50 protein-coding genes, 1 tRNA gene, 2 rRNA genes and 3 pseudogenes (1 of these 56 only partly in view) are annotated in these 56,505 nt (G+C 59.2%); 32 read left to right on the forward strand and 24 right to left on the reverse strand.

Annotated features, from left to right (window positions below; genetic code table 11):
* Positions 1-449: 449 nt before the first annotated feature.
* The 3 genes from AC5J09_RS27915 (at position 450) to AC5J09_RS27925 (ending at position 3,883) form a co-directional block, all read left to right on the forward strand.
* A 23S ribosomal RNA gene (locus AC5J09_RS27915) occupies positions 450-3,312 on the forward strand.
* A gap of 247 nt (positions 3,313-3,559) precedes the next feature.
* A 5S ribosomal RNA gene (gene rrf, locus AC5J09_RS27920) occupies positions 3,560-3,674 on the forward strand.
* 132 nt (positions 3,675-3,806) lie between these two features.
* Positions 3,807-3,883, forward strand: a tRNA-Met gene (locus tag AC5J09_RS27925).
* A gap of 237 nt (positions 3,884-4,120) precedes the next feature.
* Here AC5J09_RS27925 and AC5J09_RS27930 read toward each other — a convergent pair.
* From AC5J09_RS27930 to AC5J09_RS27955, 6 genes and pseudogenes are all read right to left on the reverse strand, one after another.
* Entirely contained in the window at positions 4,121-4,576 is a 456-nt protein-coding gene (locus AC5J09_RS27930) for a helix-turn-helix transcriptional regulator (RefSeq protein WP_494299072.1), read from the reverse strand.
* A gap of 331 nt (positions 4,577-4,907) precedes the next feature.
* Positions 4,908-5,012: pseudogene (locus AC5J09_RS27935) on the reverse strand (non-homologous end-joining DNA ligase); the annotation flags it as partial.
* Positions 5,013-5,819: 807 nt separating this feature from the next.
* Positions 5,820-6,284, reverse strand: a complete 465-nt coding sequence (locus AC5J09_RS27940) for a hypothetical protein (protein ID WP_494299073.1) — start codon at positions 6,282-6,284, stop codon at positions 5,820-5,822.
* 298 nt (positions 6,285-6,582) lie between these two features.
* Entirely contained in the window at positions 6,583-6,876 is a 294-nt protein-coding gene (locus AC5J09_RS27945; protein ID WP_494299074.1) for a Dabb family protein, read from the reverse strand.
* 42 nt (positions 6,877-6,918) lie between these two features.
* Positions 6,919-7,683: an SDR family NAD(P)-dependent oxidoreductase gene (locus AC5J09_RS27950; RefSeq protein ID WP_494299075.1), complete on the reverse strand. Its 765-nt coding sequence runs from the start codon at positions 7,681-7,683 to the stop codon at positions 6,919-6,921.
* 131 nt (positions 7,684-7,814) lie between these two features.
* Positions 7,815-8,561 carry an NADPH-dependent F420 reductase gene (locus tag AC5J09_RS27955; RefSeq protein WP_494299077.1) on the reverse strand — a complete coding sequence of 249 codons (747 nt, stop codon included), beginning with the start codon at positions 8,559-8,561 and terminating at the stop codon, positions 7,815-7,817.
* Between the two features lie 102 nt (positions 8,562-8,663).
* Here AC5J09_RS27955 and AC5J09_RS27960 point away from each other — a divergent pair, with 102 nt between their 5' ends.
* The 9 genes from AC5J09_RS27960 (at position 8,664) to AC5J09_RS28000 (ending at position 18,075) form a co-directional block, all read left to right on the forward strand.
* A complete protein-coding gene (locus tag AC5J09_RS27960) occupies positions 8,664-9,044 on the forward strand; it encodes a winged helix-turn-helix transcriptional regulator (protein WP_494299078.1) in 381 nt (126 codons plus the stop codon).
* Positions 9,045-9,228: 184 nt separating this feature from the next.
* On the forward strand, positions 9,229-9,975 hold the full coding sequence (locus AC5J09_RS27965; protein WP_494299079.1) for an NADPH-dependent F420 reductase: 747 nt from the start codon (positions 9,229-9,231) through the stop codon (positions 9,973-9,975).
* A gap of 100 nt (positions 9,976-10,075) precedes the next feature.
* A complete protein-coding gene (locus AC5J09_RS27970; protein ID WP_494299080.1) occupies positions 10,076-11,401 on the forward strand; it encodes an NtaA/DmoA family FMN-dependent monooxygenase in 1,326 nt (441 codons plus the stop codon).
* 248 nt (positions 11,402-11,649) lie between these two features.
* On the forward strand, positions 11,650-12,150 hold the full coding sequence (locus tag AC5J09_RS27975) for a GNAT family N-acetyltransferase (RefSeq protein ID WP_494299081.1): 501 nt from the start codon (positions 11,650-11,652) through the stop codon (positions 12,148-12,150).
* A 158-nt stretch (positions 12,151-12,308) separates the two neighbouring features.
* Positions 12,309-12,692, forward strand: a complete 384-nt coding sequence (locus tag AC5J09_RS27980; protein WP_494299143.1) for a VOC family protein — start codon at positions 12,309-12,311, stop codon at positions 12,690-12,692.
* Positions 12,693-13,137: 445 nt separating this feature from the next.
* The gene (locus AC5J09_RS27985; RefSeq protein WP_494299083.1) at positions 13,138-14,244 is read left to right on the forward strand and encodes an SIR2 family NAD-dependent protein deacylase; all 1,107 of its coding nucleotides are present in this window, start codon (positions 13,138-13,140) and stop codon (positions 14,242-14,244) included.
* Positions 14,244-16,028, forward strand: a complete 1,785-nt coding sequence (locus tag AC5J09_RS27990) for an ATP-binding protein (protein WP_494299084.1) — start codon at positions 14,244-14,246, stop codon at positions 16,026-16,028. The genes AC5J09_RS27985 and AC5J09_RS27990 overlap by 1 nt, the downstream gene beginning before the upstream one ends.
* Positions 16,029-16,241 (forward strand): KTSC domain-containing protein, encoded by a 213-nt coding sequence (locus AC5J09_RS27995; RefSeq protein ID WP_494299085.1) that lies wholly within the window; start codon positions 16,029-16,031, stop codon positions 16,239-16,241.
* Positions 16,242-16,734: 493 nt separating this feature from the next.
* Positions 16,735-18,075 carry a hypothetical protein gene (locus tag AC5J09_RS28000; protein ID WP_494299086.1) on the forward strand — a complete coding sequence of 447 codons (1,341 nt, stop codon included), beginning with the start codon at positions 16,735-16,737 and terminating at the stop codon, positions 18,073-18,075.
* Positions 18,076-18,097: 22 nt separating this feature from the next.
* On the opposite strand, the pseudogene AC5J09_RS28005 reads toward AC5J09_RS28000, so the two are convergent.
* The 3 genes and pseudogenes from AC5J09_RS28005 to AC5J09_RS28015 form a co-directional block, all read right to left on the reverse strand.
* A pseudogene (locus AC5J09_RS28005) lies at positions 18,098-18,901 on the reverse strand (NAD(P)/FAD-dependent oxidoreductase); the annotation flags it as partial.
* The gene (locus AC5J09_RS28010) at positions 18,898-19,788 is read right to left on the reverse strand and encodes a dihydrodipicolinate synthase family protein (RefSeq protein ID WP_494299087.1); all 891 of its coding nucleotides are present in this window, start codon (positions 19,786-19,788) and stop codon (positions 18,898-18,900) included. The pseudogene AC5J09_RS28005 and the gene AC5J09_RS28010, both read right to left, overlap by 4 nt.
* 213 nt (positions 19,789-20,001) lie before the next feature.
* Positions 20,002-20,490, reverse strand: a pseudogene (locus AC5J09_RS28015) (CBS domain-containing protein); the annotation flags it as partial.
* Between the two features lie 241 nt (positions 20,491-20,731).
* On the opposite strand from AC5J09_RS28015, the gene AC5J09_RS28020 reads away from it, so the two are divergent.
* Together AC5J09_RS28020 and AC5J09_RS28025 are read left to right on the forward strand one after the other, a co-directional pair.
* Positions 20,732-21,067, forward strand: coding sequence for a hypothetical protein (locus AC5J09_RS28020; RefSeq protein ID WP_494299088.1), 336 nt, complete (start codon positions 20,732-20,734; stop codon positions 21,065-21,067).
* A gap of 14 nt (positions 21,068-21,081) precedes the next feature.
* On the forward strand, positions 21,082-21,528 hold the full coding sequence (locus tag AC5J09_RS28025; RefSeq protein ID WP_494299089.1) for a hypothetical protein: 447 nt from the start codon (positions 21,082-21,084) through the stop codon (positions 21,526-21,528).
* Positions 21,529-21,917: 389 nt separating this feature from the next.
* On the opposite strand, the gene AC5J09_RS28030 is transcribed toward AC5J09_RS28025, so the two are convergent.
* On the reverse strand, positions 21,918-22,580 hold the full coding sequence (locus AC5J09_RS28030) for a TetR/AcrR family transcriptional regulator (protein ID WP_494299090.1): 663 nt from the start codon (positions 22,578-22,580) through the stop codon (positions 21,918-21,920).
* 184 nt (positions 22,581-22,764) lie between these two features.
* Here AC5J09_RS28030 and AC5J09_RS28035 point away from each other — a divergent pair, with 184 nt between their 5' ends.
* Genes AC5J09_RS28035 through dctP (AC5J09_RS28050) form a run of 4 tightly spaced genes read left to right on the forward strand, consistent with a single transcriptional unit; the run spans position 22,765 to position 27,451 of the window.
* Positions 22,765-23,661, forward strand: coding sequence for a shikimate dehydrogenase (locus AC5J09_RS28035; protein ID WP_494299091.1), 897 nt, complete (start codon positions 22,765-22,767; stop codon positions 23,659-23,661).
* The gene (locus tag AC5J09_RS28040) at positions 23,658-25,544 is read left to right on the forward strand and encodes a bifunctional sugar phosphate isomerase/epimerase/4-hydroxyphenylpyruvate dioxygenase family protein (protein WP_494299092.1); all 1,887 of its coding nucleotides are present in this window, start codon (positions 23,658-23,660) and stop codon (positions 25,542-25,544) included. The genes AC5J09_RS28035 and AC5J09_RS28040 overlap by 4 nt, the downstream gene beginning before the upstream one ends.
* On the forward strand, positions 25,541-26,434 hold the full coding sequence (locus AC5J09_RS28045) for an SMP-30/gluconolactonase/LRE family protein (protein ID WP_494299093.1): 894 nt from the start codon (positions 25,541-25,543) through the stop codon (positions 26,432-26,434). Before AC5J09_RS28040 ends, AC5J09_RS28045 begins: the two co-directional genes overlap by 4 nt.
* Positions 26,435-26,464: 30 nt before the next feature.
* Positions 26,465-27,451 carry a TRAP transporter substrate-binding protein DctP gene (gene dctP / locus AC5J09_RS28050; protein ID WP_494299094.1) on the forward strand — a complete coding sequence of 329 codons (987 nt, stop codon included), beginning with the start codon at positions 26,465-26,467 and terminating at the stop codon, positions 27,449-27,451.
* A gap of 19 nt (positions 27,452-27,470) precedes the next feature.
* Here dctP (AC5J09_RS28050) and AC5J09_RS28055 read toward each other — a convergent pair whose 3' ends face one another.
* The gene (locus AC5J09_RS28055) at positions 27,471-28,127 is read right to left on the reverse strand and encodes a GntR family transcriptional regulator (RefSeq protein ID WP_494299095.1); all 657 of its coding nucleotides are present in this window, start codon (positions 28,125-28,127) and stop codon (positions 27,471-27,473) included.
* A gap of 234 nt (positions 28,128-28,361) precedes the next feature.
* On the opposite strand from AC5J09_RS28055, the gene dctP (AC5J09_RS28060) reads away from it, so the two are divergent.
* The 4 genes from dctP (AC5J09_RS28060) (at position 28,362) to AC5J09_RS28075 (ending at position 31,697) form a co-directional block, all read left to right on the forward strand.
* Entirely contained in the window at positions 28,362-29,348 is a 987-nt protein-coding gene (gene dctP, locus AC5J09_RS28060) for a TRAP transporter substrate-binding protein DctP (protein WP_494299096.1), read from the forward strand.
* 83 nt (positions 29,349-29,431) lie between these two features.
* Positions 29,432-29,950 (forward strand): TRAP transporter small permease, encoded by a 519-nt coding sequence (locus AC5J09_RS28065; protein ID WP_494299098.1) that lies wholly within the window; start codon positions 29,432-29,434, stop codon positions 29,948-29,950.
* Complete coding sequence (locus AC5J09_RS28070; RefSeq protein ID WP_494299099.1) at positions 29,947-31,248, forward strand: TRAP transporter large permease; 1,302 nt, start codon at positions 29,947-29,949, stop codon at positions 31,246-31,248. The genes AC5J09_RS28065 and AC5J09_RS28070 overlap by 4 nt, the downstream gene beginning before the upstream one ends.
* 11 nt (positions 31,249-31,259) lie before the next feature.
* Positions 31,260-31,697, forward strand: a complete 438-nt coding sequence (locus AC5J09_RS28075; RefSeq protein WP_494299100.1) for a type II 3-dehydroquinate dehydratase — start codon at positions 31,260-31,262, stop codon at positions 31,695-31,697.
* Between the two features lie 667 nt (positions 31,698-32,364).
* Here the strand turns inward: AC5J09_RS28075 and AC5J09_RS28080 are convergent.
* The 6 genes from AC5J09_RS28080 to AC5J09_RS28105 form a co-directional block, all read right to left on the reverse strand.
* A complete protein-coding gene (locus AC5J09_RS28080) occupies positions 32,365-33,324 on the reverse strand; it encodes a sugar phosphate isomerase/epimerase family protein (RefSeq protein ID WP_494299101.1) in 960 nt (319 codons plus the stop codon).
* A 12-nt stretch (positions 33,325-33,336) separates the two neighbouring features.
* Positions 33,337-34,347: a Gfo/Idh/MocA family oxidoreductase gene (locus AC5J09_RS28085; protein ID WP_494299102.1), complete on the reverse strand. Its 1,011-nt coding sequence runs from the start codon at positions 34,345-34,347 to the stop codon at positions 33,337-33,339.
* Between the two features lie 10 nt (positions 34,348-34,357).
* Positions 34,358-35,332, reverse strand: a complete 975-nt coding sequence (locus AC5J09_RS28090; protein WP_494299103.1) for an ABC transporter permease — start codon at positions 35,330-35,332, stop codon at positions 34,358-34,360.
* Complete coding sequence (locus tag AC5J09_RS28095; protein ID WP_494299104.1) at positions 35,332-36,108, reverse strand: ATP-binding cassette domain-containing protein; 777 nt, start codon at positions 36,106-36,108, stop codon at positions 35,332-35,334. Before AC5J09_RS28095 ends, AC5J09_RS28090 begins: the two co-directional genes overlap by 1 nt.
* Before the next feature lie 17 nt (positions 36,109-36,125).
* Positions 36,126-37,082, reverse strand: coding sequence for an ABC transporter permease (locus tag AC5J09_RS28100; protein ID WP_494299105.1), 957 nt, complete (start codon positions 37,080-37,082; stop codon positions 36,126-36,128).
* Between the two features lie 102 nt (positions 37,083-37,184).
* Complete coding sequence (locus AC5J09_RS28105) at positions 37,185-38,216, reverse strand: sugar ABC transporter substrate-binding protein (RefSeq protein WP_494299106.1); 1,032 nt, start codon at positions 38,214-38,216, stop codon at positions 37,185-37,187.
* Between the two features lie 146 nt (positions 38,217-38,362).
* On the opposite strand from AC5J09_RS28105, the gene AC5J09_RS28110 reads away from it, so the two are divergent.
* Positions 38,363-39,451, forward strand: coding sequence for a LacI family DNA-binding transcriptional regulator (locus tag AC5J09_RS28110; RefSeq protein ID WP_494299107.1), 1,089 nt, complete (start codon positions 38,363-38,365; stop codon positions 39,449-39,451).
* A 188-nt stretch (positions 39,452-39,639) separates the two neighbouring features.
* Here the strand turns inward: AC5J09_RS28110 and AC5J09_RS28115 are convergent, their stop codons facing one another.
* From AC5J09_RS28115 to AC5J09_RS28135, 5 genes are all read right to left on the reverse strand, one after another.
* Positions 39,640-40,455 carry an oxidoreductase gene (locus tag AC5J09_RS28115; RefSeq protein ID WP_494299109.1) on the reverse strand — a complete coding sequence of 272 codons (816 nt, stop codon included), beginning with the start codon at positions 40,453-40,455 and terminating at the stop codon, positions 39,640-39,642.
* 68 nt (positions 40,456-40,523) lie between these two features.
* Positions 40,524-41,822: a beta-ketoacyl-ACP synthase II gene (gene fabF / locus AC5J09_RS28120; RefSeq protein WP_494299110.1), complete on the reverse strand. Its 1,299-nt coding sequence runs from the start codon at positions 41,820-41,822 to the stop codon at positions 40,524-40,526.
* Positions 41,823-43,082 (reverse strand): multidrug effflux MFS transporter, encoded by a 1,260-nt coding sequence (locus AC5J09_RS28125; RefSeq protein ID WP_494299111.1) that lies wholly within the window; start codon positions 43,080-43,082, stop codon positions 41,823-41,825. It abuts the gene before it with no gap.
* The gene (locus AC5J09_RS28130) at positions 43,082-43,561 is read right to left on the reverse strand and encodes a PaaI family thioesterase (RefSeq protein ID WP_494299112.1); all 480 of its coding nucleotides are present in this window, start codon (positions 43,559-43,561) and stop codon (positions 43,082-43,084) included. Before AC5J09_RS28130 ends, AC5J09_RS28125 begins: the two co-directional genes overlap by 1 nt.
* Positions 43,558-44,160, reverse strand: a complete 603-nt coding sequence (locus tag AC5J09_RS28135; protein ID WP_324765225.1) for a TetR/AcrR family transcriptional regulator — start codon at positions 44,158-44,160, stop codon at positions 43,558-43,560. The genes AC5J09_RS28130 and AC5J09_RS28135 overlap by 4 nt, the downstream gene beginning before the upstream one ends.
* A gap of 100 nt (positions 44,161-44,260) precedes the next feature.
* Here AC5J09_RS28135 and AC5J09_RS28140 point away from each other — a divergent pair, with 100 nt between their 5' ends.
* The 3 genes from AC5J09_RS28140 (at position 44,261) to AC5J09_RS28150 (ending at position 49,235) form a co-directional block, all read left to right on the forward strand.
* Complete coding sequence (locus AC5J09_RS28140; protein ID WP_494299144.1) at positions 44,261-45,376, forward strand: efflux RND transporter periplasmic adaptor subunit; 1,116 nt, start codon at positions 44,261-44,263, stop codon at positions 45,374-45,376.
* Positions 45,373-48,483, forward strand: a complete 3,111-nt coding sequence (locus AC5J09_RS28145) for an efflux RND transporter permease subunit (RefSeq protein ID WP_494299114.1) — start codon at positions 45,373-45,375, stop codon at positions 48,481-48,483. Before AC5J09_RS28140 ends, AC5J09_RS28145 begins: the two co-directional genes overlap by 4 nt.
* 116 nt (positions 48,484-48,599) lie before the next feature.
* Positions 48,600-49,235, forward strand: coding sequence for a TetR/AcrR family transcriptional regulator (locus AC5J09_RS28150; protein ID WP_494299116.1), 636 nt, complete (start codon positions 48,600-48,602; stop codon positions 49,233-49,235).
* Positions 49,236-49,549: 314 nt separating this feature from the next.
* On the opposite strand, the gene AC5J09_RS28155 is transcribed toward AC5J09_RS28150, so the two are convergent.
* Together AC5J09_RS28155 and AC5J09_RS28160 are read right to left on the reverse strand one after the other, a co-directional pair.
* Positions 49,550-50,044 (reverse strand): hypothetical protein, encoded by a 495-nt coding sequence (locus AC5J09_RS28155; RefSeq protein WP_494299117.1) that lies wholly within the window; start codon positions 50,042-50,044, stop codon positions 49,550-49,552.
* A gap of 357 nt (positions 50,045-50,401) precedes the next feature.
* Entirely contained in the window at positions 50,402-51,397 is a 996-nt protein-coding gene (locus AC5J09_RS28160) for a LacI family DNA-binding transcriptional regulator (RefSeq protein ID WP_494299119.1), read from the reverse strand.
* A 181-nt stretch (positions 51,398-51,578) separates the two neighbouring features.
* Here AC5J09_RS28160 and AC5J09_RS28165 point away from each other — a divergent pair, with 181 nt between their 5' ends.
* The 6 genes from AC5J09_RS28165 to AC5J09_RS28190 all read left to right on the forward strand — a co-directional run.
* Complete coding sequence (locus tag AC5J09_RS28165) at positions 51,579-52,529, forward strand: sugar ABC transporter substrate-binding protein (protein ID WP_494299120.1); 951 nt, start codon at positions 51,579-51,581, stop codon at positions 52,527-52,529.
* A gap of 118 nt (positions 52,530-52,647) precedes the next feature.
* Positions 52,648-53,772 (forward strand): ABC transporter permease, encoded by a 1,125-nt coding sequence (locus AC5J09_RS28170; RefSeq protein WP_494299121.1) that lies wholly within the window; start codon positions 52,648-52,650, stop codon positions 53,770-53,772.
* Positions 53,769-54,557: an ATP-binding cassette domain-containing protein gene (locus AC5J09_RS28175; protein ID WP_494299123.1), complete on the forward strand. Its 789-nt coding sequence runs from the start codon at positions 53,769-53,771 to the stop codon at positions 54,555-54,557. The genes AC5J09_RS28170 and AC5J09_RS28175 overlap by 4 nt, the downstream gene beginning before the upstream one ends.
* A gap of 85 nt (positions 54,558-54,642) precedes the next feature.
* On the forward strand, positions 54,643-55,437 hold the full coding sequence (locus tag AC5J09_RS28180) for a TIM barrel protein (protein WP_494299124.1): 795 nt from the start codon (positions 54,643-54,645) through the stop codon (positions 55,435-55,437).
* A 28-nt stretch (positions 55,438-55,465) separates the two neighbouring features.
* Positions 55,466-56,485, forward strand: coding sequence for a Gfo/Idh/MocA family oxidoreductase (locus AC5J09_RS28185; RefSeq protein WP_494299126.1), 1,020 nt, complete (start codon positions 55,466-55,468; stop codon positions 56,483-56,485).
* Positions 56,486-56,500: 15 nt separating this feature from the next.
* On the forward strand, positions 56,501-56,505 hold the 5' portion of the coding sequence (locus tag AC5J09_RS28190; RefSeq protein WP_494299127.1) for a MurR/RpiR family transcriptional regulator. The gene runs 277 nt beyond the window's last position; 5 of the gene's 282 nt are visible here — the first part of the coding sequence; it begins with the start codon at positions 56,501-56,503; the stop codon falls past the right edge of the window.

Below are 56,505 nucleotides of genomic sequence, written 5' to 3' on the forward strand. Positions count from 1 at the left end.
GAGCGGTCGAAAGATCGTTTCGAGACGTCCGAGCCCAGTCCCGAAGAAGCCATGGATGGTCTAGCCGACCGGACGTGGAAGAGGGTCTGGAGGTAGGAAGGAAGTCTTGTCGTCAGGGCATGATCGTTGTTGGGGTGTTCTTCGGAGCGCGCCTCTGACGGTCGTGTCGGATTGGTGTTGCCTGACCGCGCATCACCGGACAGATCTCGAGAAGCTGGTCTTAAGATATGGCCTCGAAGTCGCTCGGCGTGACTTTTGTGAGGACCATATCGAACACGTCGATGGCATCATGAGATGGTCCGATTGTAAAAGGTAATCGGATCTCTGGGCGGCATTTGCGGCACATTCAGTTGTGCCCGGATGGCCAGGTTTGGCTGCCCTGCAAGGCGACAAGCCGAGTGGGTAAGCTTAGCCAAACCCAGATAGTGATGAGCATTGGCAATGAGAACGATCAAGTGAAAGAAGGGCATTTGGTGGATGCCTTGGCATGCACAGGCGATGAAGGACGTGATACGCTGCGAAAAGCCGTGGGGAGCTGCGAATGAGCTTTGATCCATGGATCTCCGAATGGGGCAACCCACCTTAGATGCTTGGAAAATCATTTTGGTTGGCCGCTGGTATCGAAGCCTTGAGGCTTCGCAAGGCCAGAGGCCGTCGCCGGTTATCCGGCGTCAAGAAACCAAAGTGGTTTCCAAGCATTGTTGAAAGGTATCTTATCCTGAATTCAATAGGGATAAGAAGCGAACGCAGGGAACTGAAACATCTAAGTACCTGCAGGAAAGGACATCAACCGAGACTCCGCAAGTAGTGGCGAGCGAACGCGGACCAGGCCAGTGGCAATGAGGAATGAAGTGGAAGGATCTGGAAAGGTCTGCCGCAGTGGGTGACAGCCCCGTACACGTATAACACTCATTGTCCTTGAGTAAGGCGGGACACGTGAAATCCTGTCTGAACATGGGGAGACCACTCTCCAAGCCTAAGTACTCGTGCATGACCGATAGCGAACAAGTACCGTGAGGGAAAGGTGAAAAGCACCCCGACAAGGGGAGTGAAATAGAACCTGAAACCGGATGCCTACAAACAGTCGGAGCCCGCAAGGGTGACGGCGTACCTTTTGTATAATGGGTCAACGACTTAGTGTGACATGCAAGCTTAAGCCGGTAGGTGTAGGCGTAGCGAAAGCGAGTCTGAATAGGGCGTTTAGTATGTCGCATTAGACCCGAAACCGAGTGATCTAGCCATGAGCAGGTTGAAGGTTGGGTAACACCAACTGGAGGACCGAACCCGCATCTGTTGCAATAGATTGGGATGACTTGTGGCTAGGGGTGAAAGGCCAATCAAACTCGGAAATAGCTGGTTCTCCGCGAAAACTATTTAGGTAGTGCGTCGACCGAATACCCTCGGGGGTAGAGCACTGGATGGGCTATGGGGACTCACCGTCTTACTGATCCTAACCAAACTCCGAATACCGAGGAGTACTAGTCGGCAGACACACGGCGGGTGCTAACGTCCGTCGTGAAAAGGGCAACAACCCTGACCTCCAGCTAAGGTCCCCAAGTCATGGCTAAGTGGGAAAGGATGTGAGGATCCCAAAACAACCAGGATGTTGGCTTAGAAGCAGCCATCATTTAAAGAAAGCGTAACAGCTCACTGGTCTAAATAAGGGTCTTTGCGCCGAAAATGTAACGGGGCTGAAGCCATGCACCGAAGCTGAGGCTTATACACTTAGGTGTATAGGGGTAGCGGAGCGTTCCGTAAGCCAGTGAAGGGATACCCGTGAGGGGTCCTGGAGGTATCGGAAGTGCGAATGTTGACATGAGTAACGATAAAGAGGGTGAGAGACCCTCTCGCCGAAAGACCAAGGGTTCCTGCTTAAAGTTAATCTGAGCAGGGTTAGCCGGCCCCTAAGACGAGGCGGACACGCGTAGTCGATGGGAACCACGTTAATATTCGTGGGCCTGGTGGTAGTGACGGATTGCTCAACTTGTCCGGACTTATTGGATTGTCCGGGCGGGGACGCGGTTCCAGGAAATAGCTCCACCGTATAGACCGTACCCGAAACCGACACAGGTGGTCAGGTAGAGTATACCAAGGCGCTTGAGAGAACTATGTTGAAGGAACTCGGCAAATTGCACGCGTAACTTCGGAAGAAGCGTGACCCTTTTCTACGCAAGTAGGATGGGGTGGCACAGACCAGGGGGTAGCGACTGTTTATCAAAAACACAGGGCTCTGCGAAGTCGCAAGACGACGTATAGGGTCTGACGCCTGCCCGGTGCTGGAAGGTTAAGAGGAGGGGTGCAAGCTCTGAATCGAAGCCCCAGTAAACGGCGGCCGTAACTATAACGGTCCTAAGGTAGCGAAATTCCTTGTCGGGTAAGTTCCGACCTGCACGAATGGCGTAACGACTTCCCCGCTGTCTCCAACATAGACTCAGTGAAATTGAATTCCCCGTGAAGATGCGGGGTTCCTGCGGTCAGACGGAAAGACCCCGTGCACCTTTACTATAGCTTTACACTGGCATTCGTGTCGGCATGTGTAGGATAGGTGGTAGGCTTTGAAGCGGGGACGCCAGTTCTCGTGGAGCCATCCTTGAAATACCACCCTTATCGTCATGGATGTCTAACCGCGGTCCGTCATCCGGATCCGGGACAGTGTATGGTGGGTAGTTTGACTGGGGCGGTCGCCTCCGAAAGAGTAACGGAGGCGCGCGATGGTGGGCTCAGAGCGGTCGGAAATCGCTCGTCGAGTGCAATGGCATAAGCCCGCCTGACTGCGAGACTGACAAGTCGAGCAGAGACGAAAGTCGGTCATAGTGATCCGGTGGTCCCGCGTGGAAGGGCCATCGCTCAACGGATAAAAGGTACGCCGGGGATAACAGGCTGATGACCCCCAAGAGTCCATATCGACGGGGTTGTTTGGCACCTCGATGTCGGCTCATCGCATCCTGGGGCTGGAGCAGGTCCCAAGGGTTTGGCTGTTCGCCAATTAAAGCGGTACGTGAGCTGGGTTCAGAACGTCGTGAGACAGTTCGGTCCCTATCTGCCGTGGGTGTAGGAATATTGACAGGATCTGTCCCTAGTACGAGAGGACCGGGATGGACATATCTCTGGTGGACCTGTTGTCCTGCCAAGGGCATAGCAGGGTAGCTATATATGGAAGGGATAACCGCTGAAGGCATCTAAGCGGGAAACCCACCTGAAAACGAGTATTCCCTTGAGAACCGTGGAAGACGACCACGTTGATAGGCCGGGTGTGGAAGTGCGGCAACGCATGAAGCTTACCGGTACTAATCGTTCGATCGGCTTGATCGTTCCCATTGCTTATGCTCATCAAAGATGAGCATCATTCTTCTGTCCTCACGCTGACGCGATCGCAAGATCGCTGCGCTGCGGACGGCGCGCCGGACAACCGGCGGCTCGGCTCTGCCGGCTGCTGGAATGATCCGGACAAGACATCAAAAAAGACGTGTTCAAAAGAAGTCGAGGCGTTAAACCGCCCGCTTCACCAGCTTCTCAATTCGGTTTGCGCCCTTAAGGCGCAAATCTTGCGCTTTGCCGACCTGGTGGTTCTGGCGGGGTGGCTGCACCCGTTCCCATTCCGAACACGGCCGTGAAACGCCCCAGCGCCGATGGTACTTCGTCTTAAGACGCGGGAGAGTAGGTCGCTGCCAGGTCTGCAAATCGCAAGAGAAACAAACCGATCATCTTCTCTCATAAGGCCGAAACAAACCGGCCAACAAACCGACCTTTTTACTGCGCAAAACTCGGACGAATAACGAGATTTTTGCCGCGCAAAACTCGGATAACGCGGGGTGGAGCAGCCCGGTAGCTCGTCAGGCTCATAACCTGAAGGCCGCAGGTTCAAATCCTGCCCCCGCAACCAAACATTACAAGCACTTAGCGGAAAAACGCTGAGACGGGGCAATCGTCCATCCGCGCTCGGGCGACGAATCGGGCGACAAACCGGGCAGCGCGGCGGCTGCCACAGCTTTGCGTCCGCACTGCGGACTGGCGCGCCCGCGTCGGACACGAGGCTTGGAGACCCGGCTACGATCCGTCTCCTCCGCGCGGGGTAGTCGGTCTTGTCGACCATCCGCTCCATCGAGCTTGCCCTCTCTCGTTATCCGGGGAATCGGTTGCGCATCCACAGATGCACGTCCACTCTCCACCAGACGCGTTTGCCTCCGGGCAGACGGCCGGACTCTGGAAAGATGCGCTTTTTCAAGTACCTGTAGATCGTCCTGCGTGAAAGCGTCGTCAGCAGGCATACCTCACGGAACGTGTAGAAGCCGATCGTATTCTCCAGCATCATTGTCGTCACCTCCAGGCAAACGCAAACACTTTTCCGATCGGCTCCGCGTGAATTTGCGGGTCCGCCCAATTGCTCTGTCTCGATTCGTGAAGGGAATATTGCATGAAAATCCCGGATTGTCGAGTCCGGCGACATGTTCATTCCAAGATGGTCTTGCTTTATCCGCAAATAGTTGACAATTGTGGTGACGGCATAGAAAAAAATTCCTTCCAGCTCGAATCTCGTTGATGTTTCTTCGACGCCGGAGTCGCAGATCAGGCGCATACGCCGACGCGCCATCCATCATATAGGTTGACAAGGCCGCAATATCGCGTAATGCTCATATAGTGAGCGTAGTGGCCATGTGTACGCTTATAATGTAGTGATTGAACACAAACACATCGGTTCCACTACGCCGAGGGATGCCGCTGGTCGGCCCCGTTAAGAGTCAATCGAGTCCTTTGCGGCTCCTACTAAGTCCAGATCCGGCGGTGCGTCCCATGGGACGCGATCAAGGATTCAAGCGTGCTTGCGTCTGACCTCGATCCACCAGGAATCCTTGGGCGACGACGCATGTCGCTCCCCAGGCGTAATGTTGGCAATTATGATAGGGCACCTCCGGACCTCGAGGCGGTTTCGCCTGCAAAACTGCCAAGCAGGATTCGATCCATGCGGGCATGGGATCGAGGAGAAGATTCGGCTGCGCTGGATCACGGCGGCGCCCGAGGCTGTTCGATCCTGCTGGCTGCAACAAGCATCTAAGCGCCCTAATCCGGATTCAAGAGGCAACAGCCGAGGTTCTATTCGGCTTCGCAGCGGTCACAGCCGTCGCCGGCAACCTTCTAATGACGTCCGATGGATCTCCGAAATTCGGTAGCAACTGCCACCAGCATCTCCGGTCCAAAATGTGACCCGGCCGAGTCGGGAATGAAGGCATAGTCGAGGTCGTGGCCCTCCGGTGCGGAGTATATACTCGAATGCGTATCGATTTGGCCATCTTCAAGTCCGAGTTAAAATGCTTCTCATTTGAACCCGTACACAATGCGAGTCCTTTCCGGTGTGCGGCGCTACCGGGAAATCAGGGACGCTATCGACGAGCGGCAGCAATGGGTGGAAGAACGCCGTTCGTCTTGCTCATCTGACGAGCAAGTTGCGCCACAAGCGGAAGTACGCCCAGCCGAGCCATGCGATATAACCTGTTACGTAGCAAGTATCAGGAATTGTGCGACATGCTATGCGTCATTAGTCATTCGCCAGTAGCGAACTCGACCACTTCTGAAACTAGCTTTGCGTCTAGGCCACCGAACCATGATAGCCCAAGGAAGCACATCCCCCCGTTCCTTTGTGCCTCCGTCCATCCAGACAACCCTGCGCACGCGATCCCCGGCCCAAGCCTGGAACGGAGCCACGCCTGCTGGACTTGTAACGCGACAGCCATCTTTCCGGTGATGGATGACCAATGTTGGGGCCAAGAGCGCAGGATCATGAAGAATATCCGCGACGCCATCCAGCGGCCCTGAGTGTGAGTTCAGCTCGCCGGACGCGAGAACCACTTTGTCAGGTTTCCGCCCTGGGCCAGCGCTTTTGCCGTTCGCCGAGTTGCATTACCTCGAGCAACAATCGTGACCGGGCGGTTCAGACGACCCATGTATTCCACGGCCTCGCGGAGACTGGTTTCCTTATCGACAAGCAGGATATCGAACCCGCTCGCCGCAAAAGCGTCCCTGTTTCTGATAATCGCGCTTAGTGCCTGATCTCTGAAGGTGCCATCCGCGTCAACATTCAGACGCTGACTGCCTCCAGCCAGGAGAAGCAGGCTTCCTTTTGGGTTTCCTACCTGCACTAAAATATTCGCAACGCCACCAACGTACACAGTCTTCCCGTTCGAGACCGAGTGTCGCGGCTCTTCCTCGGCGCGCAATCGATCTGCGGCGGACCATGACAAGGTGATCGCCAAGGGCAGGTAGAAAATACGTGACCTGAAGATTTTCATGAACCGCACCTCTATTCGTTGGCAGAATCCCCACACCCGCGACAAGATATTGGAGTAACACGTTATAGGAAATGTGCGACACGTCCGCCGCTTTGCGCCAAAAGCGGTCATCCGGGTTCGCTTTCTAATGTGGGGCACTCGACCCACTCAAGACGACCTGCGGCGATTCCGATATTCCCAGAGCGTTCAGAAGCTTGTCGTCTAGTGCGGTCAGGGGAGGTGGTGTGAAAACCCCACGCTATTTGCGGGAGCGAGCGACGTCCCACCTCCCCAGAGTCAAAGTAGATGCCCGGACGCCTCAGGTCTCGAGATCGAGGATCGCTATGTCCTCCGGCTTTCGGAACTCCAGGATGGCGTAGGCGACCTCCAGATGGGCCTCGTGCGTCGAGAACACTTCCAGAGCCTTGCGATCCTCAAGTTCGGCAACGAGACCGAAGTCGAAGTTACCCTCGATCCCGAGGTCGAGGCCCGCCTTCAGCGATACCAGGCCGGGTATCGTGCCCACGAGCGCTTCGAGGCGCTGGCTAGCATCCACGAGCTTGTCTTTAGGTGTGCCTTCCGTAACGCGGAACATCACGATGTGTTGGATCATGGTATTGTCTTTCTTGGGTGTTGAGGATTCAGACAGGTGCGATCACTGTGCGGTGAAGCCACCGTCGATGACAATGTCGGCGCCCGTAACGAAGCGAGCCTCGTCGGAGGCGAGGAACAGCACGCCGTAGCCGATATCCACTGGCTCGGCGGCAAAGCCCATCGGCACCTTAGCCAGCACGGCTTCGGTCACTTCTTTTGAGAAGCTCTCCATGATGGGCGTGCGAATGAGGCCCGGCCATACCGTGTTCACCCTGATACCGTCCTTGGCGACGCCGATCGCGATTTCCTTGGTGAGCCCGCGCAGAGCGGACTTGGTCGAGGAGTACGCCACAGAGCCACCGCTGATGCCGCCCACGAGACCGGCCGCCGACGAGATATTGACGATGGATCCACGGCCATTCTTCTTCATCTCCGGCATAACAGCCTTGATGCCCAGCAGCGTGCCCGTGAGATTGACCGCAAGGATCCGGTTCGTTTCTTCAACGTCGATGTCCCAGACGTTCCCGCGGGTCTTGCCAGGCATTGCGGCATTGTTGATGAGGATGTCCACGTGGCCGAACTCTTCAATGGCCTTGGCGACGACGGCAACCCAGTCGCTCTCGCTCGCGATGTCATGCTTGACGCCAACGACGGCCTCGAACCCGATCTCATCGTTGATCTCCTTGACGGTCGCAGTCAGCATCGCGTCATTCAGATCGGTCGCGATGACCTTAGCCCCCTCCTGCGCGAACAGCTTGGCCTCAGCCTTGCCTTGCCCGCCAGCAGCGCCCGTGATGATCGCGACTTTGTCGTTTAAACGTCCCATGATTTTTTCCTTTATGTTGAGGTTGATTGGTTTCTAGCCGTTGCGGCAGGCCGCAGCGGATCGTTCGCAAGCGCGGATGACGGCGCGTGCGTTCGTTTCGTGACGAACCGTATTGGTGGACCGTGACTGCGCTACATGTTGATCGCGCGGGCGACGCGGACGCCCCATTCCTCGTCGGGGTCGGTGGTGCTGTCGCCCAGACGCTCCTGCATTACGGCCACCGCGAGGTCGCGGCGCTTGGGCAGACGGGACCTGTCGGCGGCCGCCAGGGCCGGACCCATCTCCGCGCGTGTCAGGTCTGTACAGTACCCTGGCGCACCAGCCTGCTGACGCCACGAGTCCGCCAGCGAGCCGGCGTCGAAGGCGTCGAACCCAGTATCCTCGACTAGCGCCATGGCGACCCGCCGGTCCCGGATCTTGTCTGCCGCGACGGGGATAGCAATACGGCCCTCCGCCCCCGCCGGCTGGCCCTTCTTGGCGAAGGACGCGGATCCGACCGCGTTCCAGGCCTTGACTATCGGGCGACCCAAATGCCTGGCGACCCAGATGCTTTCGACTTCGCCCTGCTCGATCGCATCGATCCTACCGTCCCGCTCCGGGTAGTAATTGGATGTGTCGATGACCACCGTCTCGGCGGGGAGGCCTGCGACTCGAGAAGCGATCTCAGGCAGTCGGTTCAGAGGGATGGAGAGGATGACGGCCTCCACGTCATCGAGCGCCTCCTGCTGCGTGACCGCACGAGCGCCGGATGCCAGGAGGTCGGCGACGACCGTTCCCGGTCCGCGGGAATTGGCGACCTTCACGTCGTAGGCTGCCGCACTGAGCGTCCGGACTAATGTCGCACCGATATTTCCGGTCCCAAGGATACCAATTTTCATGATCTATCTTCCGCTAACTGTTGTGTTGCTGTCGAAAGTATGAGTAGGTGTTTACGTTGGCAAGAACCGACTAAAAAGTTATATACACACCAAAAGGTAAGTATGATGGTTGATCGCGACTGGCGATGTGAAGATCCGAAGCAGCAACTCGTCTGGGCGGCAGCGACAAGCGAAGCAATGCGCGTCCTGGAGGGCAAATGGAAGTTTGTCATCATCTTCCAGCTCTTTGCAGTAAAGAAACCCCTGCGATTTTCGGAGCTTCAACGCCGTGTCGAGGGCGTGAACCAGAAGATGCTGATCCAGCAGCTCAAGGAGTTGGAGAAGGACGGAATTGTGACCCGGACAATTTATCCGCAAGTGCCGCCCAAGGTGGAATATGCACTCAGCGAAATGGGGTTCGCTCTCGGCCCCACAATTGAGGCCCTGATCGACTGGACCTTCCTGCGACGCGCCGCGTCTGGGCAGTCTGAGCAAGTGCCCTAGCATCACCTCCGGCGCTGCGCAGCGTCGGACACCCTGGCTTGGGGCCGGCGGCCCGCTATCCCAAGGCACGGCAACCCGTACAGTTACCTTTTGGTGTGTATATTACCAATGGGTGTGTTCTTGCTAGCTCCTCCACCTACCCCTACTTTCGTGAGTGATGTTGCAACTAGCGAAAGGCAGGACCATGAAGATCGGCGTTATCGGCATAGGAAATATCGGCGGCACGCTCGCTCGTAAGCTCAGTGCAGCGGGACACGACGTCCGCGTTGCAAACTCCAAGGGACCCGATGCGGTGCGTCCCTTTGCGGATGAGATCGGCGCCACGGCGACCGACGCCCGCGGTGCGGTCGACGGCGTTGACCTGGTCATCCTCTCGATCCCGTTTCCCGCCGTCGCGAACTTGCCGAAGGATCTCTTCGACAGCCTTCCTGGCTCGGTTCCGGTGGTCGACACGGGCAACTACTATCCTGGCATGCGCGATCCGCAGATTGCGGAGATCGACGCAGGGAAGACCGAGAGTGTCTGGGTCGCAGAACAGATCGGCCGTCCCATCATCAAGGCGTTCAATAGCATCCTGGCCTACTCCCTGGCCGAGCTCGGCCGTCCGGAGGGCGCACCGAACCGCCTGGCCATCCCCGTTGCAGGCGACGATCCCGCGGCGAAGACGCTGGTGATGGGCATCGTCAACGAGGTCGGCTTCGATGCTGTCGACGGCGGCACACTTCAAGAGTCGTGGCGTCAGCAGCCGGCAACTCCCGGCTACTGCTGCGACTTCGATGCCGCGACCACGAAGAAGGCGCTGGCTGCGGCGGTCCCAGGCGAAGCCCCTGCCATTCGTGACCGGCTTCTTGAGAACATGAGCGTGTCCGGGCCAAGACTGACCCATGACGATATGGTCGCCATGAATCGCGCGGCAAATCCCCTGAACTGAGCATCGCCGCAAGGGACCTTGCGGGCAGATCGGTCGCCGCTTGGCAGCCGATCGAGCGGGGCGACTTCGCCCCGCATGCCAACTTGTATTAAGGACTATCATGACAAAGCCGAAGATGATCATCGGCATGCATCTGGGTAACGGCTACGGCTCGCAGCCCAGTGCGTGGCGCATGCCGTGGGTGGATCCCATGAGCTACACAAGTTTCGACGCCAAGGTTCGCCATGCGCAGGCGGCAGAACGCGGCAAGCTCCAGTTCCTGTTTCTGCCGGACGGGCCGACCCACCTCGCCGCCGTTGACAACGAGGCCCCCCATTACAATCTCGACGTGATGCTCACCCTCGCGGCGATCGCCCGCGAAACCAAACGCATCGGGCTGGTCGCGACCGGCTCCACGACGTTCAACGAGCCCTTCAACCTGGCGCGCCAGTTTAAGGCGCTAGATGTCATGAGCCACGGCCGCGCCGGGTGGAACGCGGTCACGTCCAGCGGCGAGGACGTAGCGGCGAACTTTGGCAGGCGTGTCCCGCCACGCCAGGAGCGGTATGCCCGCGCCCATGAGTGCATCCAGGTCGTGCAGGCCCTGTGGGGTAGCTGGGGCCGCGACGCATGGGTTCATGACCAGGCCTCAGGGCAGTTTGCCAATGGCGACGAGGTCGTGCCAATCTATCTTGGCGGCCAGTTCGTCGCCTCCCGCGGGCCGCTCTACATCCCGCCCTCGGAACAGGGCCAGCCGGTCATCTTCCAGGCGGGCGGCGGATGTAACGGCCTGGAACTGGCGGGCCGCTACGCCAGCGGGGTCGTCGGCGCGACCTTCAGCATCGAGGATGCGCGCAACCAGCGTCTCGCCATCCGTAACGCCGCCGAGCGCGCCGGACGCGATCCCGAAGAGGTCAAGTTCTTCGCCGGACTGATGACGACCATCTCCCCTGACAAGCGCGCCGGCCTCGACCGCCGCATCAAGCTGACCGGGCGCACGTTCGCGCAGCGGGCCGCTTATCTCAGCCAGATGCTCTCACTCCGTCTCGACGCTGCCCGGATGGACGAGCCGTTGACGGAGGAGCAGTTGGCGGCGGCACGTCCTGCGCCCTCGGATCCTCGTTCCGTGCTGGCACTGAAGGTCGCGCGCGAGGGCTGGAGCCTTCGCGACATCCTTGCCCACGGCGTGATCGACTACCATCCCGTGATCGCAGGGCCTCCGGTCGAGGCGGCCGACCACATGCAAAAATGGTTCGAGGCAGGGGCCGTCGACGGGTTCTGGATATCTCCGGATGTCTACGACGACGGTATCGACGCCTTCGTGGACGGCGTGGTTCCGATCCTCCAGGAGCGCGGCCTGTTCCATCTCGACTACGAGGGCGCCACTCTTCGCGACCATCTCGGTGTTCCCGCGCAATACGGGATCGATCCCCGCATCGCCGGCTGAAACACCGCACACCCAACCCAATCAGGAGACCACAATCATGAAAATCGGCATCGTAGGCGCAGGCGACGGCAGCTACGGCAGTAATCAGCCGAGAAATGCGCGAACCTTCTCCATCGTTGTCGGACATTCTACGGCAGTCTTTTTGTGACCGCTTTGGGCCGAAAACCGCCTTCTGGTAAACCGCGGCATTCGCAGCCGGACCCAATGTCCTTCTTGCGCATCACGGGTTGTAAGCATATCGAGTTTGAATGATCGAAACAGAACGCCTCACTCTCCGGCCCCCCATTCATACCGACTTCGAAGCTACGGTGGACATGTTCGCCGAGGAAGCTGTCATGCGTCACATCGGCAATGGTCCCTTGGATCGCAGCGAGGCTTGGGCGCGATTTCTACGTGATGTCGGGCACTGGGAAGTCATGGGGTTCGGTCTATTCTCGGTAACAGAGCGAAGCACCGCGCAATATGTCGGCAAGCTCGGCTACGCGACATTTGAGCGTGATCTTGGCTGCCATGCCGGGACCAGCGTAGAGATGTCGTGGACACTGCGCTCGCAGTACCATGGATGCGGCTATGCCACTGAAGCTGCAAGGGCGGCGCAGCATTGGTTTGAGAGAAATCATAGGCAACGTACGGCATGTTTGATCGCTGCGGGAAACGCCCCCTCCATGAAACTCGCCACGCGTCTGGGGTATAATGAGGTAGATCGCCTGTCACGTGACAGAGGCGAAGCGGTTGTTATGGTTCGGTAACCTATCCACCAACAGCGATGCAGGTGAAGCGCCATATCAGGCTGCATCGGGCACTTCGGTGGGCGCTGATGCGCCAACTCCGGACATTGCAGTGGTCGCAAAATTCCGTAATCTTTTGCGCTGTCTGCGGCGTCAAATGAGCTGTTTAGGATGATGTGATAAACCTAAACCAAGTCACTGTGACGATGCCCAACCTCGACGAGGGCTGGGCATTTTACTGCGCTCTCGGCTTGGTGCCGGTGGTGGATGCTCGGCCCGACTATGTGCGCTTTGTCTGCCCTGACGGCGGCAGCACGTTCTCCTTGCACAAGGGCAACGACGTCAGCGCGGGCACTACCGTCTACTTCGAATGCGACGACTTAGATGACAAATATCATAGCCTAGTGGCTGCAGGAATTTCGTTCTCGACCCCGCCCCAGGACCAGAGCTGGCTATGGCGGGAAGCTGAGCTTTTTGACCCCGGCGGAAATCGTATCCTGCTGTATCTCGCTGGGAATAATCGCATTGATCCGCCGTGGCGGATCAAATCCATTGAGACATAGACCGCGCGGCTGGTCCGCTTTGGGCCGACAGGAGACGGAAAACCTCGACCGGAAAGCGCCATGAGCGGTCATCTCGAACATGGTTCGCGATGACCAAAATGGGGCCGCTTCCGGACAGTCTACTTTTGGTGCTCTTGTTGCCCAAGCCGACGCTCTACGCTTGTCACACTAGCCCGTCGGGCAGACGCCTCTCACTTCAGGATTCTCGAAGCCTGCTGACGGAGCCGCGTTCGAACATGCTGTGCAAGGCCAGTATATCGCGCTGTGTTTTCGGCAAGAATCAACTTATCAGTGAGTCTCGGAAGTCGCCATAGCCTTTGCCGGGGAACCTATGCCAAGTGAGATAGTGCACAATCCTGACCAATACATGACCGCCTTGCGTACTATCATAGCCGGAGGCAGGAAACGAATCGGACTACTGCTCGGTGCCGGCGCTTCAGCAGGAATGAAGAAAGAAGACGGGACCTACCCTCTGATCCCAGCGGTTGCCGGTTTGACCAAAATTGTCCTCGATGAACTCGAGGGTGAATATGGAACCCAGATCGCCGAGCTGAAGAAGGAGCTTGCGCCCAAAGACGACATCGAGACACTCTTGTCCAGGATCAGGTCACTGGCGAAAGTGATAGGACCGGCCAAGATCCATGACTTGGATGGTCCGGGATATGCGCAGTTCGGCGAGCGCGTTTGTGAGGAAATCGGGAAGGTAGTGACGGTGACACTGCCTGCGACCGGCTCGGCCTATGGCGACATTGTGACCTGGATAACGGGCGCCGGTCGTGATCATCCGATTGAGATCTTCACCACGAACTATGATTTACTGCTCGAGGAAGCGCTGGAGCGCGTGCGCGCGCCATACTTCGACGGCTTCACGGGTGGTCGTGAGCCTTTCTTCGACCCAGTTACGGTCTCCAACAACGACCTGCCTGCACGATGGACCCGTCTTTGGAAACTGCACGGGTCTCTGGGATGGTGCTCTAACAGCAAGGATGAGGTGATCCGCACGGGAAAGGACAACGCTCGGCACCTCGTCTTCCCTGAGCACCTCAAGTACGAGCAGACGCAAAAGGCACCCTACGCGGCGCTCCTCGATAGGTTGCGAGCCTTTCTCGCCACTCCGGACACGCTGCTCATCTCGATCGGGTTCTCGTTCGCAGACGCTCATATCTCGGCGCGTATTGACGAAGGACTTGCCGCGAACCCATCCGCTAGCGTCTTTGCGTTCCAGTTCCAGAAGCTCGCTAACGAAACATGGGCCAGAGAGCTCGGTCGTCGGCTGCCCAACTTCAGCGTCTACGCACGAGATGCGGCGCTAGTGAATGGTTCGGAGGGGCCGTGGCGTGTGCCATCGGAGCTTCCCTCAAAGGACTGGGGGCCAATTCGGTCCTCGTACTGGTCGGAACCTCCTGGAGGGGGCCCGCACGAGTTCACGCTCGGAGCAATCGAACCGTTCGCTCGGTTCTTCTCTGCTTCGCGTTCCACGCAGGTGTTTCTGACGCCAGCCGAACCTGCCGCGGCGGCCGTACCGACCGCACCTGCCTCTACGGTGGCCTGATGAGCGCACCAACCCTCCTTGGTCACGTTGGAGCTGTGGCCGGCGCAACCATCAACGTGCGGCAGTTCGAAGGAACCGCCTCAGGTATAGCTATCATAGGCGGACGCAGCTACCGCATCGGGCAGGTCGGCAGTTTCGTCCGCATCCCGCAGGGCTATCACGACCTTTACGGCATCATCTCCGACGTGGGTGCTACGGCCACGCCTGAGACACTGGTTGACAGCGGAGCCAGAGGTGACCGCTGGATCAAGGTGCAGCTTGTTGGCGAGGTCCTAGAAGCAACCTTTGAGCGAGGGATTAGCCAGTATCCGGCGATCAACGATCAGGTGCACCTCGTCGTAGAGGAAGATCTCGCGCGCATCTACGGGACCGCTGACACGGGGCAGGTGACTATCGGTAGACTGTCGGGAGCCGAGAGCATCCCCGTCCGCGTCGATCTGGACAAGCTCGTGACTCGCCACTCCGCCGTCTTAGGATCGACGGGCGCTGGCAAGTCGACCACGGTCACGAGCCTGCTTCGCTCCCTTTCCGTCGGGCAGGGTGACCACTCCAGCTTTCCAAGCGCACGGGTGCTCCTGATGGATATCCACGGCGAGTACGGTCGCGCGCTTAGAGAGGCCGCCAAAGTTTTCCGGGTGAATCCGCTCGAGAGTGAGGAACGCCTCTACGTTCCCTATTGGGCACTTGATCTGGATGATCTGTTGACCTTCCTGCTCGGCAAGACCGAGGAGAAGGCGCTAACCGCTATACAGGACCGTATTCTCAAAGCGAAAACTTCAGTCTTAGCCCAAGCGAACTATCCGGGTGTCGATGTCAACTCCGTTGCCGCCGGTAGTCCTCTGCCCTTCAGCCTGAAATCGCTTTGGTTCCAGTTGATCGATCCAGAAATAAAAACGTGGATTGAGAACACTCAGCAGACGTCGGCTCAAACCGTTCCAGGCGACCCTGAAACACTTACGGCGCCTACCTATCCGCTGCCGGGTCAAGGCGGCTCTTCGCCGTTCGCAAACAAAACGAACGTCCTGTCTATCCGGCGCCAGCTCGAACAGCTTAGGACAAGGCTCCTGGATCGTCAGTATGACTTCATGCTCCACCCTGGACCTTGGGAACCGAACCTAAGCGGGGTTCCGCAGAACGACCTGCCGCAACTGCTCGAGAGCTGGCTCGGGCACGATCGTCCGATCACCGTGCTGGATTTGTCTGGCGTGCCGAGCTCAATCCTGATGCGCCTAATCGGAGGCATCCTCAACATTATTTACGAGAGCCTCTTTTGGAGCCGCGAGATGCCGGAGGGTGGACGGGCGCGGCCTTTGCTGGTGGTTATGGAGGAGGCACATCGCTACCTGGGCCGGGACGACTCCAACCTTGCGCGGGATGCCGTCCAGCGCATTGTTAAGGAAGGCCGAAAGTTCGGTCTCGGCGCTATGATTGTGAGCCAGCGCCCATCCGAGATCGACGAGACCATTCTCTCACAGTGCGGCACGTTCTTCTCGCTGCGCCTCTCCAACTCGTCAGACCGCAACAAGGTTCAGGCCGCTCTACCTGACAGTCTTAGTGGCATTGTAGACAGTCTACCTGTGCTTCGTACAGGCGAGGCGGTGATCACCGGCGAAGCTGCCAAGCTGCCTGTGCGATGCAGGATTACCCTCCCCGAGGAAGGCAAGAGGCCCGCCAGCGAAGATCCGCGCGTTGCTCACAATTGGAGTAAGGAACGCGACAATGAAAACTACGTGAACGTCACTGCTGCGTGGAGGTCACAAAACCCACGATGGACGGAGGATTGAATGGAACGATACCCAGTTAGCTCGTCAAGTTTGACTTCAGTCGGCTACGACGCGAACTCAGAGACACTTCAAGTGGAGTTCGCCGCCACGGGAAAGGTCTATGAATACTACAATGTGCCCCAATTTATGTACGATCGGCTGCTTGAGGCCGCCTCTATCGGACAGTTCTTCAACGCTGAAATTAGAAACGCCTATTCCTGCAATCCGGTCTGATTAGATAATTCTAATGGACGTCAGCAACCAAGCGAATCGCCGATGCCTGCAATCGGACGGCGGTAACAGAGTTCGAACGACCAACATCGAGAGCGTGTGGAATGCGTGCGGCCGAATCCGGTGTCGTTCACTCGGGAGCAGGCTTGTAGCCTCACCTCTTCTCGCAACGCGAGCTGAAAATTGGGAGAACGTTCTCGGTTTCGTCACTCGCGACATGTGGTTGCAAGCTGCACGATCAAAAGCGCTCGCTCGCGTCGAATGGCCATCAGGCGTAGCAAACATCGATTACTCGTCTGAGGACAAGCATAGATGAGCGAAGATTCAGATTCAGGTTCCAAGAACGATCAGAAGACTCTTCGCGATCCGAGGCTATAGCTGGGTTCGGAATTGGGCAGCTCGCCGCTTCCCTGCGCTGATCGACTCCGAGAACATCAAAATTAGCCGCGACTACTTCCGGAATAAAGACATAGAGGAAATACCGGCCAGCATACCGTTGGTCACCCAGCACACTGCATTGAAGAGAGTGTATGCGGCCGAATTCTACACTCCTGCACATGCTGAGCAACTGTTCGTTGCTTTGAAAAACTTGGGGTGGAACTCCGCGGAAACGCCGTTCCGCACCAATGCCGCAGAATGGGTGGCAAGATCACGCAAGAGCTCGGGCGGAATCTGGCTCAACCTCGGTACCATCGTGCCACCCGGTAGCAAACAGGTCTACAGGGATGCCACCGCTGGCGAGCTTCCCGATGGGTTCGACGCCGCCCAAGCTGAGTTCTTGTCCATAAGCCCCTCACTGAGTTGTATCGTCGTCACCTTCGACGCGAAGACAGATGCCGAAGGGGTCTACGAAAGGATCGCTCGCTCCTCTCTTGGCACGAGGTTGATTCGTACCAAGCGGGGGCATTCAATTACCCATCCTCGTGGTATCAAACGGCAAAGCATCGCGGAGGCCCGCAAGGGCTTTCGGAGTAGCATTCTCGGTTGGTTCAAGACCAACCTGCCTGGCGCTTTTTCGACCAGTGGGAACTTGGAATTGTTTCCGACATGTGAACTGCTGTTCGTGGATGGCATCCGTACCAGTGATGGTGAGGCGACCCGCAATCTATGGAATGAATATCTCGGCTTGGACTACGGCGGGGCACGTTGGGACAGTTCCGATCTGCCAGGACTGACGTTCGCTCATCCGGTTTCGCACGTGGAGAGCGAGAAAGGGCATTCCGTCCTTTACGTGGAGCGGAGCGACCTGAAGGCAATCGACAATGCGATTTGTGGAGGTGACAGCGACGACGCCTACCTCAATAGGCTGTCGATGGAGCTTCCAGGCTTCATCGGCCACTGGGGCATCAGTGCGCTCCTACGGCTCTACCAGGAAGAACTGAGCGTCGTGCGTGACGGTACGCCGTCCTCGAGGCGCTCAGGAGACGCGGCCAGAGCGATAAGGCGACTTCAGAGGGTTACCTCTAGCAGCATCGACGTATCATTACTCGCCGCCGAATTGCCGAACGCCTTTCAGAACGTGCTGTGGAATAATGGTGACTTCTTACTTCAGGAGGATGGGCGGGCGCCGCTCAGCCTAATAGCTGCCTCGACGCAGAGGTCGATGGACTTATTGGAGCGGCTAAGTACATCAGATCGAGCAATCCGGGACCTTCTGGTGCAACAAGGAAATCTGATCAATGCTCTGGAAGCAATCGCATCGCAACGAACCATGTCCAGGCTGACGGTCCTCATGACCGTGCTGACCGTTGCTATTCTCGTGCTGACAGCCGTGATGGCTGTCCCCGTGCTGTTCCCGGAGGCGCCCGCAGCGGACATGGCAACGAAAGCCAAATAGAGCGCCTCCATCGGGAACCCAAGATATGCAGGAGACGGCCTTTGAAGAAGCCGAAGCTCTCTGCATGTCCGTTGTTGGCGAGGATGATTTTGCCGGTACTGATCGAGCCCTGAGGAGTCTTGACGAGCCATCCTTGCCCAGTGCTCTCAAACGACACTGCAGGTGTTCGCTCGTATACCGTGATGGGCTGCCGAAGGCAGTCCGCGACACCTCGAATGTATGCAGCGGGCTGCACGATTACGGAACCCGGAGTGTACAGAGCGGACGTATAGGATCGAGTGCCTGTTACCTCGGCAATCTCTCGCGCATCGAGGAGCCGATGGTCTTCGCCGAGCTGTTTCAGTTGTGCGGCATAGCCGACGAGGTGATCATCACCCTCTTTGCTGATCGCCACGCTGTATCGGCCACACGGATCGAAGATCTCCCGGCTCCATCCCTCTTTCTCAGCTATGACCTTGGCCAAGGCAATCGCGCTGCGACTGATGAGAATCTGCTGCTTGCTTTTGCTTGCGGAGTCGCCACCATAGTCGTCGGACGAGACTTCATGCGGCAGATCGATGATAAACCCGGAGTTACGTCCGGCAGCGCCTTCGCCGACAGCGTCGGCCTCTAGTACCGCGACCCTGGTTGTTGGGTCGAGTTCAGAGATGCGATGGGCTGCAGAGAGTCCGGCAAAGCCCGCGCCGATGATGACGACGTCCGCGGTAGAACACCCCTCAAGTCGGGGCCTTCCGACGCGGGGCGGAGGCATCGCGACCCGAGCCGAAACACCCGTGTGTTTCGGGAGCTTCGAGGCAACGAATACCTTCTTCGAATTCGTTCTCACGATTCCGCCTCCCGCTCGGCAAGGTCTCCGAGGGCCGCCCGCAAAGCTTCAATCCGATCGCCGTTCAATCGCCTCAGCGGCTTGCGCGGGCTGCCCGCGCCGTAACCGGTGAGTTCCGCTGCCGCGTACACGGATTGCACATAGTCGCCTTCCCAGATCAGCGACATGACAGGCTCGAGGGCTGTCCAGATTTCACGCGCTTCCTCCCACTTTCGCGCCGATGCGGCCGACACCTGGGCAAGGCAGGTGCGCGGCGCAAAGTTCGCGCCACCCCAGATGAGCCCGCTGCAGCCGGCATAAAGTGCATAGGGTACGAGCTGGTCAGCGCCGTTCATGACGGGAAGACCCGTGCGTATGAGCGACGTCTGTTTGCCGAGATCGCCGCTGCTGTCCTTCACGGCGCAGAAGCCGGGGATGGCGCAAAGCTCTTTCAGCAGCGACGGGGTGACGGCGACGCCCACGGCCTGCGGCACGTTGTAGCCGATGAAGGGCAGACCCGCTTTCGCGACTTCCGCATAGAAATCAATGATGCCCTGATCGTCGGTCGGCCCCTCGAAGAACGGCGGCAGGACCATGACGCCATCCGCGCCGCAATCGGCGGCGTGCCGCGTACGCTCTACGACCTCGTCCGTGAGAAGGGCTGAAGTCTGCACTATGACCTTCGCGCGCCCGTTGATGATCTTCGCGCCACGCTGCACGAGCTCTTTGGATTCTTCCTTTGACAGGTAGACGTGCATGCCGGTCCCGGAACTCAGCACAAAGCCAGGGACACCGATCGCCAGGTACCGTTCGATGTTTGCTTCCAACCGGGCGAAATCAATGCGACCTTCCCCGTCGAACGGTGTGGTGATCGCGAGGTTGAGGGCAGGGAAAGGAAAGTTCGTCATCTTGGAGTTCCGGCATCGAAAAGTTTCAGCCATGTACTGATCGTGCGTCTACTTCTGAGAGCAGGCGGGCCGATCTTTCCGCTCAAGGCCTGGACACGGTTCGGGCCAGCCAAGTTTGTGAAGAAAGTGCTGGCAATGACGGGGTCACTGCCAGCGAAGCACTTGCCGGGAACAGGAGGTGACCCAACAAGTCGGGGAACGCCAACTCAAAACTCATCCGCTGACCGCATTTAGGAGATCATGTCGTGAAATCACGCCGACCGGTCGTTTGCCATCGGAGACCGTGATAACTCCATCGTGTTCTTTCGCGACCTGCAGGAGTTTCGACAGTTTGTCTGACGCGAGCACCGAGGGGCCGGAGGGGGCCGGGGTCTGTCCGGCGGCAAGGGCCTGCATCACCTTCCCGGCGGAAACCAGCTCCAGTCGGGAAATTCCCTTCACGAAATCAGCGACGTAATCGTCGACGGGCTCCGTCACGATTTGCTCGGCGGTACCCACCTGCACGAACCGGCCGTCCTTCATGATGGCGATGTGCGTTCCCAATCGGATCGCTTCGTCAAGGTCATGGGTGATGAAGACGGTCGTCTTCTTGAGTACTTTCGAGAGATCCAGAAATTGCTCCTGAAGTTGCCGCCTGATAAGAGGATCGAGTGCCGAGAATGGTTCATCCATAAGGAGTATTTCGGGATCAGCAGCCATCGCAATTTGACTATCTGATTGGCAGATTTCGTAAAGGCTTGAATCCTTATGACGGGCCTTCATTGGACGTTCGCCCCTGGAGTTTTCATGAGCATTCTTACAAGAGGCGCTTTCCTTGCCATCGCATTCGCGCTCTGACGGTTGCCGCCGGCCAACCTGCTCAACGTTTCGACATTGACGACCATCCTCGACGACAATCGAAAGCGGCTGGACGCTGCCTTCTCAGCGTTCGGGGAGTGAAGCGATGGGCGCGACGAAACAATCCATCATGCACTACCTCCTACGACAGGGATGGACGCAGCAGACGAGCAGGGACGGGGCGCTCACCCGGTTCGTCCGCGCCGACGGCGACGGGAGTCCTCCCGTGAACATCTTCTTCTCGACAGAGAGTGGCGGCGCCGATGCAGATCACGCCGAACTGGCGGCTGCACTGGAGACCATTCGGCAGGTCTACGGTCTTTCGGTATCAGCTCTTCTAGCGATGCTGGCGTCGCTGAGCTACGACAAGATACTCGCTACGGTTCCGGACGACTATCTGAGGCATAATCCATCGAGCTGCGGGCTGCCAGATCGTACCTGAACGGGATGAAGGGGATGATCGCCGCGTCGGCGACGACGGTGGTAACCGGCGAACGCTCCTTCCGGCGCACGGTGAAGGAAGCCAAAGAGTTCGCAGATGGGTGCCGTTTCGCGCACACCTTCAAAGGAACCTTCGGTCTCGCGATCGAGTCTCCCGTAGGATTGAACAACCAGACCCTGATGCCCTTCGTCGAACCGGAATTGCCGCTCGGCAGGAAGACACTCCGACGCATTGCAGTGGGCCTTGAATCCTTAAAGGAAGCCTATGCTCAGGATGACCTGGGGCCGATCCTTTCTGCGCCCGAGGGCCTGAATGCCACCATGTGCAACGAACTCGTCGGCATCATTAAAGGAACTGGAATCCCTCGGATCGAGCTTTCCTTCGTCCTTCCCCGGAGTGGGAGCCCGAAGCACCATTGCCGGCGCCGTTCAAAATCGAGAGCCGCCACCGTGACATTCTGAAGGATGCCTCTGCTCGCCTCCCGGCGACGAGAGGACGTCTCCGAGCCCAGTTAAGCGACGGCCGAAGTGTGCCTCCGCGGAGGGGATTGCAGGAATCCAAAATTGTGGGTGCTCAGTCCAAGAGCCCGTGACCGCAGTCCGAAATTATATGGCGACGTTCAGTTTGGTCTGCGAAAGTTCTCGTTCTGTGGGTTTTACGTCGCATAATGTATCGACCGGAACTCTGCGCTCGGGCCGCCGCATGAAGATTCCTTCTCCGAAGTGGTTGGCGTTTTCCTCTTCGAGGGCCTTCAAGTACTTCGCCTCGAAGGGTCACTTGACCTCAAGAGCAAACGACATGTCGCTTCGTCTCCCGTGCCTCGATGAAAGTTGCTCAGGGCACCTAATTGTCAAGGCTTTTGGCGACGCGTCACATAAGCGGTAACCGCGTCCGCAATCATCTGCTTGTGGCGGTTATAGAGACCCGGTTCTGACAGATCGCAATGAAAGATGGTGCCGAAGGTGTATCGGTTGGACACGCGGAAGAAGCAGAACGCGCTTATGAGCATATGCAGATCGACGGCGTCGATGTCGCTGTGGAAGACGCCTTCCCTGCGGCCTCGATCCAGGATTTCGTCGATGGTCCTAACGATGGACAGGTTGAGGTGACCGATTTCCGATGACCGCTTCATATGGGCCGCATGATGGATGTTCTCGATGCTGACCAGCCGGACGAAGTCCGGGTTCTTCTCGTCGTGATCGAAAGTACTGGCGATCAGTGTCCGTAGCGCTTCGATCGGGGGCAGGTCAGCGAGCTCAAGATCGGCTTCGAGCGAGCGGATCTTGCGATAGGCCTTTTCAAGAACCGCAAGATAAAGACCTTCTTTGCTGCCGAAATAGTAATAGATCATCCGCTTGGAGGTGCGTGTTTTCTCGGCGATCGAGTCCACTCGGCCGCCCGAAAGGCCAAAGGCGGAGAACTCCTCGGTAGCGACCTTCAGAATATCCTCCTTGGTTTTCTCCGGGTCGTTCTTCCGGCTTTCTCGTTCAACTAGCTTGGCCATCTTCCCCATCCACCTCGGGCGGCGGCACGCTCGCCCATCTGCAACCACTTCATATTGAGCTTGGCCTCGGCTTTCAATCGAGCTTCGATTGACACGGACTGGTTAGTACATTATCAATTTCGCCCATAATGTGTTGGAGGAGCGCCGCTGGCGGACATGTTCGACATCGTCCAGAGCCGGTGTTCAGCGTGGTATGAAAACAGTCGGCATTGCATCTTTTCAGGCGGGATTGATCGGAAAGGGCATCCAAGCGTCCTTGACGCCAGCCTTGCATATGGCAGAGGGGCGGGCGCAAGGTTTCGAGTATTTTTACGAGTTATTTGACCTGGACGGGGTCGACGGCGGCGAGCCTCTGGCCGATCTTCTCGCGGAGGTGGAGCGGCGGGGACTCGGTGGTCTGAACATCACGCATCCCTTCAAACAACAGGTAATCGAGTTCCTCGATACGCTGTCAGACGAGGCGGTGGCTCTTGGCGCTGTCAACACTATTGTCCTGCGCGACGGACGAAGGCATGGGCATAACACCGACTGGTGGGGGTTTGCCGAAGCCTTCCGCCGTGGCCTGCCTCATGCCGATCTGACCTCGGTAGTGCAGCTTGGAGCCGGTGGCGCAGGTGCTGCCACCGCCTTTGCAATTCTGCGCTCCGGAGCAGCCGCACTGACGATATTCGACGAGGACGAAAATCGCGCGCTGGCAGTGGCAGAGAATATGCGGCGGCATTTTCCCGGTGCGTCCATCAAGGCCGGGGCCGACCTGCCGGAGGCGATGGCGGCTGCCTCGGGGCTGATCCATGCGACGCCGACGGGGATGGCGAAGTATCCAGGCTTGCCCTTGCCCGCGGATCTTCTGCGCTTTTCCTTGTGGGTGGCCGAGATCGTCTACTTCCCGCTGAGCACCGAACTGCTGATCGAGGCCGCGCGCCGCGGGTGCCGGATCCTGAATGGCGGGGGTATGGCGGTCTTTCAGGCCGTGAAAGCTTTTCAGCTCTTTACCGGCGTCGAACCTGATGCCGAACGTATGCTGAGGCATTTTGAAGAGATGACGCGCATTCGCGGTCAATCCGCACGCGCGGCAGGGGGTGGTCGATGAGAACCTCGATCGCGACAGTCTCCATAAGTGGCGAACTTCCCGTGAAGCTGGAGGCGATCGCCAAGGCGGGTTTCGATGGTGTCGAAATCTTCGAAAACGACTTCCTCGCCTTCGATGGAAGCCCTCGTGACGTTGGTCGGATGGTGCGTGACTTCGGTTTGGAAATCACGCTGTTTCAACCGTTTCGGGATTTCGAGGGCATGCCGGAGCCACACCGTACTCGAACGTTCGAGCGTGCCGAGCGGAAGTTCGACGTCATGCAGGAACTCGGGACCGATCTCCTTCTTGTCTGCTCCAATGTATCGCCGGTTTCCCTGGGAGGCATCGATCGCGCCGCTCAGGATTTCTACGAACTCGGTGAGCGGGCTGCAAAGCGGGGCCTGCGGGTTGGTTACGAAGCCCTGGCGTGGGGGCGCCATATCTTCGATCATCGCGATGCCTGGGAGATCGTCCGCCGCGCCGATCATCCGAACGTTGGACTGATCCTGGATAGTTTTCACTCTCTGGCCCGCAAGATCGACATCGGCTCGATCCGATCGGTGCCGAAGGACAAGATTTTCATCGTCCAGTTGGCGGATGCGCCGCTCATAGATATGGATCTGCTCTACTGGAGTAGGCACTTCCGCAACATGCCGGGGGAAGGCGATCTTCCGGTCGCGGACTTCGTGGCTGCGATCGCAGACACCGGCTACGACAGCTATTTCTCCCTCGAAATCTTCAACGACCAGTTCCGGGGCGGCTCGGCCACGGCGATCGCGGCTGATGGCTATCGCTCGCTGATCTATCTGGGTGACCAGGTGCGGCGCAGGGAGGCTGCGACCCTTTCCGTCCCGCCAATGCCTGATCGTGCGGCAGTGAAGGGGGTAGCGTTTATCGAGTTTTCGGTGGGTGAGGGCGATGCCGAGCAGTTGATCGCCATGCTGCGCACGCTCGGGTTCCATAAGACCCGAGCGCACAGAACGAAGGAGGTCAGCGTCTATCAACAGGGCGAAATCCGCATCCTCGTGAACACTGAAACGATCGGGTTCGCCAGTGCCGCCTATGCCGTACACGGAGCCTCGGCCTATGCCATGGCACTGGAGGTGGAAGACGCGAAAGCTGCACTCACACGAGCCGTAGCGCTGGGCGCAGAACCGTTTAGTCAGCCGGTCATTCCTGGGGAGCTTGAGGTGCCGGCGATCCGCGGCGTAGGCGGCGGGTTGGTGTATTTGATCGATGCAGCATCCGAACTCGGCCGGATCTGGGAGGTGGACTTCGTACCTGTGTCCGACGAAGAGCAGACGACGACAGCGCACCTGATCGCGGTCGACCATGTGGCGCAAACTGTGGCCTATGACGAAATGCTCACTTGGCTTCTCTTCTACACCTCGATCTTCGAGGCCGAGAAGTCCGCAATGGTCGACATCATCGATCCCGCCGGGGTGGTTCGCAGCCAAGTCATCGAGAACGGCGAGGGGACCTTACGCATCACCCTGAATGGCGCAGAAAACCGACGCACTCTGGCTGGACACTTCATAGCTGAAAAGTTCGGCTCGGGTATCCAGCATATTGCGTTCAAAACCACCGATATCTTCGCGACCGCCGAGGCGCTGCGGGCCAACGGATTCCAACCGCTGCGGATCTCGCTGAACTACTACGACGACGTCGAAGCACGCTTCGGCCTCGATCCGGAGCTGACGGAGCGATTGAAGGCGGAGAACATCCTCTATGACCGGGACGAGCAGGGGGAGTACTTCCAGCTTTACAGTGGGACCTTTGCCGAGGGTTTCTTCTTAGAGATCGTCCAACGAAACGGATATCGCGGCTATGGGGCCGCCAATGCGATTTTCCGAATAGCGGCTTTGAAAAAGCAGATTAGGCCGGAGGGAATGCCGGTCGTATGACAAGGATCATTCCAAAATCGCGTGTTGAGTGCCTGGTACGGTCTCGCGATCGACTTGGCGAGACGCCCCTATGGTGTGAGCGCACGAAGAAGCTCTGGTGGCTGGATATCGAGAACCCAAAGCTGCAGAGCTACGATCCCTCGGCAAGCTTCCACGAGATCTTCCCGATACGCGGAACGACATTTGTGGGCAGTCATGCCCTGACTTCGACCGGCATTCACCTTCTGGCACACGATTTGGACCTCGTCCTGCAGACTCCTAATGGGGGAGTCTCGGAAACTGTCGTTGAAGTTGAAAGGGATCTCGACAACCGCCTCAACGATGGGCGAGTTGACCGATGGGGCCAGTTCTGGGTGGGGACTATGGACAACCAGCTTCAACGACCCACCGGGGCACTTTACCGGGTGAGCCCATCCGGGGGTGTAACCAAAGTTTTTGGTGATGTGATTGTCAGCAACGGGATTGCGTTCTCGCCGGATGGCCGACGGTTCCATTTCACAGACACGCGGCGCTACCAGAGCTGGGTCTTCGACATGGATCCGGAGGATGGGGCAATCTCCAACCGACGATTATTTGCCGACTACTCAGCAACTGGCGAGAGGCCCGACGGTGCATGTTTCGATGCAGACGGCGGCCTTTGGACGGCCTTTTTCGCCGGTGGCCGCGTCGTGCGCTACAATCCGTTAGGTCAGATAGACACCATCATAGAATTGCCGGTGAGCAACGCAACCTGCGTCTGCTTCGGAGGAGAAGACTTCCGAACTTTGATGATTACGACGGCAACAAAATTTCTATCGGAGGAGAAGCTGGCGTCGGAGCCAGTCGCGGGGGCAGTGTTCGCCGTGCATGGGGTCGCCCAGGGGACGCCGGAAAACAGGTTCGGCGTGTGAGGACACGACGTATATACGAGGGGAGGAGAAATGTTGAAAATCTCAAGACGGCAGTTTTCAGTCTGCTCCGCAGCGGTGGTCGGAGCGGCCTGCATGCCGTTTGCCGCCTACGCAAAGACAACGCTTAGGTTCGCAGATGTGACGACGGCGGATGCGCCGCGTTCGCAAGCGCTGGTGAACATCTTTGCGCAGCAGCTAGGACCAGAATACGACTTCAGGCCTTACTTTGGGTCGACACTGTTGAAGCAGGGCACCGAACTGGTCGCTGTCCAACGCGGCAACCTTGAAATGGCAATGCTGCCGCCGTCCGATTTTGCGAAACAGGCCCCCGAGTTCGACATCCTTGGTGCAGCTTATGTAGTTCGTGACGCCGCTCACCTTCAGTCGATTTTTCAAAGTGAGGTGGGTGAAGAGTTCCGGAAGATTGCGCGAGCGAGACTGGGCGTCGAAATCTTGGCGCCGGCCTATTACGGCGCGCGCCACGTCAATCTGAAGGGGGACAAGAAGGTCATGAAGCCGGAGGATCTTTCCGGCGTAAAGATGCGCATGCCCGGTGGTGAAAGCTGGCAATTCCTGGGCAAGGCTATTGGCGCCAACCCAGTCGCCATGGATTACGCAGAAGTCTACACCGGTCTGCAAACTGGTGCGATCGACGCGCAGGACAATCCGTTACCTAACGACAAGCTGATGAAGTTCTACGAGGTGACCGATCAGATAGTTCTTACTGGTCATAACATCGGATTTGGTCTCCTGCTAATCGGCTCATCAGTGTTCGAAGTGCTTCCGGAAGCGGAACAGAGGGGCATGCGTGAGGCCGCCAAGAAGGCTTTCGCCTGGAGTACCGAGGAGTACCTGAGGCAGGAGAAGGAATTGGTGGAGTTCTTCAAAGAGCAGGGGCTGGATGTCTACGAGCCCGACCTAGAGGCATTCCGAAGCTATGCAAAGAAGCAGTACATGGACTCGCCCCTGTCCTCCTCTTGGCCGGACGGGATGCTAGAGCGGATTGACGCACTTTAAAGGACGAGAGCGTCCGCATTCAAGGAATGCGGCCGCTCTTCAGGACATGATCTGCCCCGCTTTGAACATGCTTCGTGAGCATTGCGCGTGCGCCCGCGAGGTCTCGGTTCATGGCAAGCTCGAACAACCTCTTGTGGTCATCAACCACCGGCTGGCCTCGGAAGCTCTGGGCGAGAAGGTGATAGCGTAAGAAGCGGTCGAAGACGGACGACAGGGTGGCCATCAGGGTCGCTGAATTGCAAGCCGATACCATTGCCTGATGAAACTCCCAGTCGTACCGCACCCACTCCAAGGTTCGAGAAGCATCGCCGCCTAGAAGGCTTCGCTCCACGGCCGACAGTTTGTGGTGCGCGGAGACGAGGCGCGCTTCCCAATCAAGATCGCCAGCAGCGAAGGAGAGGCCGATGGCGTGGCACTCCAATAAGATTCGCATATCAGCTAGTTCCAGAAGTTCTCGCTGAGACGCCGGGCTTACCTCAAATCCACGTTGGCCTTCAGCGACTACCAGGTTCTCCGTGGTCAGGCGACTGAGGATCTCTCTGAGGGTTGAGACGCTTACAGAGTAGCGATCCCGTGCCTGCTCCAACTTGATCTTTGAACCTGGGGGCAGGGCCCCCGAGATCAGATCCCCCCGGATCCGACGTAAGGCGAGTTCACCTGCTGTTTCGTTTGTCATTCTCTTGGCATTGTCTTGGGCGTGTATCATGCGAAAGCTTATATATCCGATATTATGGGAAATATAGGATAAAAGTTGTTGACTCATTTTCTCGATGCGTCATTCTGTCATGCACTACATTGATTAAACGGACTATTCCGTACATTATTGCACCCATAGTGGTCAGGAGGATCGGCCATTGATGAGGAGGCCGCTGTCCATCGGATGGCAGAGAATCAACTGGGAGGAGACACTATGACTTTCAACATGACCCGCCGCTATCTTGTCGGCGCGACCATGCTGGTCGCAGCGGCATTCGCCGCACCCGTCCTGGCGCAGGACAAGCCAGTTTTGAAGTTTTCGGCTGTTTTCTCGGAGCAGGATATCCGCGCCGAGATGACCAAGATGCTGGCAGAGGATATCAAAAACGATTTCACGCTCGAGCCCTATTACGGCGGAAATCTCTTCAAGCAGGGCACGGAGCTCGTTGCGATCCAGCGTGGCAACCTCCAGATGGGCAATATCGCACCTCAGGATATTTCCAAGCAGATTCCTGAGTGGTCCGTGCTGACATCCGCATATCTGTTCCGCGACGCGGCACATCTCAGCGCCTTCTTCAACAGCGATGTCGGCGCCGAGTTCAAGAAGATGGCCGAAGACCGACTCGGCATCCACATTCTTGGACCAACCTATTTTGGCGCGCGTCAGGTCGGTTTGAAGCCGGAAAAGAAGATCACGACGCCGCAGGACATGGCCGGCATCAAGCTGCGCATGCCGGGCGGCGACGCATGGCAGTTCCTCGGGGAGGCTCTCGGCGCCAATCCAGTGCCGGTGGCCTATGCCGAGGTCTACACAGCACTTCAGACCGGTGCCATCGACGGCCAGGACAACCCTTTGCCGAACGTAAAGAACATGAAGTTCTACGAAGTGATGTCGCAGATCGTCATGACATCCCACCTGATCGGCTATGACTTGCTGGTGATCTCGAACGATGTCTGGAACGCGATGGCGCCGGAACAACAGCAGGCGTTTCAGGCCGCGGCTGACAAGGCAATGAAGTTCAGCGAAGAGAAGCATATCGCACAGGAGAAAGCGCTGCTCGAAGAGTTCAAGGCTGCGGGCCTACAGATCTACGAGCCTGACATCGAGGCTTTCCGGAAGTTCGCTCAGGAGAAGTATCTGAACTCCGACCTGGCCAAGTCATGGCCGGAAGGTATCCTGGAGAAGGTAGCCGGCCTTTGAGGCGCGGCTAACTCGCTATTGGAACATAAGGGGCGGCGGAGGCGGGATCCGAACCTCGCCCTGTCGTTTCTGGAGAAATCGACATGCCACCCAAACTGCTGGCCATCGGCGGATGGTTGAGACGGCGTGCGGAGAATCTTCTCTGCCTGATGCTTCTGGCGATGTTCATCATCTTTACGCTGCAGATCGTGTTCCGCTATGTGCTCAATCTGTCCATCGGTTGGACGCACGAAGTCAGCGTTGCTCTTTGGATATGGATCGTCCTGTTCGGATCGGCCTTCGTGGTGCGCGAGGTAGACGAGATCCGCTTTGACCTCATATGGGCGGGCGCGAGCGACCGGTCGCGGCGTGTGATGCAGATAATCTGCGCGGCAGCGTTGATCTTCCTGTTCGGCATCTCGCTGCCGGCGGTCATCGATTATGTGACTTTCATGAAGGTGGAGAGCACTGCCTACCTCAAGATCCGCTTCGATTATCTCTACTCCATCTACGTGATCTTCGCGATCGCTATGATCCTTCGATATATCTGGCTGGCTGTACAGGCTTTCCGTGGCAGGGCGCCCGACGCTTTTGATCCCACTAAAGCAGGCTCCGGCGTATGAATTTGGCAAGCCCGTTCTCCATCACCCTGGTAGTAATCACCGTGCTCGCGTTCATGGGGCTGCCGATCGGCCTGTCAATGATCAGCGGCTCGATCCTCTACCTCTGGCTTGCCGGAGCAGACATGGGAATTGCAGCCGAGCAGTTCCTCAACGGTATGTATTCGAACTACGTCATCCTGGCGGTGCCGCTGTTCATCCTGGCGGCGGAATTCATGAACGTGGGCTCCATGACGGAGCGCCTGCTCAAATTCTGCAACGTCCTCGTCGGGCGTTTCCGCGGCGGTCTCGCCCAGGTTAACATTGTCCAAAGCATCATCTTTGCCGGCATGTCCGGCTCGGCGATTGCCGATGCCGCAGGCAGCGGCAAGATGATGCAGAGTATGATGACGCGCGAAGGCCGCTACACACCGAGCTTTGCGGCCGCCCTAACCGCCGTGACCGCTGTCGTTGGCCCGATCATCCCGCCATCGATCCCGATGATCATCTATTCCCTCGTTTCTGATGCTTCCATAGGGTACCTTTTTCTAGCCGGCATGGTACCGGGGCTCTTGATGGCCGGTCTGCAAATGGTTCAGGTAGTGATCATTGCCCGGCGTAAGAATTTCCCAGTTGAAGAACCGGTGCCGCTTCGCGAGATACCGGGAATCACCATCCGGGCCTTTCCGGCGCTGATGATGCCTGTTGTGTTGCTTGGCTGCATCTATTCCGGCGTGACCACACCGACCGAGGCAGCGGCCATCGCTGCTGCTTATGCTCTCATCATATCGGTTGTTCTCTACCGCAGCATCAGCCTCAGAGACTTCTACGGCTCACTTGCGGTAAGCGCCAAATCGACGGCCTCGATCGGCATGCTGATCGCCGGCGCATTGGTCTTCAACTATGTAGTCACGATCGAAAACATTCCCCACTCAATCCGGGTTCTGCTGACCGGTTGGGACTTGAGTCCGACTGGCTTCCTGATCCTCGTGAACGTCATCCTGCTCGTTCTCGGTTGCCTGCTCGAGGGTACCGCAATCCTTCTGATCATCGTGCCGGTGTTCATACCGACAGCGCAAGCCCTTGGGATTGACCTTGTCCACTTTGGCGTTGTCGTGGTCGTCAACATTATGCTGGGCCTAGTAACGCCGCCATATGGTTTGCTGCTGTTCATCGTGGCGAAAATATCTGGAGCGCCGATCAAGAGCATCATCGTAGATGCCGCACCCTTCCTTTTCTGGATGGTGGTGTGTCTGGTCTTCATAACATTTGTGCCTGACAGCGTGCTCTGGCTGCCAAGGCTGCTTGGTTACCAGGGCTGATGGGAGTGATCATGAAGCCGATCTACATTCTGAACGGGCCTAACCTCAACCGCCTTGGCAAGCGAGAGCCTGAAATCTACGGGACGACGACACTGGCCGAAGTCGAGGCCTGGTGCCGGGAGGCGGCGGGAGATCGGCCGGTAGAGTTTCGTCAGACCAATAGCGAAGAACAGTTGATCGACTGGGTTCATGAAGCAATCGACGAGGGCGAGGGGATCATTATCAATCCTGCCGCCTTCACGTTCACCTCGGTCGCACTCCTAGACGCCCTCAAGATGTTCAAGGGGCCGATTATAGAATTTCACATCAGCAACGTTCATCGCCGCGAGCCAATTTATCACCGCTCCTATGTCTCGATGACGGCGACCACCGTCATGGCGGGGCTGGGGGCGGAGGGATACCCGCTGGCTGTGAAGGCGCTGGAGATGCTGATCCTGAAACAGATGTGATAGCGCACCACGACTCAATTTAACCATCTCGTGATGGCAGCAGAGCGCCTTCGCCACTCAGCGCCCCATTCTTCATCGCGGGTAGCGCGTCTAGTCTAAAGGAGCTGGCCCCTGCGCGGCGCGAACCAGCCGGATGTGCGCTAGAAAGATGGTGTAACGGGCGGACCCGGCCCGCCAGGCCCAGCAGGTATGCCTTTTCGGTCCAGGAGGAGCCTGTGAGCAAGCGGAGCGGTACTATGGGAACGCAGGACCGGTTGCCAGGCCTCTCCCGATGAGGTTGAGGCTTAAAGCCGCGATGGCGCTCAAACAGTACAACAAGGCGCAATGCCACGCCGACCGGCTTCGCCAGCGAAGGAGCGAACTCGAAGGACGGGCCCTCCTGCAGGAATCGGTTGAACGTCAGGCACAGAACGCGCCGGCCGCAGAGCTGGACGCACTTCTACCCAAATCTCGCATAATAGCCGAGCAGCGCTGCATGCTCATGCAACAATTGATCGAGGCTGAACGCGCCCTCATAGCAGCCTTCGAGCGTGTCTCGAGGCAATCATCGACTTCAGTTCCGAAAGACTGCTTGGTGGTGCACCTTCATTCGGGCCTCGCATTCGCTACTGTTCTGAGCGGCAACTACGGACGTCCATGTGAAATTGGGCCCACCGTCGTTCGACCTTCAAATTGCCTGCGGCTTAAAGTCACTCGGCGCGACGGGCATCACCCCCTTGAGCAGGGCGACGGATTTCTCTAACCCCTCGAGGCTATTGAGCAGCACGTCCTCGTGCTCGATCGACAGCCAGCCGTCATAGCCTGCCATCTTCAGGCGGTAGCAAAACTGTCGCCACCACTCCTCGCCGTGGCCGAAACCGAGGGTGATGTAGGACCAGCTTCGCGCCGGAATGTCCATCAGCGAACCATTTTCGAGGAGCGAAGTTGTCGCTTGAACAGGCGCGTTGAGCATCGTGTCTTTGGCATGGACGTGATAGACGGCCTCGCCAAGTGCTTCGGCGGCGACGAGGGGATCCGCCCCCATCCAGAACAGATGCGATGGATCGAGATTGGCGCCGACAATCGGGCCGACAGCCGCCCGGAGCTTCAGAAGAGAGGGAATGTTGTAGACGCACTGGTTGCCGTGAAGCTCGAGTGCGATGCGTTCGACACCGCAGTCTTCCGCGAGAACGACGATCTCCCTCCAGAAGGGTAGGAGCTCGTCCTCCCACTGGTACCGCAGGATCTCCTGCGTTTCCGGCGGCCAGGAAGAGACGACCCAGTTCGGCATCAGATCGCCGTTACGGCCTGCCGGCAGTCCGGACATGGTGCAGACGGTCTTGACGCCCATTTCGCCGGCGATGCGGATCGTGTCCTTGAGGCACTGACCCTGCTCAGGTTGGGTTGGATGCAAGGGATTGCCGTTGGCGTTCAACGCAGTGATCTCAAGCCCGCGGGTTTCGAAGGCGCGAGTGAAGGCGCGGCGAGCATCGGCGCTTGCCTTCATCGTTTTCAGGTCGAAGTGCGGAGCGGTCGACCAGCCGCCTGTGTTGACCTCCACGCCCGAGACACCGAGGCGCGCGGCGTTGTCGAGAAGCCCGTCGAAGGTCACTCCACCGAGGCTGTCGGAAACGAAGCCGAGTTTCATCTCTTTAATCCCTTAATGTTTGTAGAAAGACGGCTCTTCCGCGCTTGCAAGGGTGACACGCGCGCCCTTCACGAGGGCTTCGACGCCGGCTTCCGCGACTCGCGCTGCGCAGTAACCGTCCCAAGCGTCCGCCGCGATGGGAGAGAATTCCCCGGTCCGGACGAAATTGAGAAAGGCCTTGTTCTGAAGCCGATAGGCTTCTGCAAATCGCGGCCTCCAATCCGGCGCATAGCGCTCGTACGCCATGAGCTGGCCGTTCTGTCGCGTATGGATCGGCGCGTTGAGAAAAACTGACCCCTTTTCGCCGATGAGCTCACCGCGGACGTCATAGCCGTAGGCGGCGTTGTTGTTGATCTCGATATTGACCAACTGGCCCTTCTCGGTCTCGAGGACCATGAAGACCGGCGCTCCCGTCCTGGAAGCGTCTATCCCGGTCGGCTGGAAGACGGAGATCGCCTTGTAATCGGCGCCGAGGACGAACCGGGCAGCATCGAACTCGTGCGGGGCCGAGTTGGTGATAGCCATCTGGCCCGTGAAGTTTGCAGGCGCTTCCACGTTCCGGTGGAAATTGTGCATCATGATTGCGGCCCCGAGCGAACCGTCGTCCAAGGCCGCTTTCATTTCTCGATAGGACGGATCGAAGCGGCGCATGAAGCCGAGTTGGACGAACTGCCGGCCGCGGGACACTTCCGCCTCGATGACGTCCTGGCACTCCTTTGAGCTTTGCGAGAGTGGCTTCTCGCAAAGCACGGGCTTTCCAGCCTCAATGGCCGCAAGCGCAAGCGGCGCGTGGGTTTCGTCGGGGCTGGCAATCACAATGGCATCAACGTCATCGCGCCTTATGGTGGCAAGCGGATCGTCCGAGGCGTCACCTGTCCCGTATTCGTCGGCCGCCTTGCGCGCCCGCTCCTGCGACGCGTCGCACACAACCTGCAGCGAGGCTCCCGGAAGGTCTTCGGCGATAATGCGGGCGTGGTCGGCCCCCATGATACCCGCGCCTATGATCGCTATTCTGACAGACATTTTGAACCCTTTACTTGCGAAGCGCCCAGTGCCGCAGCGATCGGTCGCCGTAGGCAGCGAGCACCACGATGAGACCAAGGACGAGGATGAACCATTGCGGACGGACGCCCGTAACCACGAGATAGGATTGGATGGAGGACAGAACGAAGGCCCCCATCAGCGCACCTGGCAGCGAGATCCTACCCCCGGCGAGCAGGCAGCCGCCAAGCACGCAGGAAGCAATCGCCTGCAGTTCCATCAGGCGTCCCATCGAGCCGTCTGCGAAGCCAAGCTTGCCGGCCTCGAGCGTGCCAGCGAAACCCGCCAACATGCCGCACAGCACAAAAGCAGACAGTTTGATTCGATCAACGCGAACGCCACGCGAATGCGCGCTTTCGGCCGACCCGCCAACGGCGAGTAGGCGGTTGCCGAAAGGCGTTGCTTTCAACGCGACCAGGAGAATGGCGGTCAAGGTCACGAGCCAGTAGAGCGCGGTGTTGAAGCCCAGGAAGTCACCACCGCCGAGGACGAAGTAGGTCCAGCCCCTGCGTGCTGCATAGGGAATAGAGAATGAAAATCCCTCGGTCAGAGCGATGGCGATGCCGCGGAAGATCATCAGCGTCCCAAGCGTAATGATGAGGGATGGCGTGCCGGTTCGGGTAACCAGCAAGCCGTTGAACAGTCCGATCGCGGCGCCGGCCAACACTGCAGCAACTGCGGCGATCGACGGGTCAACCTGAGCCGTAAGCCAGAGATAGGCCAGCGCGCCTATGCCGAAGGTCGAACCGACGGAGATGTCGATCTCGCCCGTCCCGATCACCAGAGCGACGCCGAGACTCATCAAACCCAGCGTTGCCGTTACCTGCAGGATGGTGCCGATATTGTAGAGATTGGCCCATCGGCCGTCCGACGTTAAGGCGAAGATGACGATCAGAACGGCGCCGATCAGGAAGATCCCGATCTCCGAATGACGTCGAATGAGAGGCTTGGCGGAGGAGAGAGCCATCAGACCGCCTCCCGCTTTTCCACAACGCGCCCGCCCTGGCGGATAACCTCTTCTAGTTCTTCCGCCGTCATGGAATCGGTTGTTGCGTCTGCGACCTTTTCGCCATTCTCCATAATCACAATTCGGTCGGCGAGCCTATGTACCTGGAAGATGTCGTGGGTGATGTAGATGACGAGCAGGCCCTGCTCCTTGAGCTGGACGGCGAGCTCGTTGACGTGCTCGCGTTCGCGTACCGACAGATGGTTGGTCGGCTCGTCCATGATGACGACCCTGTTCTTGAATTCGACCGCGCGACCGATCTTCACGGACTGACGTTCTCCGCCTGACAGGCGTTCCACCTCGTCATCCGCGGAGACATTTGCACGCAAGCCGAATTGCCGGATCACGCGTGTAGACTTCTCTCGCATCTTGCTCATATCGAGGAAGGGGATGCCGAGAACACGCTTTACCGGCTCGCGTCCAAGATAGAAATTGCGCGCGATCGACAGGTTGTCGCAGAGGCCGACAGACTGCTGGATCGTCTCGATCCCCTGGTCGATCGCAAGCTTCGGGTGGAATTTCTCCACCTTATTGCCATCGAAAAAGACTTCGCCCGAGGTCGGGGCGTAAATGCCGCAAAGGACGCGGATCAGCGTCGTCTTGCCGGCGCCGTTGTCGCCGACCAGGCCAATCAGTTCGCCGGCGTGAAAGTCCACCGAGACATTCTTGAGAGCGTGGAAAGCGCCGAAGTGGAGATCAAGGTTCTTCACCTGAATGAGGGGTTTGCTGTTCGCCATTTTGATGTCCTCCCGCGTCAAACGCTGTGTCCGAGGAAACGGGCCAGTTTCTGATTGAAGATGACCGCCACGATGAGCACGAGACCGACGAAGGTGATGTACCAGGACGAGGGCGCGCCAAGAGCGATGAGTTCGTAGCGGAAGCTGACGACGATCAGAGCTCCGAGTACGGCTCCAATGATCGAGCCGCGTCCGCCAGTCAGCAGGCAGCCGCCGATGACCGCGGCAGAGATGGCCTCGAGCTCCATATTTTCGCCGAGCGTAACATGGGTTTGCGGCTGGTTGCATAGGGTCAGGATGCCGGCGAATCCGGCGAGCAGCGAGCAAAGGACGAAGGCCCAGATCTTCACTCGGTCGGTGCGAACGCCGCGCGATTCCGCGCTTTCACGGTTTCCCCCGGTGGCCAGAAGGCGATTTCCGAAGGGTGTGGCCCAGAATACGATACCGAGAACGGCTGCGACCACGACAAGCCAGAATATGGCCGCTTCGACACCGAACAGTTCGCCGCCGAACAGATGGGTCACCGGATGGATGCGTGCATCGGCTGAGAAATTGTGGACCGAGCCACCCGTCCAGACATAGATGATCCCGCGGACCGCAAAGAGGCCGCCGAGCGTCACGATCATCGACGGCAAGTGCCCCTTCACCACGGCAAACGCCTGAAGGAGGCCAACGAAGGCAGCCATGACCAGCGCTATGACGAGCGAGCCGGGTACGCCGAAACTCGGCTCCAGCGTGATGAAGGCAACGCCAGCCAGCCCGTAAACGGAGCCGACAGACAGGTCAATTTCCTTCGTCATAATGACAAGGGCCTGACCCATGGCGACAAAGGACAAGATGGCTGTGAACTGCGTGACGTTGGTGATGGTCTGGGCGGTCCACCAGCCGGAAAAGTCGATCAGGGAAAACACGACAAGCATGACGACGACGCCGATGATCGCGCCGAAGCCTTGGCTTCGCACAAGCTGTTTCATGACACTCTGCTCGCTGGTTTCAATGTGCGATATCAGGCGCAAAAATGGGTCGGGGCAGCCGGCGCTCCTCGACGCAGCCGGCCGCCCCTCCGGGAGGAACCCTTACCAGGTGTTCTGCTCGTCGTAGGCCTTGTCGCCAAAGACGCCGCGGACCAGTTCGGCCCACCTGTCTGCGTTATCCTTATTGATGATCACGGGACCGGTCAGGATATTCGACTGCGGCGCGTAACCGAACTCCTTGTTCCAGTAGAGCCATTCCATCGGCGCGTAACCCTGCAGCCAGAAGCCCTGGCTGTTCGTCGCCAGCACATGTCCGGCGCGCACCCCCTCGATCGAAACCGGACCCTCGTCAACTGTCAGGACGGTCACGCCTTTATCGTCGACATCCGGGTCGAGCTTCATCTCATTGGCGACACCCCATGCCCAAGGTGAAGACCAGCCAGCAACCGTGAAGATGTAGTTGGTGTCCGGGTTGGCTTGCAGGAAGGACTGCAAGGTATTGCGTGCCGTCGCCGGTTCGGCGCCGATAAACAGTTCATCAACCTTCGCGCCGGCCTTCTCCATTGCGTCCTTCATCCCGGCGCAACGAGCCTTAAGACCCTGGTGGGCGGAGTCATGGCTTGCGCAGACGACACGGGTCGGGTTCGGAATTTCGCCTGCTTCGGCCTTTTCAAGAGCGTATTCGCCGAGCTTCTTGCCGGTTAGATATTCGTCGCCGCCAACATAGGTCAGGTAGGGAATGCGCTCGCCCTCAGGCCGGCCGTCCGGAATATTGAAGGCGACTACCGGGATGCCGGCTTCGATGGCCTTGCGCAGTGGTCCTTCGAAGGCATCGGAACTGACGATCGGGACGGCGATGCCATCGGGCTGGGTCGAGATAGCCTGCTCGAGAAGGCGAACGTGTTCCTGGACCGAATAGTTGTTGGTGGAGATGTATTCGGTTTTGACGTTCGGATATTTCTTCTCGAACTCCTCCATCGACTTCGTCAGCCAACCCATGTTCGGATCGTTCGATCCGATGTGAGAGACCATGACGAAGCGATATTGCTTTTCGCCGTCCTGCGCATTGGCTATGCCTCCGAGTACGGTGGCGGCCGTTAAGGCAGAAAGCAGAACTGAATTTCGGATTTTCATGGGGTTCCTCCTCCGTTAGCGATGTGATTATCTGGAGTGGAATTACATCAGACAAGAAAAACGAAGGGCAATTTCTGATGTTAAACACATCAGCATCTCCACACAGACAAAAATGGTGACAAGCCGTTCAAAAGTTTGGCGTTGCAATGAACGGTGACTTCCGAGATGATGGTTTTACCATCAGTTTTAGGCGGAAACTGGAGAAAGCTGTGGTCGATCACCTGCAAAATCGGAAATGGAAAGGCCCCAAGATCCAAGAAATTGCCCAGCTCGCAGGGGTCGGTCCTGCGACAGTCGACAGGGTCCTCAACAATCGCAGCGGTGTCCGAGAACGAACTAGATCCCGCGTCCTGGGCGCACTCGAAAAGCTGAAGAACGAAAGCGTGGACCGCGACATCCCTTTGCATATTCGTCTATTTTGTGACTCTGGCGAAACCTTTAATGCAGCAATGGCGGCCGCTGTGGCCGAGATCAACCGAACCCTTGCCGGTATCGAGATCGAGGGAGATTACGTAACCACGAGCGAAGTCGAGCCTTCATCGTTTGCGCGCCGGATTGAGCAGCAGGGCAGCGCTGCGGATGGCGTCGTGGTCATCGCCCGCGAGCACCCGGCGATCAATCGAGCGATACGAAAGCTTCGGACTATCGAAATACCCGTCGTCTGCCTGACGACCGATCTGCCGAGTTCCCGTCGCAGCGTCTACATAGGGAACGATCAGTATTCTGCCGGCAGCGTGGCGGCGCTTCTGATCGGCAATGCTCTCCCAAAGGAGCGTAACAATATTCTGATCGTCATGAGCGTGGCATTCCGATGTCAGCAGGAGCGCGAGATGGGATTTCGGAGGGTGCTCCGTTCCGATTTTCCATATTTGAAGATCGAGGAACGCGTGATTTCGGACGACAGACCGGAAAGCACTTGTGAGCAGTTAACCCGCTATTTCGAGGCACATGGCCACCCGGCCGCGATCTACAATGTCGCCGGCGCCAACCGGGGCGTGGCAAAGGCACTGGAACATGCCGGAAGGGCCCGCGACACAGTCTTCGTCGGCCACGAATTGACCAACCACTCACGAAACCTGCTGGAGTCCGGCGTCATGGACTATGTCATTTCGCACGACTTCAGCGGCGAGTTGACGGCCGCAGCCAAATGGATCCATGAGAACGTCGGCGGCGTGACGGTTGAGCCGTCCTATTCGCAGATCCTGGTGCACACCCGATACAATTGCGGTCTGTAAAGCCGGCGAGCCGCGCTTCGCGCTGGAGTCGGCGGCTGTCCAGCTTGCCCTCAAGGATCCGGATTCCGGCCTGCCGGAGGAGCTGGACCGGACCGTTGCGGAGTTCGTCGAGGCTGGCGAGATCCGGAAACTTCGCGAACGGATTGAAAGAACAATCCCCAGCCCCCAGCGATCGCATATTGCCGGCATCAGACCGGCAAGCCGACCTGTTTGCGCAAGCTCTTGTCGAACGCGGACTCGGGGACGAAGCGGCGCAACAAGCGAACTTGGCCGGCCAGTTTGCCCGCGGTGTAACGCCTTCTCGGTGCCTTATCCATTGCCGCTTTGACAACGGCCTCTGCCACGACCTCGGGGTCTTCGCCTCTTTCGATGCTCTTCCGCATCTGCACTTCCATGTCAGCGCGCACCGCGTCATAAACACCTAGGGAGCGGTCGGGCTTGGTCAGGTTTTCCTGGAAGGCGGTGCGGGTATAGCCAGGCTCGACCAGCGCGACCCGAATTCCGAATGTCCGCAGTTCGTGGTCGAGCGACTCGGAATAGCCCTCAACGGCATGCTTGGTCGACGCATAGAGAGCATTGTAGGGCGACGGGATCAGGCCCAGAATGGAACTTATGTTGATGATCCTGCCCTTGCCCTGACTCCGCATGGTCGGCAACACCGCGTTGGTGACACGGAGAACGCCGAAGACGTTCACGTCGAAAAGCGCCTGTGCCTGAGCGCTTGACGACTCCTCTGCGCCGCCGAGCAGGCCAATGCCGGCATTGTTGACGAGCAGATCTATGCGATTGGCCTCGGCGAGCATCTCCTCGACCAGTTTCGTCACGGATGCGTCATCGGTTACGTCGCAAGTCAGCATAGTAATGCCGTCGGATCTTTCGGGAATGGCGCGACGGCTGGTTCCGAAGACGCGAAAGCCCGCCTTCTGCAAGGCTTTGGCCGTTGCTTGTCCGATGCCTGTCGATGCCCCAGTTACGAGGGCGACGCCAAGGTTGGCTTTGTTCATGAAAATCACTTCCTTCTTTGTGCTGGATTACGTTTCGAGGGAAAACGGGAGGGGTCAGAGCCAAGCCTTCAATCGCGAGACTCTCCGGCGCCGGCCGCCGTATCCGTCCAGCGTCGGAACACCGCGCTGGCATTGACTCCTCCAAAGCCGAAGCCATTGGAAATCGCGTAGTCCATCTCCGTCGGCCGAGCCTGGTTCGCAACGAAGTCAATCCCGTCGGCGGCCGCATCTGGAGTGTTCAAGTTGAGAGTCGGTGGGGCCATCTGGTCCCTAAGCGCCAGGATCGTGAAAATGGCTTCAAGCCCGCCGGCAGCTCCGAGTAGATGCCCGGTCGCCGACTTCGTTCCGCTGACAGCGACGCTAAAGTCAGCACCGAAAACCCGCTTGATCGCCACAATTTCACCGAGGTCGCCGACCGGCGTCGAGGTCGCGTGCGCATTGAGGTGGCGGATCTCGCGCGGCGAAATTCCGGCCTGGGCAATGGCGATCTCCATGGCGCTCCGCGCACCATCGCCGTCTTCCGGACCGGAAGTGACATGGTAAGCGTCCGCTGTCGTGCCGTAGCCGACGAGCTCTGCGAGCGGTTTCGCGCCGCGTGCAAGCGCGTGGCTCAATGCCTCTATGACAAGGATGCCGGCGCCTTCGCCCATGACGAAGCCGTCACGCAACGTGTCGAAGGGGCGCGAGGCCTCTGTCGGCCTGTCATTGAAGCTGGTGGAAAGGGAGCGTGCGGCGGCAAAACCACCGAGACTGACGATATTCATGCAGGCTTCCGTTCCCCCGCATATGGCGATGTCGGCTTCATTTGCGCGGATGAGACGGGCCGCATCACCGATCGCCTGAATGCCGGCCGCACAAGCCGTCACCGGTGCCCCGATCGGCCCTTTGAAGCCGTGGCGGATGGAAATCTGTCCCGCTGCGAGATTCACCAGGAAAGACGGTACGGTGAACGGTGAAAGACGTCGGACGCCGCGCTGATCGACCGTTCGCACCGCCTCTGTTATGGCCGGAAACCCGCCGATGCCCGAAGCAATGATCGTAGCTGTGCGCCGGCGGCTCGCTTCGGTATCGGGTCGCCAGTTCGCCTGATCGAGTGCCTCTTGTGCTGCCGCCAGTGCAAAGAGAATGAAGCGGTCGACCTTTCGCTGATCCTTTGGGGCAAAGACGATATTCGGATCGAATCCCGCCTCGGAGTCGTCTTCCAGCGAGGGAACGGTTCCACCGACCTTCGCCGGCAGGTCTCCCACCACTTCGTCCGGAAGCCGCCGGATTCCCGATTTACCCGATAAGAGTCGGGACCAGGAAGTTGTCACATTTGATCCGAGGGGGCTGACTGCTCCCATGCCTGTAATAACGATCCGTCGCATCTATCCTCCTGTTGATTCCGGTACGCCGTTAGAACCGTTCGGCTGCGCTCGGGGTTGGCGCAGTGCGACCGGCAGAAAGACCAGAAGGGCAAGTGCCGAACCCGTGGTCAGGACGACCGCAAGGGAAACAGCCGACGGAAACGGCAAGGCGCTGGCGAAGGACGCGCCGATAGCGGCGCAGCCCATCTGCATGAAACCGAGCAGCGCGGATGCCAGCCCAGCTTGTCGTCCAAAGGGGCTGAGCGCAATCGCAGTACCGAGCGGATTGATCAAACCCATCCCGAATAGATACAACGCGATGGCCATGGTGAAGGTCAGAACGGTCGGCACGGCCGCAAATGCGAACATGGCGACGCCACCAGCGAGCGCGACCAGGAGGCCCACCATGCTGATGGTACGCTGGCTCCAGCGATGCGCCAGGCGAGGGGCGAGAAATCCCGCCAGAAACACGATCAGGACCGTCGCTGCGAATGACAAGCCGAGCTGGAAGGCGGTCAGGCCGAGCTCGTTCATCAGCACGCTGGGTGCGGCCGCGAAGAAACTGTAGAGACCGCCGACGACGAGGCTCACCGCAAGCGCGGGCAACAAAAAGCGGGGATCGCCCGCCAGCCGGCCATAGGCGGCCACCACGGCCGCAGGTGCCAAAGGCGTTCTGCGACCAGCGGGATGGGTTTCGCCGACCCGGCCGAGGTAATGCAAAGCCAGCGCCGCGCCAAAGCCGGCAACGACAAGAAAAGTGACGCGCCAGCCGAACAGTTCGGCAAGGACGCTGCCGAGCAGAGGCGAAAAGCCCGGTGCCGCCGCTCCGGCAATCATGGTGAGCGCCAGAGCCCGGCCAAGCGCCTCGCCGTCGAACACGTCACGCGCGATGGCGCGCGACAGCACAGAGGCTGTGCAACCCCCCAGCGCCTGAATAACTCGGCCAAGGACCAGCAGGGACAAGCTGTCGGCGAAGGCGCAAACGATGCTGCCGGTGGCAAAGACCGCAAGGCCCCCCAGCACCAGCGATCTGCGGCCGAAGCGATCGGCGAGGGGGCCAACTGCAACCTGCCCGACGGCGAACGCAACGAAGAAACTGCTGAGCAGAAGACCGAGCTCGTGTGGGGATAACGCCAGGTCGGCGCCCATCCGTGGAAAGGCGGGAAGGATGATGTTGGTGGCGAGCGCCCCGAGTGCCGCCAGGCTGGCAAGCAGGAACAGGGTTCCGCCCGTCAGGCGGCGTTCGGAAGGCGTGGGGTTTACGATTGAAACCGTAGACATTACGGCTTCCTGCCCACGACAAGGCAGGTCGACGTGCCATGCGCGTAGATCCGACCTTGAGCGTCCTCGATGCTGCCTTCCAGCGTGATGACGGTCCGGCCGCGGGACACCACGTGGCCGGTCACACGCATTTCGCCGGAATCGGCGAAGATCGGGCGGACAAACTTGGCGGTGGTTTCGTGTGACGGACAGGTTTCGCCGACCGAGAGCGTCGTCTGGGCGGCAAGCGCCATGACGGTGTCGAGCATCATCATGATCCAGCCGCCGTGAACCGTATTCGTCAGGTTGGAAAAGCGCGGCTCGGGTCTGGCCAGCAGCCCGACCTTTCCTTCTTCCGGAGGGAGCAAGGTGAACGGGAGTATTTCCGCCATCGGTGGTCGGCGGATGCTCCCGTCCGCCAGTTTCGCAACGAGCTCCAGCCCCGAGCAGAGCTCCTGGTCGGCAGTTGCGCCGTGCGCTTCGGCCTGACGCATCGTCATTGGCGAGCTCCCGGTTCTGCATCCCCCGCAGACGACATCAGCACGCTCTCGGCGGCCGCCTCCAGGAACCGCTTCGACATCTGCTCGTCGTTGACAGCGCGCGAGAGGAGCACCGCACCGACCATCGTCGACAGAATGGCCATCGCTTTGCCGTCCGCCTCCTCGCTGTCGGTCGCGCCAATCCAATTACCGAGCATTTCAAGGTATTCCCTGATCCCGGCTTCGAATGACGCTTTCACGTCGACGCCTTGCCTGGCAGCATCCGAGCCGAGTGCAACGACAGGGCAGCCGTCCATCTTCTCTTCTCGATGTGCCATGCTGAGATAGAATGCGACCACCGCGCCAAAGGGATCCTGCGGATTGGCCGCGGCAGCAGCGGACCATCGACGAAAGGCGCTCTCCAGCGCCCGCCTGGACGCCTGCGCCGCCAGATCGTCCTTGGATTCGAACTGCTTGTAGAAGCCACCTTGGGTCAGGCCGGCTCCCTTCATCAGATCCTTGAGCCCGATGCCATCAAAACCGTGCTTTCGGAAAAGCCGGCTCGCCACATCGATGACCGCTTCGCGATTTGCCTCCGCCTGGGCGCGACTAACTCTCATGTTCGACCTCGAAATTAGATTTCACTTGACATCTATACCACGTTTAGATTTAGATCGCAATCCAAATAGAGGCGGCACCCGCCAACAAGGGTCATCGGACATGAACCGCAAATTTCTTCTCACATCGATCGGCCTTGTGGCTGCCGCCGGGGGCGCGGCGTTCGCCTTCGTTTTCGAAACGCCAGCACGGGATGCGGAGGCCGCCGATCCCCGCCTCGCGTCACCGCTTGTAAGAATGGCTGAAGCCACCAGACCGGTAAGCGCCGAGCGGGCCTTTACAGGTACGATCGCCGCCCGAGTGCAGAGCAATCTTGGCTTTCGCGTATCTGGCAAAATCGTTGAGCGAATGATCGACGTCGGTCAGCAGGTCAAGGCGGGTCAAGCTCTGATGCGCATCGACGAAACCGATTTGCGTCTTGCGCTGACTGCCAAGCGCAATGCGGTCGCGGCGGCCCGCGCGGTCCTCGTTCAGGCAAGCGCGGACGAGAGGCGCTATGCCGCTCTTGTCAAAGGCGGAGTCGCTGCTACTCCCCAGCGTTACGAGCAGGCCAAGGCGGCGCGCGACACCGCCGCGGCGCAACTCGCCGTCGCGGAAGCGGAAGCCAAAGTCGCAGAGAATGAAGCGACCTACTCGGTCCTTGTGGCGGATGCGGACGGAACGGTGGTCGCGACGCTCGGCGAACCCGGACAGGTCATCGCGGCGGGACAGACGGTAGTCCAACTCGCGCATGCAGGCCCGCGCGAGGCCCTGGTCGCGCTACCCGAAACCGTCCGTCCCGCGATCGGTTCAGACGCCGAAGCAAGTGTCTATGGAAGTGATGGGCGGCGCGGAAGAGCGCGTCTGCGGCAGATCTCCGATGCCGCTGATCCTCAGACCCGCACATACGAAGCGCGTTACGTGCTCGATGGCGACGCCGCCTCGGCGCCGCTTGGTGCGACGGTTACGATCAGCATCCTAAACGGAGAGGGGCAGTCCGAGGTCGCGGTGCCGGTCGCCGCGGTGTTGAATGACGGCAGCCGGACCGGGGTTTGGGTTGTCGATCAAGCCGCTGCCACCGTTCACTTCGCTCCCGTCGAGGTCAAACGGCTTGGTGAAGAAACAGCATTTGTCACCGGGATCGAGTCTGGGGAGCAGGTCGTCGCCCTCGGGGCGCATCTCCTCAATGATGGCGCGTCCGTCAGGACCGAGCTCAAGGCGGAGGTGTCCAACCGATGAGCTTCAATCTTTCCGCGCTCGCGGTTCGCGAGCGAGCCGTCACCTTGTTCTTCATTGTTCTGCTGGCCGCTGCCGGCGTCTACGCGTTCATCAATCTTGGGCGCGCGGAAGATCCCTCTTTCACCATCAAGACCCTGACGGTCACTACCGTATGGCCAGGCGCTACGGCGCGGGAAATGCAGGATCTTGTCGCGGAGCCGCTCGAAAAGCGCATCCAGGAACTGACCTGGTACGATCGCGTTGAGACGACGACAAGGCCGGGCTACGCCTACCTGACCGTGACGCTGAAAGACAGCACGCCGGCCACGGCTGTCGAAGAGGAGTTCTATCAGGCGCGCAAGAAGTTGGGGGACGAAGCCCGCAACCTGCCTTCTGGCGTCTTCGGCCCCTTCGTAAACGATGAATATTCGGACGTGAGCTTCGCGCTTTATGCGCTAAAGGCCAAGGGCATGCCCATGCGCGAGCTTGTGCGGCAGGCAGAGGTGATCCGTCAGGATCTTCTGCACGTTCCGGGCGTCAAAAAGATCAACATTTTGGGGGAGCGACCGGAACAGATCTTTGTCGAGTTCTCGTATGCCAAGCTCGCGACCCTTGGCATTTCAGCACAGGACATCGCTGCGGCTTTGCAAAGGCAAAACACCGTGACGCCGGCAGGCTCGATTGATACACGCGGGCCGCAGGTCTTTATCCGGTTCGATGGCGCCTACAATAGTGTGCAGGCAATTGCCGACACGCCGATCGTCGCTGCCGGACGCACGTTGAAACTCTCTGATTTCGCGGAGGTGCGGCGCGGCTATCAAGACCCCGCGACCTACATTATCCGCCATGAAGGCGAGCCCGCCATCATGTTGGGCGCGGTGATGCAGCAGGGCTGGAACGGTCTGGAACTCGGAAAGGCGCTCGAAGAAAGATCTGCCGCGATCGCTCAGACGCTGCCGCTCGGTATGACCCTCGCCAAAGTCAGCGACCAGGCCGTCAATATCGACGCTGCGGTCGGCGAGTTCATGCTGAAGTTTGCCATGGCGCTCGGGGTTGTGTTGCTCGTGAGCCTGCTCAGCCTAGGTTGGCGTGTCGGGATCGTCGTGGCACTGGCCGTTCCGCTGACGCTTGCCGTCGTCTTCCTCATCATGCTGGAAACCGGCCGGTTCTTCGATCGCATCACACTCGGCGCTCTTATCCTTGCGCTCGGCCTTCTCGTCGACGACGCCATCATCGCCATTGAGGTGATGGTGGTGAAGATGGAAGAGGGCATGGACCGCATCAAGGCGGCCGCCTATGCCTGGAGCCATACGGCAGCACCGATGCTCTCCGGTACACTCGTGACCATCATCGGACTAATGCCCGTTGGTTTCGCCAGATCAACCGCCGGCGAGTACGCCGGCAACATCTTCTGGGTCGTGGGTTTCGCTCTCATCGTTTCCTGGATCGTCGCGGTGATCTTCACGCCTTACCTCGGCGTCAAGATGCTGCCGGCGATCAAACCAGTCGAGGGCGGCCACCACGCTATCTACGACACGCCGAATTACCGGCGCCTGCGGGGGGTCATCAGGTTTGCCGTGCGCCACAAGTTCATCACGTGCGCGGTCGTCGGCGTCGTCATGGCTCTTTCGGTTGTTGGAATGGGAGGGGTGAAACAGCAGTTCTTCCCGACGTCAGATCGTCCCGAGGTGCTGGTCGAAGTCCGCATGCCCGAAGGTACGAGCATCGAGACGACGACAGCCGCGGTCGAGAAGGTCGAAAGCTGGCTGCAAAACCAGCCCGAGGCAAAGATCGTCACTAGCTATGTCGGGCAGGGCGCTCCCCGCTTCTTCTTTGCGATGGCACCGGAATTGCCGGACCCCGCTTTCGCCAAGATCGTTGTGCTCACCCCTGACTCTCACGCGCGCGAGGCTTTGAAGCTGCGCCTTCGGGCTGCCGTTTCAGACGGACTGGTTCCCGAAGCCTACGTCCGTGTCACCCAGCTTGTGTTTGGTCCGTATACGCCGTTTCCGGTCGAGTTCCGCATCATGGGGCCGGATCCTGCGCAATTGTACCAGATCTCCGAGAAAGCCCTTGAATTCATGAAAGGTGTACCGGACGTCCGTCAGGCAAACCGCGACTGGGGCAATCGTACGCCCGTGCTTCGCTTTGTCCCCGACCAGGACCGGCTCAATCTGATTGGCCTTTCGCCGGCTGAGGCAGCCCAGCAGATGCAGTTGCTGCTGAGTGGCATTCCGGTGACGCAGGTTCGCGAGAACATCCGCAACGTGCCCGTCGTCGCACGCAGTGCTGGCCAGAGCCGTCTCGATCCGGCGAGGCTCGCCGACTTCTCGCTGATGAGCAGGGACGGCCGTCAGGTTCCGCTCGATCAGATCGGCCATTCCGAAATCCGGTTTGAGGAACCGATCATGAAGCGTCGCGATCGAACGCCGGTGATCACGATCCGATCGGACATTAACGAGGCGACGCAGCCCCCGGAAGTCTCACAGCAGATCATGAAAGCACTTCAGCCGTTGATCGCCTCGCTCCCCGTCGGATATCGCATCGAGATGGGTGGAAACATCGAGGAATCGCTCAAGGCCAATGTCGCGCTGGTCAAAATCTTCCCGGCCATGATTGCCGCCATGCTGATCGTCATCATTCTCCAGGTTCGCAGCCTCTCAACGATGACCATGGTCATGTTGACGGCACCGCTCGGTCTTGCCGGGGTGGTTCCGGTGTTGCTCCTCTTCAATCAGCCTTTCGGCTTCAATGCCATTCTGGGATTGATAGGACTGGCGGGAATCCTGATGCGCAACACCTTGATTCTGACCGAACAGATCAAAGAGAACCAAATGGCGGGCCTCGACGACTATCACGCCGTTATCGAGGCGACGGTACAGCGGACACGCCCGGTTATCCTGACCGCACTTGCCGCCGTCCTTGCCTTCATTCCGCTTACCCATTCGGTGTTTTGGGGATCGATGGCCTATACGCTGATCGGCGGCACGGCGGTCGGCACGGTGATGATCCTGCTCTTCCTTCCGGCACTGTACGCGGCGTGGTTCAGGATCAGGCCGACTGCAGATGACATCCATGAGGAGCCGACTGGGGAGCCGGAATTGCGAATAGCAATGGCTGCCGAGTAGCGTCTGTCGCGGGCTCGATGGCCTTGCCCGAACGCGAGCTGGGCCAGCCTCGCGACTCTACCGCTCGCAGAGGCGACACGGCCGGACCGTTTCGTTCATCCAATCTGGGGACATCTATGGATTATCCGAACCGACCGGGGGCAGATACCGAGCGCATGCGTGCGCGCATCCTGGAGGTGGCGGAGGAGCACTTCCGCCGCATAGGTCATCATAAGACTTCGGTAGCCGACATTGCCTCCGAACTCGCCATGAGCCGGGCGAATGTCTACCGCTTCTTTCCTTCGAGGGATGCAATCCAGGAATCCATCTGCAGGCAAATCTTGAACGGTACCGCCGAGGTCGCCCTTACCATCGCATGCAGGAGCGCGCCGCCCTCGGAGAAACTCGAGGAACTCCTGACCGCCGTTCACCACCACAACATGACGAAACTGCTCAACGACAAGCGCATGCACGACCTGATTGTAGCGGCCATGCAGGAGAACCGGCCGGTCACCAAGGCGCATGCTGAGCAGATGGTGACAATCTTCGAGACAATCATCCGCGAGGGCATCGAAACGGGTGAGTTCGAGATCGAAGATCCCGCCGCAGCGGCGCGCGCAGTAAACTCCGCATTCATGCCGTTCTTCCATCCGGTTCTGATCGAGCACCGCCTTCGACAAGGAGAAGATACCGAAGCTGGCCCGCGTGAGCAAATTCGGTTCATCCTAAAGGCCCTCGGAAGGTCCGACCATGCCCGCCGGATGCGGACCTAGCCGCCTCAGGATTTGGCAGTGGGCTTGGGGTCGAGAACTCCCCTTCATCAGCGTCGCGGGTGGGTCGGTCTTTCCGGTTCCCATCCGTCGCGAGAGGGTGGAGGGCGGAAGTTCACTACGCGATGGGCGAACGGGAAGCCGTCATCGCGCCGCCGCGTCGAACATGCGCAGATGCATTCAACCAGCAAAGACGCGCCGGGGGCGAAGGCGCGAGCGATGGCAGGGCGCGGCGGAGCGAGCGCAGGATCCTGCTCGGCTTCGACCACCAGCCGCGATAGCCATTTTCTCGGACAAAGCGGCCAATCGGGCCGAAATCAACAATACAGTCGCCAGGCACAGCGAACATCGCGTTGCGCACGCCGGCATTGATGCTGAGGTCGCTCGCTTGGATATCGCGGATTACTCGGACCGCGAACGTCCTTCAGATGAATGTGAACGACCCGATCACCGAAGCGCTCGATCACCAGGACATAGTCAAATCCGGCCGCGATGGCATATCCGGGTGTCGAGAAGCAGGCCAGTTTACGGCCCTGTCGTGCCAAAATATCTGAAATTCCGTCGAAGGCTCTGCGATCACCATCAGGTTTTTGGTGATAGGCAAGTTTGAGATCGTACTCTCCCGCCAGACGCTTGGCGAACTCAGTCAGCCACGCGGCATATGCGACCATGTCCGTCTTCGGCATGGTCATGCGGTGCGGCATCGGCGCATCGAGCGGCGATCCCCGCGTCATCATTGTGACCTCGCCGTAGACCATCACCTTGCAATCCATCTCGCGCAGAAGTTCGGCATCGCGGGCAACGGCTTTCATTTCTTCGCCGCCGCCGCGTTCGGCCTGTTCTCCCGAATGCCAGCCGGACGCCAAGGCGAGGCCATAGCTTGCAAGAAGCGGTCGCTAGGTTGCGGGATCTCGCGGGAATTCTTGTCCGAGTTCGGCGCCTTGGGGACCGATCTCGGCTGCGTCGCTCAGGATGTCTCGAGCGAGATGTCGGCACCAAGGTTCTCACGCACGTCATTGGTCCAGGACAGCGGACTGACGGCAAGACGCACGCCGGCGGGCAAGGCGATGGCTTTTCGTGGGATCATATTGTTCTCGCATGGCTGGATTCTTTGAGCGGTGGGGCGCTTCCCGAACTCGAGAAATGTCGGTCTCGCCAATGACTCCGGCTTATGTGGAATTGCGCACGACAAGGGCGCCCGGCATTGTCACGGTCTCGGGCTCCCGCCGTCCCGTGATCATCCCGACGATCACCTCAACCATTTGGTCGCGGGGCTGCTCGTAGGTAGTGAGGCTGTAGGCGGACGATCCACAGAGCTCGTAGTTGTCAAAGCCGACGACGGCCATGTCTGCCGGGACGCGCAACCCAAAACGGCCGCGGATCTCATCCATCGCTCCGAGCGCCAAGATGTCGTTTTCGCACATCAGGACGTCGACTCGGTCCGCGGGTTCGGTCTGCTTGAGGTAGCCGCGGACGGCCTCGGCCCCGGCTTCGGCGCTGTATTTCTCAGCCGAGAACACCGCGACGTCGTCCACGCCCTTCTCCCCCCAGAAATCGACGAAATGCTGTCGGCGTCTCAACGCCGTCGACAAGACTGTCGCGCCCGTCATGAAGCCGGGACGCCGGTATCCTCTTTCAAAGAGATGATCGACGATCTCGCGCAGCCCCAGTTCGGCATCGCAAGTTACTGCCGGGACGCCATCGATCTGGCTGTCTCTAGCCAGCACGAACATGGGGGGCGTTCCACGGCCCATTTGCAGATCGCTCAGCGTCTCGCTGCGAAACGCCGTTCCGAACAGGATGACGGCGTCGACCTGGCGCTGATCGGCGTGAAGCAATGCATGCACATGGTCGAAGTGGGTGTTGATATTGATAAGCACGGCGACCAGCCCCTCCGCCTGCAGCCGTTCGGTCAAAGTCTCCAGGAACGGCAGCTTCTGAGGATTGGCAAAATCGTCGACGAACACTGCCACCTGACGGGTGGAATTTGTCGCGAGACTGCGGGCAAGCAGGTTCGGCGTGTAGTTGAGCGCCGCCGCCGCCTCGAGAACCTTGCGCTTGCTTTCCTCCGCAATCGAGGCGCCTGGGGTGAAAGCCCGTATGACCGTCCACTTCGAGACACCCGCGGCATCCGCCACTTCCCTCGCTGTCGCCCGCTTTCGCATAGAGCCTCCTGAAAATGGAACTGATATTCCATTCATTGATTAAAATGAAATGAATGCTTGCTTTTAGTCAATCCGCAGATAATATGCACCTGTTTGCACCCGGTAGCAAATGAGAATGCACCCGGTAGCATTCGTTTTTCTCGCCATCCTGTGGAGTGGACGGCGAAAGGAGGAGGAGCCAATGAAATCTCTCTTGAAGAAACTGGCATTCGCCGCTGTCGTACTCGGCGTCGCTACATCGGCGGCCGTGAGCGCGAAAGCGCAGGAGCCTACCATCATCGCCGTGACGCACGGGCAAGCGTCCGATCCGTTTTGGTCGATCGTAAAGAATGGCATCATGCAAGCCGGCAAGGACAGCAATGTCCACGTCGACTATCGCGCGCCGGAGACCTTCGACATGGTGGCGATGGCTCAGCTCATCGAAGCCGCTGTGAACCAGAACCCCGCGGGCATCGTCATTTCGAACCCGGATCCGGACGCGCTCGGCCCTGCGATCGAGAAGGCCGTCGCCGCTGGCATTCCGGTGATATCCATGAACTCCGGCATCTCCGCCGCCGAAAAGCTCGGCATCAAGCTGCACGTCGGCCAAGATGAGACGCCGGCTGGTATCAAGGTGGGCGAGAAGTTGAAGTCGCTTGGCCTCAAGCACGTTCTCTGCGTCAACCAGGAGGTTGGTAACGCCGCGCTTGATCAGCGTTGTGCTGGCACAGAACAGGGCTTCGAGGGTGGCAAGGTCACCGTACTGCCGACGTCCTCCGATCCCGCGGAAATCGAGTCGAAGATTCAGGCGGCGCTCACGTCCGACCCGTCGATCGATGTCGTCCTCGGCCTTTCGGCTCCGCTCGTCGGGGAGCGGGCGGTGGCGGTTGTTGAGAAGATGGGTGTCGGCGACAAGGTGAAGGTCGCCTCCTATGACCTTTCGGCGAGCTTCCTTCAGTCCGTCGCTGACGGTAAGGCGCTGTTCGCGGTGGATCAACAGCCCTATCTGCAAGGGTATCTGCCGGTGACCTTCCTGGCGCTCAATGCGCGCTACGGCACGATCCCGGCCGGCAACGTGGCTTCTGGTCCGAGCTTCGTCGAGAAGGACAGCGCCGCTCAGGTCATCGAGAAATCCTCCCAGGGCATCCGCTAAGGCGGAGCCTGGCAGTCCCCGTCCCAGACGGGGGCTGCCCCTGCCGCGCATTCTGCCACTTCGGTTCGTAGGCCGTCGTCGCGCGCACGGATAACGACCGAGATCTAAGGAACGAACCATGACGCTAGCCAACGAACAGAACGCGTCTGCTACCAGACCCGATGAGCGGCTGAAGAAGGTTTCGACATTGACCGCAATTCTGCGGCGTCCGGAACTCGGCGCTGTAGCCGGTCTGGTGCTCGTGACCGTCTTCTTCCTGCTCACCGCCAATCCCGCCATGTTCACGTTGGCGGGTGTGATGAACTTCATGGCCCCGGCTGCCCAGCTCGGCATTCTCGCGATCGGCGCGGCCCTCTTGATGATCGGCGGCGAGTTCGACCTTTCGATCGGCTCCATGGTTGCCTTTGCCGGTCTCGTCTTCGGCACGGCGCTGGTCGTCTGGCAGATGCCACTCAGTGTCGCCATCCTCGTCGCGATCGCATTCGCCATTTTCATCGGCATCACCAATGCGCAGCTCACGATGCGCACCGGCCTTCCCTCCTTTATCGTCACGCTTGCCTTCCTCTTCATCCTGCGTGGCCTGACGCTGGTCGGCCTGAAATGGGCGAGCGGTGGCGCGACCCAGCTTCGCGGCATGAAGGAAGCAGTAGCTGGGAGTCCGCTCTCCCCTCTGTTCTCCGGAGACGCCTTCCCCGGACTGTTCACCTGGCTCGCTGAAAGCGGCATCATCGACACCTTTCCTAACGGGGCGCCGAGGGTGCCCGGCATTCCGGTCGAGATCCTGTGGTTCATTGCCATCGCGCTCCTTGCCACCTGGGTCCTGTTGAGAACGCGCTTCGGCAACTGGATCTTCGCTTCCGGTGGGGATCCGCGTGCAGCGCGCAAGTCGGGTGTGCCGGTGGCGAGGGTCAAGACCATGCTCTTCGTTCTCACCGCCCTTTGCGCCACGCTGGTGGCAATCCTTACGGTGCTCGACGCCGGCTCAACGGACGCCCGCCGCGGCTTTCAGAAGGAATTCGAGGCGATCATCGCGGCGGTCATCGGCGGCTGCCTGCTGACCGGTGGCTACGGCTCCGCCATCGGCGCATTTTTCGGATCAATCGTCTTCGGCATGGTGTTGATCGGCCTGACCTACACCTCGATCGACCAGGATTGGTACCTTGTTTTCCTCGGTGGCATGCTGCTGACCGCCGTCGTCTTCAACAATGTAATCCGCAAACGCCTCACGGGAGAACGCTCATGAGCACGTCTCAGACGCCCCTCGTCGAGGTCAGGAACCTCGTCAAGCATTTCGGCTCCGTCATCGCCCTCAATGGCGTGTCGATGAACGTGTATCGCAACGAGGTTCTATGCCTCCTCGGCGATAACGGTGCGGGCAAATCGACCCTGATCAACACGCTTGCAGGTGTACACAAGCCTACCTCGGGTGATTTCCTGATCGACGGTCAGCCCCGGTTGTTCTCCGGCCCACGCGACGCCCTCGATGCGGGTATTGCCACGGTCTATCAGGATCTTGCGATGATCCCGCTGATGTCGGTCACTCGCAACTTCTTCATGGGGCGGGAACCCCGTATCGGCTTCGGTCCCTTCAAGCGCATGGACATGGAACAGGCCGACAACGTGACGCGCGACGAGATGCACAAGATTGGCATCGATGTCCGAGACCCGCAGCAGGCGGTTGGTACGTTGTCAGGCGGCGAGCGGCAATGTGTGGCGATCGCGCGCGCAGTTTACTTCGGCGCGAAGGTGCTGATCCTCGACGAACCGACGTCGGCGCTGGGCGTCGCCCAGACGTCGATGGTGCTGAAATATATCAGCCAGGTCCGAGCCAAAGGCCTCGGAGTGATCTTCATCACTCATAACGTTCGTCACGCCTATGCCGTTGGCAATCGCTTCACGGTGCTCAATCGCGGCAAGACGCTTGGAATCTATGCCAAGAGCGAGATCGGTATCGACGAATTGCAGAACCTGATGGCGGGTGGCAAGGAGCTACAGTCTTTGTCGGAAGAGCTCGGCGGAACAATCTGATCAACTCTGCTTGCATGCATGTCGGTGCGGGGCTTTTGCGCCGCGCCATCCGTCCCCATACGCAAAAATAGCGGAACACTATCCAATGAGTGCACCCAAGACTTCTCCCTTCCAACTCGCAGCCTGCGCGGAAATGCTCTGGCGCGACAAGCCGATCGAGTGGCGCGCCGCGCGCCTCAAGGAAATGGGTTTCGGCGTTGGCCTCTGGAACTGGCCGGAGCACGATATCACAAAGCTGCAAGCCACCGGCGCGACCTTCACGATCATGAACGGCTATCTGATCGGTCGTCTGACGGACGACGACGGTGCAGCAGAACTCCTCAGGACGGCACGCGAAACCGCACAGGTTGGAAAGCGCCTTGGCGTTGAGCGGCTCAACCTGCACGGCACGGGTCTGGGGGACAGGGGTCTGCCTGTCCAGCCTGTCGAAGTCGTCACGGGCGCGATGTGGCTGAAGGCACGCGACACTCTCTGCCGCGTTGTGGACATGGCCGAAGAAGAAGGCGTCACCTTCACGCTCGAAAACCTCAACCTCCCGGTCGACCACCCCGGCGTGCCCTTCGGCCGCGCCGAGGATACGCTAGCGCTGGTCTCGAGCGTCAATCATCCGCGGCTCCGCCTCAATCTCGATCTCTACCATGCCCAGATTGGCGAGGGGAACCTGATCGAACTCTGCCGCAGGTGCCTGCCTTGGATCGGCGAGATCCAGGTGGCGGACGTACCCGGCCGCTGCGAGCCCGGTACCGGCGAGGTCAATTGGAACGGCATCTCCCAGGCGCTGAATGCAATGGGCTATTCCGGCCCGATCGGCATGGAAGCCTGGGCCGCCGGCGACCCCGAAGCGGCGCTCGAGGCGTTCCGCACTGCATTCACCATCTGACATTTTTCAACGACAGGATCAAAAACCAATGCCCAAGAACAAATCCGTCAATGTCGGTCTCATCGGTGCAGGCCGCATAGGTTCCTTCCACGGTGAGACCGTCGCACGCCGCCTCGTCGACGCCGAGCTCGTCGCCATTGCTGATTCGGCGCCAGGGGCTGCGGCCGGTCTTGCCGCCACGCTCGACGTTGACAGCTCTTACACCGATGTCGCGGATCTCCTCGCGCGGGAAGATATCGATGCCGTCATCATCGCCACGCCGGCGCTGTTTCATACGAACATTCTGGTGCAGGCCGCCGAAGCCGGTAAGGCGATCTTTTGCGAGAAGCCCATGGCTTTGACCTTGGAGGATGCCGATCGGGGAATCGCGGCGGCACGCTCTGCCGGCGTTCCGCTTCAGGTCGGTTTCAATCGTCGCTGGGATCAGGCCTTCTCGGAAGGACGTGCTGCGATCGATGACGGAAAGATCGGTGCTCCGCAGTTGCTCCGGTCGCTCACCCGCGACCCCGGCCCGTTTGGTGCCGACCCCGCCAGGATTCCGCGGTGGACGATCTTCTACGAAACGCTGATCCACGATTTCGACACGCTGCTTTGGCTGAACCCGAATGCCAAGCCGATCGAGGTTACAGCCGTTGCCGACGCGCTGGTTCGTCCGGATTTCGCGGACAAGGGCTTCCACGACACGGCGGTGGTCACGATTCGATTTGGCAATGGATCGATGGCTGTCGCCGAAGCGAACTTCTGCGCGATGTACGGCTACGACATCCGCGGCGAGGTCTTCGGCTCCGGCGGCATGGTGACCATGGGTGACGTTCGTCGTTCAAGCATGACGCGGTTCGACAAGAACGGCGTGTCGAGCGAAACCTGGCGTCGCGACACCGACCATTTTGTCCACGCTTACACGGCGCAGCTCGCGTCCTTCGTAACGGCCGTTCGTCGAGGCGAGATAACCGAAGGACCGACCGGCATCGATGCGCGTAATGCGCTGAGCATTGCGCTTGCCTGCATTGAATCCGTCTCAAGCAAGGCAGCCGTGTCGCTGAAATGAATGGGCGAGAAAGTCATGAA

The organism is Sinorhizobium sp. (assembly GCF_059070375.1).

Bases quoted from the DNA above. Each gene is read 5' to 3' on its own strand.
- AC5J09_RS27945 (WP_494299074.1), bottom strand. From the start codon at position 6,876: ATGATCCAACACATCGTGATGTTCCGCGTTACGGAAGGCACACCTAAA.
- AC5J09_RS27960 (WP_494299078.1), top strand. From the start codon at position 8,664: ATGATGGTTGATCGCGACTGGCGATGTGAAGATCCGAAGCAGCAACTC.
- AC5J09_RS28150 (WP_494299116.1), top strand. From the start codon at position 48,600: ATGGATTATCCGAACCGACCGGGGGCAGATACCGAGCGCATGCGTGCG.
- AC5J09_RS27975 (WP_494299081.1), top strand. From the start codon at position 11,650: ATGATCGAAACAGAACGCCTCACTCTCCGGCCCCCCATTCATACCGAC.
- AC5J09_RS28030 (WP_494299090.1), bottom strand. From the start codon at position 22,580: ATGGGGAAGATGGCCAAGCTAGTTGAACGAGAAAGCCGGAAGAACGAC.
- AC5J09_RS28180 (WP_494299124.1), top strand. From the start codon at position 54,643: ATGAGTGCACCCAAGACTTCTCCCTTCCAACTCGCAGCCTGCGCGGAA.
- AC5J09_RS27950 (WP_494299075.1), bottom strand. From the start codon at position 7,683: ATGGGACGTTTAAACGACAAAGTCGCGATCATCACGGGCGCTGCTGGC.
- AC5J09_RS28115 (WP_494299109.1), bottom strand. From the start codon at position 40,455: ATGAACAAAGCCAACCTTGGCGTCGCCCTCGTAACTGGGGCATCGACA.
- AC5J09_RS28085 (WP_494299102.1), bottom strand. From the start codon at position 34,347: ATGTCTGTCAGAATAGCGATCATAGGCGCGGGTATCATGGGGGCCGAC.
- AC5J09_RS28045 (WP_494299093.1), top strand. From the start codon at position 25,541: ATGACAAGGATCATTCCAAAATCGCGTGTTGAGTGCCTGGTACGGTCT.
- AC5J09_RS28040 (WP_494299092.1), top strand. From the start codon at position 23,658: ATGAGAACCTCGATCGCGACAGTCTCCATAAGTGGCGAACTTCCCGTG.
- AC5J09_RS27965 (WP_494299079.1), top strand. From the start codon at position 9,229: ATGAAGATCGGCGTTATCGGCATAGGAAATATCGGCGGCACGCTCGCT.
- AC5J09_RS28025 (WP_494299089.1), top strand. From the start codon at position 21,082: ATGATCGCCGCGTCGGCGACGACGGTGGTAACCGGCGAACGCTCCTTC.
- AC5J09_RS28140 (WP_494299144.1), top strand. From the start codon at position 44,261: ATGAACCGCAAATTTCTTCTCACATCGATCGGCCTTGTGGCTGCCGCC.
- AC5J09_RS27985 (WP_494299083.1), top strand. From the start codon at position 13,138: ATGAAGAAAGAAGACGGGACCTACCCTCTGATCCCAGCGGTTGCCGGT.
- AC5J09_RS28155 (WP_494299117.1), bottom strand. From the start codon at position 50,044: ATGAAAGCCGTTGCCCGCGATGCCGAACTTCTGCGCGAGATGGATTGC.
- AC5J09_RS27940 (WP_494299073.1), bottom strand. From the start codon at position 6,284: ATGAAAATCTTCAGGTCACGTATTTTCTACCTGCCCTTGGCGATCACC.
- AC5J09_RS28080 (WP_494299101.1), bottom strand. From the start codon at position 33,324: ATGAAACTCGGCTTCGTTTCCGACAGCCTCGGTGGAGTGACCTTCGAC.
- AC5J09_RS28160 (WP_494299119.1), bottom strand. From the start codon at position 51,397: ATGCGAAAGCGGGCGACAGCGAGGGAAGTGGCGGATGCCGCGGGTGTC.
- AC5J09_RS28125 (WP_494299111.1), bottom strand. From the start codon at position 43,082: ATGTCTACGGTTTCAATCGTAAACCCCACGCCTTCCGAACGCCGCCTG.
- AC5J09_RS27930 (WP_494299072.1), bottom strand. From the start codon at position 4,576: ATGCGCCTGATCTGCGACTCCGGCGTCGAAGAAACATCAACGAGATTC.
- AC5J09_RS28175 (WP_494299123.1), top strand. From the start codon at position 53,769: ATGAGCACGTCTCAGACGCCCCTCGTCGAGGTCAGGAACCTCGTCAAG.
- AC5J09_RS28165 (WP_494299120.1), top strand. From the start codon at position 51,579: ATGAAATCTCTCTTGAAGAAACTGGCATTCGCCGCTGTCGTACTCGGC.
- AC5J09_RS27955 (WP_494299077.1), bottom strand. From the start codon at position 8,561: ATGAAAATTGGTATCCTTGGGACCGGAAATATCGGTGCGACATTAGTC.
- AC5J09_RS28105 (WP_494299106.1), bottom strand. From the start codon at position 38,216: ATGAAAATCCGAAATTCAGTTCTGCTTTCTGCCTTAACGGCCGCCACC.
- AC5J09_RS28055 (WP_494299095.1), bottom strand. From the start codon at position 28,127: ATGACAAACGAAACAGCAGGTGAACTCGCCTTACGTCGGATCCGGGGG.
- AC5J09_RS28065 (WP_494299098.1), top strand. From the start codon at position 29,432: ATGCCACCCAAACTGCTGGCCATCGGCGGATGGTTGAGACGGCGTGCG.
- AC5J09_RS28020 (WP_494299088.1), top strand. From the start codon at position 20,732: ATGGGCGCGACGAAACAATCCATCATGCACTACCTCCTACGACAGGGA.
- AC5J09_RS28035 (WP_494299091.1), top strand. From the start codon at position 22,765: ATGAAAACAGTCGGCATTGCATCTTTTCAGGCGGGATTGATCGGAAAG.
- AC5J09_RS28010 (WP_494299087.1), bottom strand. From the start codon at position 19,788: ATGACGAACTTTCCTTTCCCTGCCCTCAACCTCGCGATCACCACACCG.
- AC5J09_RS28100 (WP_494299105.1), bottom strand. From the start codon at position 37,082: ATGAAACAGCTTGTGCGAAGCCAAGGCTTCGGCGCGATCATCGGCGTC.
- AC5J09_RS28095 (WP_494299104.1), bottom strand. From the start codon at position 36,108: ATGGCGAACAGCAAACCCCTCATTCAGGTGAAGAACCTTGATCTCCAC.
- AC5J09_RS27990 (WP_494299084.1), top strand. From the start codon at position 14,244: ATGAGCGCACCAACCCTCCTTGGTCACGTTGGAGCTGTGGCCGGCGCA.
- AC5J09_RS28135 (WP_324765225.1), bottom strand. From the start codon at position 44,160: ATGAGAGTTAGTCGCGCCCAGGCGGAGGCAAATCGCGAAGCGGTCATC.
- AC5J09_RS28110 (WP_494299107.1), top strand. From the start codon at position 38,363: ATGAACGGTGACTTCCGAGATGATGGTTTTACCATCAGTTTTAGGCGG.
- AC5J09_RS28070 (WP_494299099.1), top strand. From the start codon at position 29,947: ATGAATTTGGCAAGCCCGTTCTCCATCACCCTGGTAGTAATCACCGTG.
- dctP (WP_494299096.1), top strand. From the start codon at position 28,362: ATGACTTTCAACATGACCCGCCGCTATCTTGTCGGCGCGACCATGCTG.
- AC5J09_RS27995 (WP_494299085.1), top strand. From the start codon at position 16,029: ATGGAACGATACCCAGTTAGCTCGTCAAGTTTGACTTCAGTCGGCTAC.
- AC5J09_RS27970 (WP_494299080.1), top strand. From the start codon at position 10,076: ATGACAAAGCCGAAGATGATCATCGGCATGCATCTGGGTAACGGCTAC.
- AC5J09_RS28145 (WP_494299114.1), top strand. From the start codon at position 45,373: ATGAGCTTCAATCTTTCCGCGCTCGCGGTTCGCGAGCGAGCCGTCACC.
- AC5J09_RS28130 (WP_494299112.1), bottom strand. From the start codon at position 43,561: ATGACGATGCGTCAGGCCGAAGCGCACGGCGCAACTGCCGACCAGGAG.
- AC5J09_RS28090 (WP_494299103.1), bottom strand. From the start codon at position 35,332: ATGGCTCTCTCCTCCGCCAAGCCTCTCATTCGACGTCATTCGGAGATC.
- AC5J09_RS28075 (WP_494299100.1), top strand. From the start codon at position 31,260: ATGAAGCCGATCTACATTCTGAACGGGCCTAACCTCAACCGCCTTGGC.
- fabF (WP_494299110.1), bottom strand. From the start codon at position 41,822: ATGCGACGGATCGTTATTACAGGCATGGGAGCAGTCAGCCCCCTCGGA.
- AC5J09_RS28185 (WP_494299126.1), top strand. From the start codon at position 55,466: ATGCCCAAGAACAAATCCGTCAATGTCGGTCTCATCGGTGCAGGCCGC.
- dctP (WP_494299094.1), top strand. From the start codon at position 26,465: ATGTTGAAAATCTCAAGACGGCAGTTTTCAGTCTGCTCCGCAGCGGTG.
- AC5J09_RS28170 (WP_494299121.1), top strand. From the start codon at position 52,648: ATGACGCTAGCCAACGAACAGAACGCGTCTGCTACCAGACCCGATGAG.